We start from the raw sequence: 56,739 nt of genomic DNA, 5'->3' as shown, positions 1-56,739 counted from the left end.
TATACCGCCTGGGGCAACAGTGCGTCCGACAACGCGATTTTCGGCGGGACTGCCGGCACGGTGACCTTGGGTTCACCGATCACTGCAGGTGGCCTGACATTCAATCTCGGCGGCTACACGCTGAGCGGTGGTGTCTTAACCCTGGGAGGTGTGACGCCGACGATTTCGACGATTGGCAGCAACACCGGGGTCATCATAAATTCGGTGATCGCAGGCTCGTCCGGCCTGACCAAGGCGGGCGCGGGTGTGCTCTCGCTCTATGGGATCAACACATTCACAGGTGATATCAATCTCAACGCCGGCAGGATCAACGCGGGCAGCGATGCCGCCCTGGGTGCCGCAAGCAACGATATTTTCACGGCAGCCGGCGCGGGCGTCACGCTGTCGATCGCAGGGGCCGGCACAAACCGTACGGTCAATATCGGAGACGGCGGTATACTGACCTTGGCCGGGAGCGGCGCAGGCTCCGCGCTCGTTACAGGCAATGGCGATGTCAGGCTGGCGGCCGGCGGCACGTTGAGCAACGACGCCAGCACCTATACGGGCAGCACGACATTCTACGGAACCAACGGCGTCGCCTCTAGCTACTTCACCTCAATCGGCAATCTCAACGAAGCGAGCTCACTCGGCGCTCCCACAACGGTCGCCGACGGCACAATCGTATTCAACCAGTCGAGCCAGTATTCCGACAACGTCATCTATCTCGGTGACGGCGACAGCTCCAACCGCAACTGGGATCTCAACGGGGGCGCAGCGCTTATCCGCAATCGCGGCACGGGAACGCTCTCGATCACCGGAAACGTGGATAGTTCGGGTGGAAGCGGTTTTAATGCTGAAGGTGCCGATATCGAACTGCTGGGTGTACTCAGTGGGCTCAATTACAGCTTTGGCGGGAGTGCCGGTCGGTCGATTACGCTAGGCGATGCCAACACCTTTACCGGCACAACCGGGATCGGCACCATCACGGTCAACGCCTCGACGGTCGCGGACATTGGATCCGCCAGTTCGTTCGGTGCCGGCAGTGGCGCCATCTCGATCGCGAACAACGGTACTTTGAGCTATACCGGCATTGGTGGGAGCAGCAATCGCCAGTGGACAATTGGATCGGGAAGCATCCTCAACGATGGCGGTGGCGCCCTGACACTTTCCGGTGCGGTCGATTTGGGCACCGCCGCCAACGATGGACTTACTCTTGGTGGCAGTTTTGCAGGGATTAACACGCTTTCCGGTGTCGTCAGCGGTACGGGCGACCTCATAAGCGACGGCGCGGGCACCTGGGTGCTCAGCGGCACCAATACGCGCGAAGGTGCCATAGTCGTCGAAGACGGCACGCTGCGTGCCGTCAACGCCTCGGCGTTCGGCACGATCACCGTCATCACCGTCAACGGCGGTACGCTCGACCTGGGTGGTTTCGACTTTACGGCGCCGTCGTTGGAAGGCACCGGCGGAGCGATCGCGCTTGGCGCGGGAACGCTCACGGTCGATACCACGGACCATACGACCTATGCCGGCGACATCGCCGGCAGCGGCGGTCTCACGAAGGCGGGAGTTGGGACGCTGACGTTGAGCGGCGCCAACACCTATACGGGCGATACGTCGCTGAACGGCGGCGGCCTCGCGCTGGATTTTTCGGCGTCCGGCGCCCCCGCGTCCAATATTATTGCCGCCGCCTCGACGCTGAACATGGCCGGCGGCAGGCTCGACATCATCGGCGCGGATAGCACCGCCAACGTCCAGAATTTCGGGGGCCTGAACGTCACGGCCGGCAGCAACCAGATCGCCGCGACGTCGGGCGCCGGCGGAACCATGACCGTCAATTTCGGAGCGATCACCCGCACCGGCGGCCTGGTCGACTTCGCCTTGCCGGCGAGCGGCAGCTTCACCACGACCAGCGCTAGCCTCGGCGGCTGGGCGACGGTCAACGGAACCGACTACGCGAAGGTGGATGGCGGCGACATCGTACCTTCACGGCGGCGGACTACGTCAATGAGGACAACGCGGCGAATTGGCTGGATGACCAGGTAATCAGCGACGTCGGCGGCACCGCCGACACCCCCTTTTTCGGCACGGTCACTGGAACCAAGCACCTTGGCGGCCTGAAATACACCGCTGCAGCGGACTCGACGGTGACCATTGGCGCCGGCGAGACGCTGGGCGTCGACGGCACCATCATCGTCGCATCGTCGGTGGGTACCAACGACCAGACCATCAGCGGCGGTTCGCTGACCGGCGGTACGGGCAACAGTACGCTCGGCATCCTGCAAAACGGCGAGGGCAATTTCACCATCGCCTCGACGATCATCGACAATGGCGGCGCTACCGGTTTCACCAAGGGTGGAAGCGGGTTGGTGAGTTTGACCGGCGTTAACAGCTATACCGGCGCCACGACGCTGAGCGGCGGTATGTTGACGTTCAATTCGGTCGCCGACGGCGGCGCCGACAGCGCCATCGGCGCTTCGACGGCTGACGCATCCAATCTCGTTCTCGAGAGCGGCACGCTGCGCTATAACGGGATCACGGCGACGACCGACAGGGGCTTCACGCTGGTAAACGGCGGTTCGACGCGAACAATCGAGGTCGCGAATAGCGCTACCAATCTCACCATTGGCGGCCTGGTCACGAGTCCGGACGATGCCGGCTTTGCCAAGACAGGCGAGGGCACGCTGACACTGGCGAATGGCTCCAACGATTATATCGGTGCCACCACGGTTAGTAACGGCACACTGGCGGTCAGTACGCTTGCGAATGGCGGCGAGGTTAGCAGCATAGGATCATCTGGCAGAGACGCCGCCAATCTCGTGCTGGCCGGCGGAACGCTGGATTATCTGGGCGCGACCGCGAGCAGCGACCGCAGCTTCACGCTTGGTGCGGGCGACGGCGGCATCGGCGTATCGGACCCAGGCACGACGCTGACGATGTCCGGAACGGCGACAGGTGCTGGGGGCCTCCATAAGGAAGGCGCCGGTACGCTGATTCTGACCGGCATCAATGATTATACCGGCGGCACGACGGTGAACGACGGTACGCTGCGTGCGGGTTCCGCGCATGCGTTCGGCAGCCAGACCGCCGCCATGACCGTGAATACGGCCGCGACGTTCGATCTTGGCGGCTTCGACATCAGGGTCGGCGCGCTCCGCGATGGCACGCTCGGCGGCGGCAGCGTCAGTTTGGGGGCGGCCACCCTGACTCTCGGAGGCGCCAACGGTACCTTTAGCGGCGTGATCAGCGGCTCCGGTGGCCTCACTCAGGTGGGCGGCGGTACGCAAGTGATGAGCGGCTGCAACAACACCTATACCGGCGTCACAACACTCGGCGGCGGCACGTTGAGCGTCGATTGTCTCGACGATGGCGGCGAAGCAAGCGGAATCGGCGCATCGAGCGCCGATTCCGCCAATCTGGCCTTCACCGGCGGAAGATTGACCTATACCGGCGCCAGCACCAGCATCGATCGCGGGTTCACCTTGCAGAGCGGTGATGGCTACATCAACGTGAATGATGCCGCTACCGTGCTTGAATTCGAGGGCGCGGTCGTGGGCGGAGGACGATTGCGCAAAGAAGGTGACGGCGTTCTGCTCTTGTCCGGCACCAATACTAATACGGGCGACACGATCATCAGCGGGGGCGTTTTGCGTGCCGGCTCGATCGACGCCCTGGGATCTGGAGCGCTCTTGCTCGCGAACACGGCCGGTGCGACACTTGATCTTGACGGTTTTGACAACACCGTGCGCTCCCTGAACGGCGGCGGCGAACTCGGCGGCAATGTGACGCTTGGCGCCGCCACGCTGACGTTCGGCAGCGGCAACGGAAACTTCGCCGGAGCCATCAGCGGCCTGGGTGCCCTCGCCAAGATCGGCGGCGGCACGCAGACGCTCTCCGGTTGCGCCAGCGACTATACCGGCGGCACGGCCATCAATGGCGGCGTGCTTGCCGTCTCATGTCTTGAGGACGGCGGCGCGGACAGCTCGATCGGCGCTTCGACCGCCGATGCCAGCAATCTCATCATCAATGGGGGCACGCTGCGCTATATCGGAGCGGGCGGCAGCACAAACCGCCAGTTCACGCTGGGAGCGTCCGGCGGCAACGCGCTCGACGCTTCGGGCTCCGGCGCGATCAATTTCACCAGCAATGCGCCGCTTACGTTCAGCGGCACCGATACCGTCCAGACCCTGACGCTGACCGGCACGAACACCGACGACAATACCCTTGCAGCCGAGATCACCAACAACGGCTCCGGCGTGACATCGCTCACAAAGACCGGCACCGGCACCTGGATTCTGACCAATCCCGACAGCAGCTATACGGGCAGGACCGTCATCAGCGGCGGTGTGCTCGGCGTCGACAAGCTGGCCGATGGCGGACTTGCGAGCAGTCTTGGCGCCTCTTCCGCCAATGCGGCCAATCTGGTGATCGGCAACAATTCGACGCTGCGCTACACCGGCACAGGCGACACCACCAACCGGCTGTTCACGCTTTCGGCCGGTACGACCTTTATCGAATCCTCGGGCTCGGGCGCGATCGTCTTTACCGACACCGGCCCCGTGACGCTTGCCGGCGTCAACCAGAACCGCACCATCGCGCTCGGCGGCACCAATGCTGACGACAACACGCTCGCCGGTTCGATTGGCGACGCCGGAACCGGAACAACCATCCTCGCCAAGAACGACGGCGGCACATGGGTGCTGACCGGCAACAACACCTATACCGGCTACACCGTCATCAATGACGGCACGCTCAAGATCGGTGGTGGCGGCACCACCGGATCGATCGTCAGCGACGCGATCAACTTGGGCACGCTCGTCTTCGACCGCTCTGACAGCTACACTTACGATGGCGTGATCTCGAATGTCGGCAATGTCGAGCAGGCCGGCTCCGGCACGACGATCTTGACCGGCGACAGCGACTATACCGGCGGCACGACGATCAGCGACGGCACCTTGCAGCTCGGTAATGGCGGCGCCAGCGGCAGCATTGTCGGTGATGTCGTCGATGACGGCCTGCTGGCGTTCAATCGGTCCGACACCTATACGTTCGGGGGCGTCGTTTCGGGGTCCGGCGCGCTGTCGCAGATCGGCACCGGCACGACGATACTGACGGCGGACAACAGCTATAGCGGCGGCACCACGATCAGCGATGGCACCTTGCAGCTCGGCAATGGCGGCACCAGCGGCAGCATCGTCGGGGACGTCGCCAATGACGGCGCACTCGTCTTCGATCGTTCTGATGCCGTGACCTTCACAGGTCTCGTTTCCGGCGCGGGCACGGTGGAAAAGGCCGGCGCCGGCACGACGATCCTGACAGCCAATAACACTTATACCGGCGGCACAACAATCAGCGGCGGTGTGCTGCAACTCGGCATTAGCGGTCCCAATGGCGGCGCCAGCGGCGGCATTGTCGGCAATGTCGTCAATAACGGCTCGCTGTGGTTCAGCCGTTCCAATGACATTGGATTCGATGGTCTGATCTCGGGTACCGGATCGGTAGTCAAGAACGGCACGGGCACTGTCACCCTGACAGCCGACAACAGCTATGGCGGTTCGACGACGGTGAACGCCGGCACACTGCTGATCAACGGCGATCAAACGGCGGCGGCCGGGGTTTTCACCTCCGTTGCTCCGGGCGCCACGCTAGGCGGTAGCGGCATTATCGGTGGCGATGTAGTGATTGATAGCGGCGGTACGCTGGCGCCCGGCGATAGCGCCGGCGGCATCGGCACCCTCACGATCAACGGTAGCCTGTTTCTGGCGGGCGGGTCCGTGCTCGATTATCAGTTCGGCGCGGCCGACGTCCCAGGTGGCTCGCTGAACGATCTGGTGAATGTCGGCGGCGATCTAAGGCTCGACGGCATCGTCAATGTGTCGGTGCCCACTACCGGTACCTTCGGCGCCGGCATCTATCGCATGTTCAACTACGGTGGCGCGCTCGATGACCGGGGGCTGACGCTCGGCACGATGCCGGGGGGCAGTGAGGTGGTTGTCCAGACTTCGACCGCTGGTCAGGTCAACCTCGTGAACTCCGCCGGGCTGTTGCTCAACTTCTGGGATGGCGATGTCGGACCCAAAAATGACGGTGCCGTCAATGGCGGCAACGGCACCTGGCAGAACAGCACCGGCAACAAGAACTGGACCGAATCGACCGGCAACATCAACGCCGGCTATGACGACGGCGGTTTTGCGATCTTCGCGGGTGTCGGCGGTACGGTGACCGTGGACAACGGCCTTGGCGCTGTCTCCGCCTCGGGCATGCAGTTCGCGAGTGATGGCTATCTCATCACCGGAGGCGATATCGGCCTGATCGGGCCGCAGTCGACGATCCGCGTCGGCGACGGCACCGCGCTCGGCGCTGGCTTTACCGCCACCATCGCCAGCAACCTCACCGGCGCGAGCCAGTTGGTGAAGACCGATGACGGCACGCTCGTGCTCTCCGGCACCAACAGCTACACCGGCGGCACCGCGATCAATGGCGGCTCGCTCAGCATTTCGAGCGACGCCAATCTCGGCGATGCGGCAGGCGGCGTCAGCATCAATAATGGTACGTTGCAGACGACCGCCGATCTGGCCAGTAGCCGCACCATCACCCTCGATGGCGCCGGTACGATGCTCACCGATGCAGGCACCACCTTCACCCTGGACGGCGCCGTTGGCGGTGCCGGCGGTCTCACCAAGGACGGCACAGGCACACTCCTCCTGACCAACGCCAACACTTACGCGGGCGGTACGACGATTGCCGCGGGGACGCTGCAACTCGGCAATGGCGGCACAAGTGGCAGCATTGTTGGTGACATCGTCGACAATGGCCTTCTCGCCATTGATCGTTCGGATACTGTTGCGCTTGCAGGCGTTATCTCCGCTACGGGCGCGCTCCAGCAGGTCGGCACCGGAACGACGGTCCTGACCGGCGCTAATAGCTATACTGGCGGCACGACGATCGCAGCCGGTACACTGCAACTTGGCGACGGCGGAACCAGTGGCAGCATCGTTGGCGACGTGGTCGACAATGGCACGCTTGCGTTCAACCGCGCCGACGATGTGACCTTCGCCGGCGTGATATCGGGCAGCGGCGATGTCACGCAGGACGGCGCCGGCACAACCAATCTTACCGGCATCAACACCTATACCGGCAACACCACAGCCAATGCGGGTGAATTGCGGTTGGCCGATGGCGGACAAATTACCTCGACCCTTCGGATTCTTGCCGGAAACAATCTGGGCGAGAGCGGGACGATCTCGGTCGACGGGTCAGGTTCGAAACTGAACATCACCGGCACGGTCGCGGCCCCCTCCATCATCGGCGATAATGGAACGGGCACGTTGAACATCACCGATGGCGGTGTCGTGACCGGTGGGTTGATTCGGCTTGGCAATGGGGCGACCGGCCAAGGCACGCTCAATGTGAGCGGGGAGGGGTCCAGCTACACCACCACCATCCCTGGCACCTCGGGCTCTTCGATTTGGCGGATCGGCGAACGCGGCGAAGGCATCGTCAACGTTACCGCGGGCGGCGACATCCAGAATAGTGGAGATGTCTGGTTCGGAGCCTTTGCCGGCGGGGAAGGAACGGCAACGGTCTCAGGCACTGGCTCCACCTGGGATATCGGCGGGGCGCTTGCACTCGTGAACGGCTCGATGTCGGTTCTGGACGGCGGAGTCGTACACACCGACAGTGCCGATATTGGATATACGCCGCTCGTTAGCGGCGACACCAATGTCCTCGTGTCAGGCACGGGATCGCGGTTGGAAACGACTGCAGGCTTCAGGCTGAATGCGGCTTCGGGCCATACCGGTGTGCTGACCATCGCGAACGATGGTGCTGTTTCGGTCGGCAGCGGAACGCTTGCGATCACCGGTGGAAATGCCGCGCTGAACATTGGCGGCGCGGAAGGGGCTGTGGCCACCGCGGCGGGCAGCCTGGAGGCCACCAGTGTAACGATGGCCACAGCCACGAACCGGGTGAATTTCCACCATACTGATACGGGCTATTTGTTCGATGCGGCGATTTCGGGCGCCGGCGCGGTCAACCAGACCGGGTCCGGTACGACGATCCTGACGGCGAACAACAGCTATACGGGCGGAACCACGATCACCGACGGCGTGCTGCCACTCGGCAATGGCGGGGCATCCGGCTCGATCGTCGGCGATGTCGCCAATGACGGCGCGCTCATCTTCAACCGTTTGGATGATGTCACTTTTGGCGGCGTGGTTTCCGGTGCGGGAACGGTCGAGCAGGCCGGGGCGGGCAAGACCATCCTGACAGCAACCAATACCTACGCCGGCGGCACGACGATTTCGGCTGGCACGCTGCAGATCGGTGATGGCGGGACGATCGGCAGCATCGTCGGTGATGTCGCCAACGATGGTGCGCTCATCTTCGACCGCTCGGATAATGTCACCTTTGGCGGCGTGGTCTCGGGCTCGGGAACAGTCGAGCAAGCCGGCGCCGGCACGACTGTCCTGACGGGTGATAGCGATTATTCGGGTGGCACGACGATTTCCAGCGGTATCCTGCAACTCGGAGACGGCGGATCGAGCGGCTCGATCACGGGCGACGTGACGAACAATACCTCGCTTGTGTTCAACCGCTCCGATTTGCTGACCCTCGACGGCGTGATCTCCGGCAGCGGCGCGATCAGCCAGATCGGTACCGGCACCACGGTCCTGGCGGGCGCCAACAGCTACGTGGGTACAACCACGGTCAACTCGGGCGGCCTCTACATCAACGGCGATCAGTCGGCGGCAACGGGCACCACAAATGTCTTTGCCGGCGCAACGCTTGGCGGTATCGGCACAATCGGCGGCGACGTCACCGTGGCCGGCGGCATCGTCAATCCGGGCGATCTCGGCGCTGCGCCCGGAACGCTGACGATCAACGGCATGCTGTCGCTGGATGGCGCCTCGACGCTCAACTACAATTTCGGCCAGGCAGGCGTTGTCGGCGGTGCCTTCAACGATCTGACCAAGGTCGGTGGCGATCTTGCGCTCGACGGCACCCTGAACGTCCAGTCGACGCCTGGCACAAGCTTTGACCCGGGCGTTTATCGTGTGATCAGTTACGATGGAACGTTGACGGACAATGGCCTGACCATCGGCACGATTCCTTCGCCCGGCTTCTATCTCCAGACATCGGTCGACCACCAGGTCAATCTGGTCAACACCGCCGGCATGACGTTGCGCTATTGGGACGGCGCGACGATGGCCAGCAAGAACAGCGGCACGATCGAGGGCGGAAACGGGGTCTGGCAGGCCGATGCCGGCGGCGTCGGCAACGACAACTGGACCGACGAAAACGGCGTTGCCAACGCACCCTTTACCGATGCGGCCTTCGCCGTATTCATAGGCGCTGCGGGAACGGTGTCGGTCGATAATGGCCTCGGTGACATAAATGTTTCCGGCATGCAGTTCGCGGCCGATGGTTACCAGGTCCAGGACGGCGTCTTGAACCTGGTCGGTGGCTCGTCGATCATCCGCGTCGGTGACGGCACCGGTCCGGGTGCGGCGTTTACAGCCACTATCAATTCCGATCTCACTGGCACATCGCAACTGGTCAAGACCGATCTCGGCACCCTGATCCTCACGGCCGACAACACCTACACCGGCGGCACCGCCGTGAATGGCGGTACGCTGCTCGTGAATGGTGACCAGTCCGCGGCCTCTGGTCTGACGAGCGTCGGTGCGGCGACGCTGGGCGGCACCGGCATTGTCGGGGGCGATGTGGATGTTGTCGGCGGCACGATCGCGCCGGGAAGCAACGGTGTCGGCACGCTCACCGTCAAAGGTGGCATGACACTTGATGCCGATTCGACATTGGCGATGGAGTTCGGTGAGGCCGACGCGGTCGGCGGAACATTGAACGACCTGATCGAGGTCGGAGGTGACTTGACCCTCGATGGTACGATCAACGTCACCGAACCCGCTGGCGGCAGTTTTGATGTCGGTATCTATCGCGTCTTCAACTATGGCGGTAACCTGATCGACAATGGCCTCGACATAGGGACGATGCCGGCCGGAAGCGCCGCAATTGTTCAGACGTCGATCGACCATCAGGTCAATCTGATCAACACCGGTGGCCTGTTCCTGAACTTCTGGGACGGCGACGCAGGTCCGAAATTCGATGGCGCCGTCAATGGTGGCGACGGTGTCTGGCAAAGCGGCAGCGGTAACAATAACTGGACCGATAGTGCAGGCGCACTCAATGCGCCCTACCAGAATGGCGGCTTCGCCATATTCGCGGGAGCGCCGGGGACGGTCACGATCGACAACGGCCTTGGCCAGGTCACGGCGTCCGGCATGCAGTTCGCGAGTGGCGGCTACACGATCACAGGCGGCGGATTGGAATTGGTCGGCGCCCAGGCGACGATACGCGTCGGCGATGGCACCGGCGCGGGCAGTGCTTTCACCGCGACCATTGCCTCGGAGATTTCCGGTGCGAGCGAACTTGCCAAAACCGATCTCGGCACGCTCGTGTTGACGGGAACAAATACCTATACCGGTGGCACCGCCATCAATGGCGGATCACTGCAGGTTGCGGCGGACACCGCACTCGGCGATGCTTCCGGCGGGCTTTCGTTTGATGGCGGCACGCTGCACACCACGGCGGACATGACGAGTGATCGCTCGATCAATTTCACCGGCGATGGAACGGTCCTGTCCGATGAGGCGACGACGCTCACCTTGAACGGCCTGTTTTCGGGGACCGGTGCGCTGACCAAGGATGGCGCGGGCACGCTACTCATCACGGCTGACAACAGTGGCTATCTGGGCAGCAGCCAGGTGATTGACGGCACATTTGCGGTCGATGGTCTCCTCGGCGGAGATGTCGACGTAGCAATCGGCGGCCGGCTTGAAGGGAATGGCCAGGTCGGTGGCATCACCAATGCAGGCGTAGTGGGCCCGGGAAGCAGCATCGGCACGCTGACCGTTGCAGGCAACTATGCTGGCAATGGCGGCTTGCTCGAGATCGAGACAACGCTGGGCGATGACAGTTCCCCGACCGACCTTCTGGCAGTGAACGGCGACACGTCTGGAGCCACCACCGTCAATGTCATCAACCGCGGCGGACTTGGCGCCCAGACGGTGGAAGGTATCAAGATCATCGATGTCGCCGGCGCTTCCAACGGCGCATTCACGCTCAACGGCGACTATCTGTTCCAAGGCGAGCAGGCGGTGGTCGCCGGCGCCTACGGCTACCGGCTTTTAAAGAACGGTGTTACCGATCCGGCCGATGGCGACTGGTATCTCCGTTCCGCGCTGCTCGATCCCGCGGATCCTGGTCCGCTCTATCAGCCGGGCGTGCCGATCTATGAAAGCTATGCCGGCTCGCTCCAGCAGTTCAACAAGCTCGGTACGTTGCAGCAACGTGTCGGAAATCGGGTGTGGTCGCCACAGGCTGGCGTCACGCAGCAGGTTGAGGGCAACAAAAAAACAGACGCAAGCGGTATCTGGGCGCGCATCGAAGCAGCCCATGCTGACCTTGGTCCCGACGGCTCAACGAGCAGAGCCAGCTACGATGCGAATACCTGGAAGTTCCAGGCTGGCATCGATGGTCTCCTGCTGGAAAACGAGGCCGGACGGCTGGTCGGCGGCGTGACCGCTCAATACGGCACCGTCTCGTCCAGCATCTGGTCGCCCTACGGTATCGGTGTCATCGATACCACCGGCTATGGCGTGGGTGCGACACTCACCTGGTATGGTGAAAACGGCTTCTATATGGACGGCCAGGCGCAAGTCACCTGGTATGACAGCGATCTTCTTTCGGCCACGGCAGGGCGTAGCCTTGTAAAAGGCAACGGCGGAATGGGCTATGGCTTCAGCATCGAGGCCGGTCAGCGTCTGACGCTCTCCGAAAACTGGTCGCTGACACCGCAAGCCCAGCTTGCATATTCCTCGGTGGACTTTGATGACTTCACTGATGCCTTTGGTGCTGGCGTTTCCCTGGGCTCCAGCGAAAGCCTGATTGGGCGCTTGGGTCTAGCCGTCAATCATGACACCGAATGGCAGGAGCAGGATGGAAGTACCAGCCGTGCGCACGTCTACGGCATTGCCAACCTCTACTACGACTTCGGCGACGGATCTGTAGTCGATGTCGCCGGAACCGGTTTCTCCAGCGGCAATAGCCAGCTCCATGGGGGGTTAGGCATCGGTGGATCGATCAATTGGGCTGATGATAAATACTCGGTCTTTGGCGAGGCGAATGTCAGCACGAACCTGGAGAACATCGGCAACAACAACGCGATAGGAGGCACGGTTGGCTTCCGTGTGCATTGGTAGTCTCCAAGGAAAGAAAGGGTCGTAGCCGACCTTCCTCACACAATCGCAACCTGATTATCGATATGTGTGGGCTACGCACGAAATAGCGTGGCCCACGTCGATCTCCCAATCCTCAAAACGAAACGCGAAAACCACGACATGAAGAAACTCAAGCATACGCGTTATCTGCTAGCGGCATTGATCACCGCGCTGGCGATACCGACCGCAATGGCCCAGGGAGAAACCAATATGCAGGCACCGACATCTCTGTCCGAGACCTATGACGCCTGGACCGTGCAATGCGCCAATCAACAGCAAGGCGAGAAAACGCAACGCACATGCCAGATGAGCCAGGAGCTTTTGCAACAGAAGACGCGTCAGCGCGTGCTGACGTTTGCCATCGGCATGGCCGACAAGAAGGCGAAAGTGACATTGGTGCTGCCGTTTGGCCTACTTCTGTCGGAAGGCGTTCGTGTTCAGATCGGCGAAGAGGAGATCTTGCGCGGAGCCTATCGGACATGCCTGCCGGCCGGGTGTGTGGCGGAGATTGAACTCCCGGCAGAGACGATCAAGAAACTCGAAAGCGCAGAGACGGCCAGCGTATTGATGACCGCCAATTCCGGCCAGCCGGTGAAAACCGATGTTTCGCTCAAAGGCTTTTCATCGGCGTTCCAGAGGCTGACGGAGCTTTCAGCCGTTCCCGCCAAGTAAGGAATTTTGGCGGCTGGGCGTTTGCCATGGGCCACTAAGAGACCTGTTTTGAAGAGCCGGCTGATGGCCGAGATTCCAAACCTTGTGGTCAAGGTGCGGCCGGCTCCCTGTGATGGTTCCCCGTGAATCTTGCAGCCCGGAACGACACCCGGAGGCTCCTGATTTGGAGGGCATTTTGACTGGAGGGAGGTGCCGGGTGTTTTCAGTGCGCAGTTGGCAGTTATTGCAACCGACACAGATTTGCGATCGTGATCCCGCACACGACGGATCGCTTGCTTCAGATAATGTCCGGGGGCGGGTATCGGTGGTCGGATGTCAAGGTTTGAACATCCCGTAATGCATTATTTCCCGTGGTCGGCCCATCATGGATGAGCTAACTGCCAAGCGCCGCCATGCGGCTGCATTGAAGAGCGCCGCCGCTCGCAACGTCCTTGGCTTCATCCCCGACAAAGACCGGCGTTGCGCCGCCACGCTAAGAGGCGGAGCAATTCATTCGGTTCGGTCCGCAGGCTCGCGTTCGTTCGTTGCGGAAAGCCACTACGCACCGGTCTTTTTCAGTCCAACTCCAAACGTACAAGCATCGATAGGCAACAACACGATGCAGGAGTTCGACGTACCGGCAGGCGCGCTTGGCGTCGTGCCCGCCGGAAATGAAGCGGCGACGATCTGGCCTTCGAGGAGGGAAAGCGTTGCGGTTGTCATAACGCCGTCCGCCCTGGTTGACCTCGCCGAGCGCGAATATGATGGGAAAAGCTTCGAACTTCGGCCGACGCTGGCTACCACTGCCGATTTGTGGGCCTTGCACGTTGCCAAGCTTCTGCGAACTGAACTGACCCGGCGGGCGAAGGCGAGCGAGCTTTATGTCGATTCGATTATTACGCTTTTCGGTATTCACTTGCTGAGAAACTATTCCGACGCAAGCGGTCAACCTCAGCCCGCGCGCGGCGAGCTATCATCGCGGAACAGCCATCGCATCAGGGAGTTTCTGTTCGAGAATTTCACTAGCAAACTGTCGGTGGCGGATCTGGCCTCAGTTTGCGAGTTGTCACCGCGTCACTTCATTAAAGCGTTTACCAGGACCTTTAGTCAGCCGCCTCACCAATACCTGACGAACTTGCGTCTGGATTTCGCCGAACGCCTATTGCTTGAAGGAAAGCTGACGATCACGGAAGTGGCCGTGTTCAGCGGCTTTTCCAGCCAAAGTCATTTGACGGCCACCCTCAGACAACACCGAGGGATGACTCCCGCTCAACGGCGGAACGCTAGGTGACGCTTCAGCGGTTGGAACTTCCTGCCGACTTGCGGTGTTGATTTCCACCCAGAAGTGAGCCGGTTACCGTGACAACACCCGAACATATTCTGGAGACATCAGCCGAACTTCATGACCCTGTTTCTGAAACAGACGCCCGAGATGATGAGCTCCACCGCAGGCTTCCATTGCAACAACACAAGCTGGCAGGCTCGAGGCCAAATTTATAAGGCCTTCGCGCCTCATGCGCCGACGCATCACAATTTGCCCAGTGGTATCGAAGCCGGCCAAGCTACAACTGTTCTTTCCAAGGTCGATACCCAAAATTGCGATCTGCATTGCTCTGCTCCTTCTTGCTTGATTGATCCTGGGCAATGATGCGCCAGGAAGGAGGGGCGAGCCATTCCATAAGCATGATCGCGGATGGGGACGGGCAAGAATGAGATATCCCGCATTCGAAAAGCTCGAGATCATCAGGCTCGTCGAGCAGTCGCACCTGCCCACCCGCAAAACGCTGGACCGGCTGGGGATCCCGCGTCGGACCTTCTATCGCTGGTATGACCGTTATATCGGGGGCGGCCCTGAGGCGCTGGAAGATCGACCATGGCCACCTCGGCCGGTGCGCGCCTGCAGCGAAAAGCTGCGCGCACCGCTGTCGCGGCCGCCTCCGCTCATTCCTTCCGTAGGTGCTGTGGCCCCAGCTACATCGCCGGCGCACTGGCCGACTATATCGAGGCCCAAAGCATGAGCCATGTCCGGGGCGCTCCAATAGAAGAGGTGGTAGCCCGAATAGGGAAGGCACCCGTCCTCGAGAACGCACAGAAGGCGGCCCTCGGCGAGATGAGGCTGGGCCAAGGTTATCCATGTGCGGAATTGCGCCGGTGACCCGCCCCTGAGGCGGGTTTTGCGTTTCAGGTCGGCACTGCCACACAACCGCCTCAAAAGGACACGATTTCATCTAGCGGGGGCCTTGCAGGAGAACTCCGATGAAATTGAAAGCCCATCTCGCCGCATTGGCCTGCCTTGGTCTGGTAGCTGGCGGTGCATCACTAGGCCAAATCGATGGCTTTAGCTTGGCTAGCGCTGCCCAAGCCAAAGGTGGCGGTAATGGTGGAGGTAATGGCGGCGGGCACGGCAATGGAGGGAATGGCGGCTCCAGTCACGGTCAATCGTCCTCCGACCATGGCAAATCAGCTGACGCGCATGGCAAATCCGTCTCGCACGAAACGACTGCTGCAGTATCAGCGGATGACTCTGACGCCAGTTCGCTGGGAGCATTGAATGCGGCTCATGCATCGGCGACGGCGCGGGAGCATGCCAGCCCCAAATCTGCAGTTGGCAAGATCGCCACTTATGAAAAGAGCCGCGAAGCAGCCCTGGATTTTCAGGACCCTGCCGCACAAGATCAAGCTCTAGACGACGCGGAAGCCCAACTGGCAGCAGATTTCAATCTTGCTGAACTGACGAACGACCAGATCAGCCAAATCAACGCTCTATTGGACGCTCGGCAATAAGAACCAAGCGGCTTAAAAATAAAGGGGCCGCTTCGGCGGCCCTTTCGCGTTTCAGGAGGTAGCCAGTCTCGCGCTATAGGCTGGCAGCGTGCCGAGCGCGGGTAGCTCCCAGTCTCGGAAGCCGTCGGGTTGGTGGCCGCATCAGCGGTAAAGCGTTCGGGCTCGCTCAAGTCGCCAAGTTGGCGACATGCTCTATCTCCCCCGTGTTTCGTCTCCGGGCGCACCGCCTCATAGGCTTCCTTGCGGCGTCTGAATGGCTGCTTTGTTAAAATGCTACCGTTATGGTCAAGCGGTCCTTAAGTCGCGCGTGATGTAATATTGAGTCGGATCACCTGGGGGCCGTGATGCTGCGCAAGTTCTGGAGGTCTGAACAAGGCAATTATACCGTCATCACCGCCATTGCCATGGTGCCTATCATGACTGCTGTTGCTGGCGTCGTTGACCTTGCAAGCACCACCAATCAAGCAGAAAATCTACAGCAGGCATTGGATGCGACAGCCCTGGCCATCGGTACCGAATATTTTGATGGAATGACCAAAATTGAACTGCAAGATTTCGGCTATAAGATATTTGAGGCCAACCTCAGTCTTCTTGATACTCAGCCCACATATTTGACCTATGATGATGCTGATGACGAAACTATGGCTAATTTTGATGCGAGTGCATCCGGATCCGGTGCCAACCATCTAATTACCGTTTCGTCCAACATCAAGCACCCGGGTTTCGTCGGAGGCATGACTTGGCGTGCTCATCGCGCGTCGGTTGCGAAGGTCTCTGCGGGCCAGGAGGCTTGCGTCCTCGCGCTCAATCCACACGCCTCAAAGGCCATGCAATTTCAGGGGTCTACGACCGTGGACATGGCAGGCTGCGTAATTACCTCGAATTCCGATGCGACGGATTCGTTCTACCGGGGCGGCAGCGCTCAGTTGTCCGCGCTATGCGCCATCTCTGCCGGCGGTGCTGTAGGCCTCAACTCCAATACTATCTTGCAGTGCGGTCAGCCTCGCACCAACCAATATCCTTCGTTCGATCCTCTCGAAGATGTAGCACCGCCGGCATACGGAAACTGCGCCAACGTTCCTAACGGCAAGAGCGTTACGCTGTCGCAGGGCACGTTCTGCAATCAGAACCTGAATGGCGACGTTACGCTCAATGCCGGCGTGTACATCTTCAAAGGCGGCCAACTGAATTTCAACGGCAATGGCAGGTTGACCGGAAAGGGGGTGACGATATTCCTCATGCAGGGCGCGACGCTGACAGTAAACGGCAACGCGATCACCGATCTTTCTCCACCTCCCAGTGGTCCTTATGCCGGGATTACAATTTATCAGGCTCGTGACAACACTGCCGCTCTCCAAGTCAACGGAACGTCGGGCTCGAGCCTGACTGGCTATGTTTATGCGCCCGCCGCAGCGATAACCTACACCGGTAACGCCAGCGTCACGAACCAGAACTGCATCCGTATCATCGGCGACACGATCACGATGACCGGCAATTCCTATGTCAAATCGAACTGTTCGGCTGATCTCGGCAACCGCCTCATGTATGTGGGGCGTTCGATAACGCTCGTGCAATAGCGCCAAGCATCCATCAGGCTCGCGGGTCGAATTAACCACCATGACCAGTCGCGGTTGCGAGTCGACGAGCACATGCTACATCGGCTCCGTATTCCCTGGTAGCTCAGTTGGTAGAGCAGTCGGCTGTTAACCGGCGGGTCGCATGTTCGAGCCGTGCCCAGGGAGCCACCTTCCAAATACGCAAAGCCTGGCCCGGCTTAGCCAAAGTGTTGAACCGCCATCACACTTCGGCGGAACTGCAATCCGCTGGCCGGTCGCTTAAACTTCTCCGAAATGGGAGAAGATCGATGAAAAAAATTCTCGTTACCAGCATGGCGATATTGTTGAGCGGTCTTGCCACAGCGGCGATAGCGCAAAACAGTGGCAAACCCGATCAGCCCGCGAATAATTGGGGCCAGGAAGTGAGGGGGTGCAACTCTGGCGGTTGCTATCCGGGCGGCGAGAAACGTGGGGAATATGTACGTGATCAAGCCCGCGACGACGAAGGCCCTGGATATGGCCGCGAAATCCACGATCTGGCAAATCCCGGTAAGAGTGATCCCAAGCCAAGGAACATGAATCACGAGTGACGCCCCGCTGCGTTTTACACCTTATGAAGGCCCTGTCCTCGAAACCAGTATCTTCGCCACGCTCTCCCGGAACATGACTGGGACGCCGGTAAAAGCCCATAGGTGGCACCATTTCCGGTAGCCCTAAAAGGGGGCACGGGATTTTGACCGCAAGGGTGGCCGGGTCTTATTTTTGAACGACTAGATCGAAGCCAGGAATGACCCATAGAGTACCGACCAAGGGCAAGTTGTGGAACTTGCCAGTCCCACACGTCGCGTATCTTCCACGGAATAACTCAATGAAATCAATGGCTGTGGCACTTGTGGCAGTCTGGGGATGCATTGGAGCGCCCCGGACATGGCTCATGCGTTGGGCCTCGATATAGTCGGCCAGTTCGCCGGCGATGTAGCTGGAGCCATTATCGCTGAGCAGCCGGGGTTTGTGATGCACGTGGGCCTGGTCGCATCCTGAGGCAGTGAGCGCCATGTCCAGCGTGTCTGTGACGTCCTCGGCCCGCATCGTACTGCACAGCTTCCAGGCGATGATGTAGCGGGAGTAATCGTCGAGCACGGTGGACAGGTACATCCAGCCCCAGCCGATGATCTTGAAGTAGGTGAAGTCCGTCTGATTGGTAGATCGCGACTTTGGTCCGCGCACCGGCGGCCGGCGTGCCTGCGACGTCATGATCAGATAGCTGGTGGAATATTGAGGGTGCTACCGAACATGTTCTGCGGATCGAAAGTGGTCTTGATTTGGCGGAGTCGCCGAAATGTCTCGTCGGCATAGGCGCCCGGCACGCGCGCCGGTCCCTCGTCGGCAGTGATGAAGTTGACGTAGCTCGAGCCGGAGGTGAAAGGCCGCACCGCAGCCACCGAGTTCCGGGCCCAGGCGATGTGTTGATTGTCCTCGGCAGGATCGGTCCAGGCGCCCTGGAAAACCAAGCCATACTGCGCTTCTCTAATGCCGACTGCCGTGTCGCCCATTGGTACGCGCGCCGGGGCGCCGCCCATTTGCATGCAGAGGATCGCCGAGAACGGCGAGCTAATGGCTTCCGCGGCGCGACATAGCTCCGTTGCCAATCCGCCGCCGATTTCTTTGGTCTCGTCCGACTTCCAGTAGTATCTGCGTCCGAACGGTTGCCCACCATCCAGAAAGCTCTGGAAGCTGACGAAGCTCTTGGGCTCGATGGTGTCCGCCACGGGCTTGCCGAAGTCCTTGAGCCGCTGCATTGCCGCCGCGCCCTCTTCGGGCCTGCCGGTCCAATGCGCGGCGATGCCAGCGATCATTTGCCCATGATAGGCCTCTGGAATCCACGGCGCGGGTGGCGCCTTGCGCAGCACCAGGAGGCAGGTCAGTTCGTCCGGTGCGCCAGCAGAGAGCTGCGCATAGAAGTCCACGACCTCCCTTGCCACTGCGAAGGGGTGGACGACCATGCCGGCCAGCACTTCGGGACCGTGCCGATGGCCCCGGAACGTGAACTCGGTCACCACAGCGAAATTCACGCCACCGCCCCGTAGCGCCCAATAGAGGTCGGCATTCTCGGTGGCGCTGGCGGTGCGCGCCTTCCCGTCGGCAGTGACCACCCTGGCCGACACGATATTGTCGGCGGTGAAGCCGAACCGTCTCGACGTCCAGCCGAAACCGCCGCCCAGAGCGAGCCCGGCAACGCCGGTGGCCGAGATGATGCCGGAGGGCACGACGATGCCATGCGGCTGCGTCGCGGCGTCCACATCCTTCCATGTGGCGCCGGCCTCGACCCGCACCAGCATGGTCTGCGTATCCACGGTGACAGCGCGCCGCTGGCTCATGTCGATGGTGATGCCGCCGTCGCTGAGTGCGGCGCCCGCTACATTGTGCCCGCCACCGCGCACGCAGAGCGGCAGGCTATTGTCCCTGGCAAAGGCGGTCGTGGCCGAAACATCCGCCTCGCTGGCGGGCCGCACCACCACCGCTGGCCGCTTTTCGATCATGCCGTTCCAGATGGCACAACATGATTCATAAGCGGGGTCCCCCGGTAGGTGACAGATGCCGGAGAGGTGTTCCGTCAAGTCGGTGACCGCAGATGGCGATATTCGACTGCTGATGGTCTGAGCTAAGGACATTTCGAACTCCTGGATCGAGTGACCCCTGTTGTCCGCCATCTTGGCCTCATGGACCAGTTCAGGAGCTGAAGCAAAGAAGCTACTGAATCTGTACTAGTCGGCTGCGCTCACTGGCGGTACACTCCAGTCGAAAGACCGGCAAGGAGCGGCCGATGACCGACGGGAGTTATAAGCAATTCTGCCCGGTCGCTATGGCGTCGGAGGTGCTCTGCAGCCGCTGGACCATGATTGTGGTGCGCGAACTGGTCTGCGGTTCGACGCGGTTCAACGATCTCAAACGTGGTGTTCCGCGCATGTCACCGGCGCTTCTCTCCAAACGCCTGAAAGACCTCGAGCTCGCCGGGGTCGTGCAACGGATGGCTAGCGGTGGCAAGGCCAGCGGCTACGAATATCGCCTCACGCCTGCCGGACGGGACCTTGAGCCGATCGTCAAGGCCATGGGGTTCTGGGGGCAGCGCTGGGTCGAAACCGCTCCCACGCTGCAGAATGTCGATCCCGAGTTGCTAATGTGGGATATGCGACGGAGCATCAATGTCGCCACGCTGCCGCGCCAGCGCACCGTTGTTCAATTCACTTATACTGACCGACCCGAGAAAAAGCGCAGCTATTGGCTGGTCGTGGAGGCGAACGGGATGGTCGACGTCTGCTCCATCGATCCCGGTTTCGAGGTCGACCTCTATGTGACCACCGATCTTCGTACCATGACGGCCATCTGGCTCGGTTTGACGACCATTCACGCAGAAACTGAAAACCACCGGCTTACGGTCGTGGGTGACACCGCAATCGAACGAACGATGCCCAGCTGGCTCGGACTGAGCTCTTTCGCAGCGGAGCGGAAACTGGCGCTCACCTGAGGCCGCTTTTCTGAGATGCGGGTCCCAACGGCATGAACGCCCGCGATCGATTTTCGAGCGCCAGATCGGCAGGGCCGAGTACGCGCGGCCTCAAAGCCCGATGGCGTTTTACCGAGATCACCGCCGACAGCTTCCATTGGATAGGTGAGGAAAGATCGTCCGACAGCGATCCGTAGCAAATCACCTACGAGCATTTTGCCCGCAGAACCAGTCCTTGATGCTTTGGGCCAATCAAACAGAAAACGGCCCTTCTGCTTGCGTCATTGCAAGCGACCGCGACTTGCCTCTCGATTCCATCAAGTGCTTCGCCATCGACAAGAATACGTCAGCGAGCTCGTTGCGTTCGTCGCGAAGTGCGAATGCCACCTCGGTTGCCCGGTGAGTTACTTGTTTGATGGGGACCTGACCAAAATTCCCGACGCGGCTGGTGCCGTTGTCCCATATAAAGCCAATGCCGATTCTGAGATTTGCCGCCTCCAGAACCGCATCGCGGGTGTCGGCTATCAAGAGGGGCTCTGGGGATAGGCCGAGCTGATCGAATGCCCGATCGATTACCCTTTGCGTCGAAGATCCTCGCGCGCGGAAGATCAGGGGCTGTGTTGCCAGTTCCTCCAGGCTTATTTTGTCCTTCCGGGCCATCGGGTGGTTGTCGCCGACAATGGCCACCACCGTCTGGTGAAGCACGGCGACATGCTTCAAACGCGGGTCCGGAGGACCTTGTTGCAGGGATCGGGCTTTGACGTTTAGAGAAGCGGTCCCCACCGGACGGGACTGCCCGAATGCCGCACAAGTTCAATGACCTGCGTCGCCATGTGTTCCCCAAACAGCGCTACCGGGTTACGAACTGGGCGGAATACAATGAGGCCCTTCGCCGTCGTGGGGATCTGACTATCTGTTTCGATGATGGCGTTGCCGATTTGTGGTCGGCGCCGCGCCGCATGACGCGGGGCGGTCAGGCGCGCTATTCGGACCTGGCGATCGAGATTTGCCTGAGCCTGCGGTTCGTGTTCGGCCTGCCACTGCGGCAGACGCAAGGGATCGTGCGCAGTCTTGCGCGGTTGACTGGCGCCCCTATTCTGGCGCCTTGTTTCTCGACTTTGTCGCGCCGAGGCGTAGGCTTGAAGACAGGCGTCAAGAGCCGCCCGCCGACCGATGAGCCTGTGCATTTGGTGGTGGATAGCACAGGGCTGAAAGTCTTTGGCGCGGGCGAATGGCTCGAAGAAAAACACAAAACCAAACGGAAACGCCGCTCCTGGCGCAAGCTTCACCTTGGGCTCGACCTTCTCAGCGGCGAGATTCTCTGTGCCGATCTGACGGAGGAAAGCATCGGCGATACCACGGTGCTTCCGGAACTTCTGGCCCAGATCGACGCGTCCGCCGTCCGGCTCATTGCCGACGGCGCCTATGATGCAGCGCCCGTCAGCGATCTTGTCGAAGCGCGGTTTGGCGACCAGGTAGAAGTCATCATCCCGCCACCGAAGAACGCCGTCCCGAGCGCCGACGCGGCACAGAACCCGACGTCGCGGGACCGCCATATCGACGCGATCGCAACCCAAGGCAGGATGGGCTGGCAGATATCCAGCGGTTACAATCAGCGCTCCCGGATCGAGGCCCAGATGTCCCGCTGGAAGACCGTCATCGGGCCAAAACTGAAGGCCAGAACCCTCGCCAACCAACGAACCGAGGCCGTAATCGGCGTCAGCATCTTGAACCGAATGACCAAGCTCGGCCGTGCCGAGTTTGAACGCGGGGCATGAACAAGGTCACCGGTAGGGCGCTCTTCGATCAAATTCCGATCCCTGCAACAAGGTCTAGCTGATGGGCAAGTTGTTCATGCATGTGCGTCTATCGCCATGGCTCCTCACAAGCCGTTACCGTGACATCGCCGGTAGAGCAGATGATCAAGAGGCTGGCCAGCAATCGACACGCAGAGAATGCCCATGTCGGTAAAATCCGACAACCCGAGCCGGCCGGGTTCGTGAAGCTGGCGGAAGATAACCTCCTGCTCTTCGCCGTGGATGGCACGCCATGACCGGATGCGCCGCTCCAGCGTCCGGCGAATGCCCGCGCTCAGTTCCGGGTGTCGCCGCAGCATCTCCTCATAGATGGCGACGACACGGATGCCTGGCGCCGCCTTCAAAAGGGGAACGATCTCAGCATCGAAGAGATGCTCGAGAGGGTCAGGCCTGCGCCGGCCGCGAGCCTTTTGCTTTTGCGATGGCAGGTGCGCGTCCTTCTTGATGCGATAGGCCGTCGCCCTGCTGATCGACGCCTTGGCGGCGGCGACCTCGATGGAATTGTTTTGTCGGTACTTCATAAAAAGCCTCGTCTGATGATCGGTTACATGGCGACCCGGCACAAAGATGGTTCTCCATTCCAGAAACCACCAAGCTACCGGGCCGACCGCGATCATGAGACGCTGAAAAATTGCGCAGCGGCGGGGGTGTAACTCCGGTCGGGCTACGCCCTCCCTTCGTCACACCCCCGCCGCCGAGTCTCATCCTGATTGACGCTGGGTCTCACCTTGTTTGTCGCCGCGCACTTGACCGCAAGACACCCGATCAGGCTTACTTCAACCAACCGCTTCTCGCAGCGGCGTGAAACCGGCAGACACTCCACTTAGAAATCGCGCGAAACTGTCCAAACAAACCGAGCCACCTCTATCAACTGCTTTTCCTGGACGGTCATGGCACCTTCGGCAAAGGCGGCCTTATCGAAAGCCCAAAACGCCTGCATTGCGTCGCTCGCACCTGCATCGAGATGCTTAAGCTTGCGTAGATTTTTCATATCAAACATCGAAAACTCCTATTTATTTGTATGCGTCACGCATATATATGGGAGTGACACGGATGAGGCAATGACGAATGGTTCAATCTTCGGAACGGCTGATCAACTTATTTGGAGCACTGGCGCTTGGGGTTGCCGATCGGATCCGCCAGGCGGCCCTGGAAGGTTTCCCGCTGGGCGGCGAAACCGCTGCTGCCCTAGTCGTAATCGGCCATGCGCCCGGTCTGTCCATCGATCACCTCGGCCATATCCTCGGGCTTTCGCATCCTGGAACGGTGAGGTTGGTTGACCGATTGGCCGCCGCCGGTTTCGCGATGCGTAGTCCGGCGTCCCATGACCGCCGTGCCGTGGCGCTGGAACTTACCGATGCGGGCCTTGATCAGCGAGTTGCCCTGTTGGAACGTCGCCGCACGACGCTGGCATCGATGCTTGATGGACTTTCGTTCAAGGACCAGGCCGCGTTGGAACGTATCGCCCGGAACATGGCCGGCAAACTCCCCCAGGATGCCGCGTCGGCACTCACCGTCTGTCGATTTTGCAACGAACTGCTCTGCGACGATTGCCCGATGGAATCGTTCGGAATTCTATAAGAGAATTCACGACTGCCGCGATGTGAGGCGACCGAGGCCGAAGCCCTTCGATTCGACCGCAGGGCACGGAGTGCCGAACAAGCGACACCCCGGTACCCTCGCGGATAGCCGTGAGCGAAGCGTTGCATAACCAGGAGGGTGAAGATGAGACTTGAACAGCCGCTACTGCAGAGATCAGCACCGCAAAGTCAGCAAAAGGGCGAGCCGGACAAACCGCTCGTCGTGATCGTGGACGACGACGAGGCCGTTCGAGAGGGATTGTGCGAACTCATCCTCTTGGCCGGCCATCGACCTTCGCTTCGACAAAAGATCTGCTGGAGGCAGACCTGCTGGATCGACCTGGATGCCTGATTTTGGATGTTCGCATGTCGGGGTCAAGCGGCCTCGACCTGCAGCACCATCTGGCGCGGAGCGGCAACCCCAAGCCGATCATTTTCCTGACCGGGCATGGCGACATCCCCATGACGGTGCAGGCGATGAAGGCCGGTGCGATCGTCTTCCAGACCAAGCCGGTGCGTGACCAGACATTGCTCGATGCGGTGACCGCGGCCATTGCCGCGGATGCCAAGCGTAGAACGGAAGCAGAGGTGGTGAAGCGCAATGTCAAACGCCTCGAGACGCTGACGCCGCGCGAACGCGAAGTGCTGCACGAAGTGGCGCGCGGACGCCTCAACAGGCAGATCGCCTACGATCTCGGCATCAGTGAGATGACGGTGAAACTGTATCGCGGCAATGTCATGCGCAAGATGCAGGCCGCATCCATCGGCGAGCTTATCCACACCCGGGAAAAGCTGCCGGCACCGATGCGCGAAACCGCCTGACAGACACAACCCGGCAAACTGTCAGGTACGCGCGTTGGCCAAACGGGCAAGTTGCGATCCTCGCCACGACCAATACTGACGGGGCAGGGAAAGCTGGGCAGCCGAACGATTTTGCAGGATGCATTCTGTATTTTCCTGATGTGGCTGCCGAACGGGTACCCCGCCAGATGATCGCGGTCGATGGGGACTCGGCCTCACATGATTGCCTAGCGGTCACTAGCTGGGACATTTACGATAGCGGCTTCCTCAGCCTGTCCAGCCTTGCAGGAATTTTCGCCGAGGGCGAGCGCTTGCCGGACCGGGCCTGGGATCAGTTTCAAGGGCGTCCGTGCCGCGCGCGACTTGGCATAGCGCGAAAGGCCGATCTTGATCGCAATGAGCACCGGCGCGGCGGCGGCAAATAGCAACGCCACCGCATTGAACGCAGTGTCGAAGGCGATCACAGTGGACTGACCGACGACGGCCTTGCCCAAAAGGCTGACGGCTGCCTGACTGGCTTCGCCGGCATCCATTCCTCTTGCCACGAGCATCGCTGTCGCCGCCGCCAGTCTCTCGCCGACCGCAGGAACCCCGGCCGTGACGTGGGCGCCGAGCACCGCCGCATTGGCGACGACACTATCGTGGATCAACGTCTGGAGACCGGCCACTCCCACCAGCCCGCCAAGCTGGCGGCCTGCGTTGAAGAGGCCGATACCGGAGGCAAGATTGCTGCTTTCGAGCTTGTCGAAGGCGATCAGCGTGATCGAAAGAAAGAGAAAACCGAGGCTGAGGCCGCGCAAGAGGATGGCCGCCATCATGTCATCCGCGCCGCTTTCGCCGGCCGAGCCGGAGAGCATCCACATCGCAACCATGATCATCAGGATCCCGAAAGGCACGGTGGCAACCGGAGGAACGCCGCGCGCCTGCATGAGGAAGGCGGAGACGAGGAGTGAGACGATGAAAAGCCCGCCGCTCGGCAACAGGAGCAGGCCCGCGTCCGTAGGCGTGAACGCGAGGACGGATATCGCGAATGACGGGATCAGATATGCGCTGCCGAACAAGGCGGCGCCGGCGACGAAGCTGACAACGAAGGCAAAGGAGAAGTCGGTTGACAGGAACACGGTAAAATCGAGCAGGCCGCTGCGCCTGGCGATTATCTGCCGGCCGATGAATGTCAGGAGGGCAGCCGTGCCGATCAGTGTCAGCCAAACGATGCGCGGCTCCTCGAACCAGTCCCACCGGCTACCCTGGCTCAAGGCGTAAGTGAAGCAGAAGAGCGTTACGGAAATGAGCGGAAAGCCGATCCAGTCGAACGGCCGCCGTATGGTCCTGGCCGGCGTGGGGCTATCCGCGAGCAGCATCAGCCCGGCAGCCGCCAACGCCACGGGAACAACGCTGAAGAATATCCATGTCCAGGATTTGCTGTCGAGCAACCAGCCTTGAAGCGCCGGCGCGATCGTCGCCGGGGCCACGACCGACCCCATCGCGAATAGTGCCTGAAGGAACGGCTGGCGATGGCGTGGATAGGCAAGAAAGATGAGCGTCTGGCCGCCGACAAGCAGAACGCCGCCGGAAAAGCCCTGTATGACGCGAAGCGCAACCAGCAGATCCAGGCGCGCCGTGGCGGCGGCAAGGGCGCATGCCGCGCCCATGACTAGGGTCGAGCCTACGACGAGGCCGCGCGGGTTGACACGGCCGATCAGCCAGGGCGCGGCCATGAATGCCATCAGCTTCAGCGATGTGTAGCCCACATCCAGCCAGGCGAATTCGTCCGGCGTCGCATAGGTGTCCCCGATGATGTCGCCGCGCCCGAGCGATAGGACCGTGCTGGCGATCGCCTCCGTCAACGTGGCAAGCACAATGCCCGCGATAAGAATGGCTCCTGACTTGGTTCGGCCGCGGCCCGGCGCGATGGCGGCAGCCGTTGTCATGAGCCAGGTCCGCCATCGACCTCGACGCGTGCGGACAGGCCGGGCAGGAGGTGGCCGGGCAACGGATTGCCGATGAGCCGGATCTTCACTGGAATCCGTTGAACGACACGTACGAAATTTCCTGTCGCGTTGTCCGCTGGGAGCAGGCTGAAAGCCGAGCCGCTGCCGGGCGCGAAGCTGTCCACCTCGCCGTCAAACGTCTCCGTCGGATAGGCATCGACTGTGATGTGCACACGCTGGCCGGGCCGGATATGCTCGATCTGGGTTTCCTTGAAATTCGCGACCACCCATACGTCGTTGACCGGGACGAGATCGAGCAGCGAGGCGCCCGGCGCGACAAGCCGGCCGACGCGAACCTGACGGTTGCCAACGACGCCGTCGACGGGTGCGCGAACGACCGTGTCGTCGAGATCGATCTGGGCGAGATCGCGCGCCGCACGCGCCTGTGCAACACCGGCCACCGCGGCTTCGCGCTGAGCCGCGAGCACGGTCACTTGTTTCTTCTGCGCCTCCACCGTTGCTGCTGCCGCGGCGACGCCGGCCTTGGCTTTCGCCAGCGCGGCATCGCTTTCATCGACCTGGGCCAGGCTCACCGTATGGCTTTGAATAAGCTCATGGCGGCGGGCGGATGCCTTGGCCGCGAGATCCAGATCGGCCTCGGCCGAGCGCTTTTGTGCCTCGGCCTGCCGGATGAGAGCGTCTTGAAGTTGCGTTTCCGCACCGACATTGGCGAGGCGGGCCTTGGCCGCTTCGACATTGCCGGCAGCTTGCGCCAGCCGCGCGCGGTAATCCCGGTCATCAATCCGGAACAGGATGTCACCTGCATGGACGGCCTGATTGTCCTTGACTTCCACCGCCGTGACATAGCCCCCAACCTTTGGAGCGAGCGAGGTCACGTCCCCGCGGACATAAGCGTTGTCGGTCGCTATCGTGTCGCCTGAACTGGCCCAGGCCCACCCTCCGGCCGCCACCACCAAAGCGGAGAGGCACAAGGCGAAGCCGATCATCTTCTTGCTGCGTTGGGCCATGGAAGCTTCCGGTAATAAGCGTTACCATCTTGATTGACATTTATGGTAATGACTGTTACCAGTCAAGAGGTAGATTCTCACAAGGAGCAGAGTTGTGCCCGAAGCCAGGTCAGGGCGGCAGAGCAGTCGCCGGGAGGCGCTTCTTCGCGCTGCGGCGGAAGTCTTTTTCGAGCAGGGCTACGCAGCGACGAGCATCGACGCGATCATCGAGCGTGCGGGTGGGTCGAAGCGCAATATCTACAGTACGTTCAAGAACAAGGAGGGCCTGTTCTCCGCCATCGTCACAAGGAACGCTGATAGAATATTGTCGCCGGTGATCGAGGGGATCGAAGGGCGCGACCTGCGCGAGACCCTGACCCTGTTCGGCCGGCATCTCATGGAAGCGTATATGTCGCCTTCCCTGATCGGCGTCTATCGAATCGCCCTCTCCGAGGCCAACCGCTTTCCCGACCTCGTCAAGACGTTCTACGAACAGGGTCCGGGCCGGGCAACATCCCGGCTTGCCGAGATCCTTGAAGAGGCGGGCAAGCGAGGCGAAATCAAGACAGGTGACTGCCCGCGCATGGCCGACCAATTCGTCGGCATGATACGCGACAACCTTCATTTGCAGGTCGTCCTGGGGCTGCGCCCGCCACCCTCGGCCGAAGAGGCACGGGAAGCGGTCGAGTCTGCAGTGGAAATCTTCCTGAACGGCGTTCGATCCGGTCGGGACAAATAGAATGTCTGCCACGACCTTCGACATCGGGTACCTTCCCCTGACGCATGGTCGGGGTGACCAGATCCGTGATGGCGGTTCGTCGGGGCCGATCCACATGAGGTGCCACCACGAGGCATCCGGCCGCGCAATACCCACGATCCCGACGGGCATATTAGGACGTGAACCCCCCTGTCGCCTTGCTGTTCGTTTCGTCTGCGAAACCGGTCTTGCGGTTTAGCCTCAGCAGCACGACTAAGCTTCCTTCTCGATCGCCGCATTTAAGCCGACGAACTCGTGGCGCACAGGGCAATCCATGTGCGCCACGACAATTACGCCGCGCACAAAAAGGACAAGGTCCGCGCATGGCTCGACCGTCACCCGCGCTGGACCTTCCACTTCACTCCAACATCCTCTTCCTGGCTCAATGCCGTCGAGGGCTTCTTCGCCAAACTCACCCGACGCAGGCTCCAGCATGGTGTCTTCCATTCCGTCGTCGATCTTCAGGCCGCCATCAACCGCTTCATCCGTGAATACAATGCCGACAGCCCCGCACCATTCGTCTGGAAAGCCCATCCCGATGACATCATCGCCGCACGAAACAGAGCGTTCCAAACGTTGGAATCAATCCAGGGAGACAGAGGCGGAAAAGTTTGAGGATATCTCATGTCGGACTTCAAAGGTCGCCGGTTTCAGTGTCGCATTCTATTGGACCGCCAGGCCGCCGACCGGCGGACGTAACTTCGGAATGTTGATTTCGAGGGCCGGACGAAGATGTTCGTCTCGCTATTCCATATACGGCGTCAGCACATCTTCGATCCATTTCATGAATGCGCGGACTCGGCGCGACAGATTGCTCCGATGTGCTACGACGAGGGACACAGCGATCGCCCGGCGACGAAAATCGGGTATGATCTCCACAAGCGCTCCACTCTCCAAGTATCGGCCAATCCCCAAGACTGGCGCCTGAATCAGGCCAAGACCGGCGAGGGCAGCGGCTTCGTAGGTCTGCGCACTGTTGACGTGTAGCGCACCTGGCAACTGAAGCGTCGCGTAGCTGTCGCCGTTGGGATATTCCCATCCATGGGGTCTTGCGCCCAGCATTGTCGAAAAATGAATTGTCCGATGTTCCTGACTCTGGAGATCTTCTAGCGATCGAGGGACGCCATAGCGCGCAAGATAGGCGGGACTGGCAGCGTTGGCCATGCGCAACAGGCCCAATGGGCGGGCAATCAGCGTCTCGTCCCCAATGGGTCCAAGCCGCAATACACAGTCGAACCCCTCTTGAACCAGATCGACTTGCCGATCCGTACTCGACACCTCCAGCTCCAACTCTGGATGAGTCGCCATGAAATCCGGCAAGGCCGGCACGATCGTTGTCCGTGCCACCTCGGTCGGAAGATCGACGCGTAGACGCCCGCGAAGTGCCACGCGATCGCCTGCGAACATCGAGTGGAGATCGTCAACTTCCGCGAGCAGATTGCGGGCACGCGCATGAAATACCCGTCCGTCCTCCGTCAACTGCACGCTGCGCGTCGTCCGGTGCAGAAGCCTGACACCGACATCTTCTTCCAGCTTCCGGACCGCCGTTGAGGCCCTTCCTTTCTGAATGCCCAGGCTATCGGCTGCGTGGGTGAAGCTCCCCATTTCCGCTACCGTTATGAAAATGAGGATGGGTTCGAGATTCTGCATTTTCGTGCCTCGGAATTGTTCTCCACAGAGAGAACAATGAGTTCATTCCCTCGGTGTTTATCATAGCTAAGGGACACAGTAAGCTTCAAATATGGGATCCCCCATCGGAGAACGACAAGTGTTCCAAACTATGAACCTGCATCACGCGCCTGAAGCTATGACCTTGCATCGCGCCCTGTGGGCCGGCCGGATAATGAGCGCGTTTGTCGTTATCGCTCTGGTGGCAGATGGGACTATTCAGCTTTTCGCGCCCGTACAGATCGCGAGCATGTTGCAGGAAACCGGGTTCGCGATGGACCTGACCCGTATCGTGGGCCCGATCATACTCGCCTGCGCCATCCTTTACGCCATTCCGGCCACCGCCGTCCTCGGCGCCATCCTGGTGACTGGCTTTCTGGGAGGCGCAATTAGCGCCCATGTCCGCATCGGTGAGTTGGGATCGCCGCCGGAACTTATTTCCCTGCTTCTGGGCGCGATGACATGGGGCGGCCTCTATCTGCGCGATCCCCGTATCCGGGCCATTTTGCCGCTCATCCGCTAAACCAACAGGGGCATTGCTTGTCCCTAAAATAGGAGAAAACGCATGTTTTTAGTTATGGGAATTACCGGACAAGTCGGTGGTGCAACGGCACAACATCTGTTGGCACAAGGCAAGGAAGTGCGCGCGCTTGTCCGCAATCGCGAGAAGGCGTCAAGCTGGGCGAACCAGGGCGTTGAATTGGTAGACGGCGATTGGAATGACTCGGCAGCCATCGAGCAGGCGCTCAAAGGCGTCGAAGGCGCGTTTGTCATGGTGCCCTCTGTCTGGGCTCCCTCGCCCGATTACAAGGAAGCCAAGGGCGTGATTGCCAACTATGTCGAGGCGCTCACCAAGGCAACGCCGCCGCGAGTGGTTGCGCTTTCGTCGATGGGTGCCAACAGAACCAGCGGGCTCGGGATGATCACGGCGCTGTCGCTTCTGGAGCAAGGTTTTCGCGACATGACATCGCCAATCGCTTTTGTGCGCGCAGGCGGCTTCTTGGAAAACTTCCTTTACGGCTTTCATGTCGCCCAGGGCGGAATGCTGCCAGTCTACAATAATCCGACAGACCGGAAAACGACCATGGTCGCGACCAACGACATCGGCGCAGAGGTCGCAATCCTTTTGACTGGGCCAGCCTGGCCAGGGCATCGCGTCATCGAGCTTGGGTCGATGGTCAGCGCGGATGAAGTCGCGGAACAATTGGGCGAAGTCCTGAATCGCGACGTGAAAGCCTTTGCAGTCCCGCGTGCAGGGTGGGCGGAAGCGTTCGAGCAGTTCGGCATCCCGAAGGGCCACACCGGACCTGCCGAAGAAATGTTCGAGGCCGTGAACGCGGGATGGATGGACCTCGGAGCCGAGAATACGGAGCATGTAGCGGGTACGACGTCCGCACGCGATGTATTCGAGGCTGCACAGAACGCCGTGGCGGCGTGACCTGGGACGGAACCTACCACGCGTTTCACTTCTTCAAGTACTCCGAACGGTAACTGGCCGAAGCGCAGTACCGCTTCAATCGGCGCTTCGAACTCAAAGCGATGCTGCCTCGACTGCTGGTCGCGGCGGCGCGCCGCAAGCCATCCCCAGGCAGACATATCGGCGATCGTGTAGGTCTCGCCGACGATGGAATTTCGCCCTTCAAGATGATCGTTCAGCACCTGGTAGTGGCGCTCGGTTTCGCGTCGATAACGATTGACCGCATAATAGAGGCCCTCAGGCGCCGCATACTGGAAATGCACGGCCTGACCGGAGAACGGGCCGAGGCCGGAGGCGATGAAAAGAAGCCACGAAAGCAGTTCCGGCCGATCCTCGGGTTGCCCAGGAACTGGCCGGTCTTGTCGGCAAGGTAGATCAGAATTGCGGTGGAATCGAAGACGCGGGCTTCCTTCCCACCCGGCCCCTCGGTGTCGACGATTGCCGGAACCTTGCCATTCGGGTTGATCGCGCAGAAGGAAGACGCGTGCTGCTCGCCCTTGCTGGTGTCGACCGGGATCGCCCGTAGGGTACCCGCGAGGCTCGGCGAGCCATGGATGGCCGCGCCGGCCGCGACAAGACAGATCAGGCCGGCAAGGATCGTTGCATACGCGGAGAATTCACTGCCATCTGCCAGTGTGAGAATGCCGCTCTCTCTATAAGCGAGCGCGCCTTCGCCGAAGGGAGCGAAGACTGCGTCGCCATGCAGCTGAGCGCCGCCGGGCTGGATATCACGACGGAGCATCCATGCCCCGCGGAGGTTCTGCAGGATTTGCGCATCCGCCTTCGCGAGAGGACCACAGTCACGAGGGCACAAGCGCGCCTCTTTGGCGGACCGAAGCAAGCAGCAGCACGACGGACGCCGCCAGCAGAACTGCGTCCTTCAGTAGAAACTGCCCTGGTGCAGCCGAAATCGCAGGAAAGCCGCCGGCAGTCGGCTCCGCGACACCGGGGGTGGTGATGAAAAAGGTCAGCGTGATCAGATACGTCGCCGCTGACATCAGTGCGCCGAGCGCAGAGAAGAGTGGACGAAATGCACCAAGGATCAGAACGAGAGCGGTCGATAGCTCGATAACGCCGATGAAATAGCTCTGCCCCTGCGTCCCGAACATGCCCAGCCAACTCATGATCGGGCTGTGTTCGATAAACGGGGCGATACCATAGGCCTCGTACGCTGTGAACTTCATCGCGCCGAACCACAGAAATACGATCACGAGAGCCCATCTAAGCAGGGCGAGATCCTTCCGGTCGTGCTCGGGGACAAGAAATTCGTAACGGTCGAAAATGCTCATCTAAAACTCCTCAACAATGGGTCTCGTGGCAACGTCATGAACGATGTCTGTCGACCGGGCAGCGTTGTATTATATGCGCTGCGCATACAATAATAAGCGAGTGATGTCGAGTGGCTGTTGGCTCGCGCTTCGCTACCTCACGATGCCATCGGCATCGGCGATGCCTTTACCGAGCAAACGCGCGACCTCGCGGAATTTCGACTTGATGCGGCCGGCGCTCAAGTCGTCCGATGCGTCCAAAGCCGTTGATAGCGACCTTAACTGTCATTCGCGTCTCCTTTTGCTTCGCAGCTAGCCGCGCATCTGCGGTTTGCTCAGCGACCGCCCGGCGCACTTGAACCTTAAGCTCCGCCCGTCGGGCAATGAGATTGAAGGCATGGAACAACACCACTATGTATGCGCCGCGCATATACATATCCGTAGGCCTCACGAACGTCAACACGAAAAGCGAGAGCAGACGAGCTGGATGACGGCGCTGACGCGCGGTGATTCTCGGGCGCGACCTACGGCGATTCCCCCCGAGAGGCTTGCCCTATAGCCGCCAGGTATCAACGGTTCCGCGGCCTGGACGAGCCGGACCCGTTTTTTTCGGCGCGCTCGATCAGTCGAAATCCTCCGAAACCCTTTTAAAACAGAGCTTTTTCCATAACCCGCGCGGATGAAGAGGACCATGGTATGACTTGCTGTCTATGCTCCGCGCACATATAGATGTGGCAATGGATGGACCTCGAGATCGAAATATTTTCGGGGCGTTCGCACTCATGATCAGCGACGACATCGTTCGCGCTAGTTCATCGCGGGCGCCGGAAGCTGGACCCGCCGCCTCAGCGCTGGCGTTGCTCGCGCACAAGCCCGGGCTCTCGATCCGTATGCTTGCGGTCGGGGTGGGCCTTTCACATGCAGGGACCGTTCGCCTGGTGGATCGATTGGCGACCGAGGGAATGATCGAGCGTAGGGAGCACTCGACAGACGGACGCGCGCGATCCCTCTATCTTACTCCAGCCGGCAAGGTCGCGAGCGACGAGGTCCTGGCCTCGCGCGATCAAGTGATTGCCGAAGGGCTATCGATCCTTAATCCAGACGAACTGAAAATCTTATCGGACATCGCTGAACGCGTTCTCCGAAATCGCTTGGAAAAGCTCGAGCAGTCATACCGCATCTGCCGCCTGTGCTGCTACGAGGGTTGCACGAACTGCCCCATTGATGCCGAATTGTATGAGCGAGGTGTAGACCGCGAGAAGAGGGACGACGCGTAGAAGGGTCGCAATCGCGGCCTGTAGCGACACGTCGCGCTTTCGATTCCATTCGCCAGGTATTAAGACAGCATCTCCGACTTGCTCATTGACCTGATCTATCCAAGCGCCAGGTCGGGCGCGCGAAGTGGCAGCTATACGGCACACGATCACTGGTCGAAACCGTCATCTCCCGCATCAAGAGGATCAACGACGGCAAACTCACATCCCGCACATTCAGCGCCCAGCAGAACGAGATCGCCATTCACATCAAAATCGCCAACCGCAACATGCTGGTCGCAAGGCCAGTGTCCGAGCGCGTCCGCTGATCAGCCTACAAAGTCAAAGATCTAGGCGGTAGCCTCGTTGCATCAATGCCGTGGAGAACGGTCCCTTCGCACTTGCAGCAAAGATGAATGTAGGTTGGTGACCTTACGTTGTTGGACCCGGTTTCTCCGAGTGGCTTGGCCCGGGCCTATCCCCGGGACAACCTGTAAGCATCAAGGCCTATCCATAAGCGTTAATAGGTCCTGAGCCTACCTATCTAATTCGATCTCGGCGCATCTGTTGCCGAATTCAGGCAGGTCACTGATTAACTGAGCCTGTCGCCACCAGGCGCTCTGTTTACATATTGTCGCAGGCCTTGGTAGCTTCAGCTTTTTTCATGGCATCGGCTTCCGTGGCGGCTTTGTCCATACAGTCTTTCTTCTTGTCGGCCTTCATGGCATCGGCCGGTTTCATCGCGTCATCAGGTTTCATAGAATCGGCGGGCTTCATGGCATCGTCAGTTTTCATGGAATCTGCAGGCTTCATTGCGTCCTCGGCGCGGGCAGCGCCGCCGGCAAAAAGGGCCGTCGAAGCAAGCGCGAAGGCAAGGGCTGGAAGCGTCAGACGGGTAAGATTGGTCATGGTTGTCTCCTCTGGTTGAATGGCCCGCTGAGAGGCGGGCCGGTACATGCGGTGCCGCTTGAGCGGCCTTGCGCAATTTCTAATTGGTGGTGGCAGCCAGGATCGGTCCACCCTTTGGCGTTTGAACGAGGACAGCGGTGCGAAGGCTGCCCCTGGCAGTCGGCAGTGGCAGTACGACAGCTTTGCCCGTCCATGTGCCGAGCTTTGTCAGTGACTGCACGACATTGGCGTGCGGCAGGGTGCGTCCGGTATTTTCGCCTCGGGCGATCGGCACCTCAACGATCCCCGGCTGGAAGCGCACTAGCCATACATCGGCCTTTCCGCCAGGAGCCTCTCCCTTGCCAATCCTGATCTTGTTTGCGGCGAGAGATAACAGGGGCTTGTTGCCTGTGTGACTGCGGGAAATGAGTGCTTCGATGTCGGCAAGCCGGTTGCCTACCGTATCGACGGTTCCGTCCACGACGATCTGGGGCGTAAATGGTCCCGAGCGTCCCAAAGACGGCTCGTAAGAAATTTGACGGGTTGTAAACTCAGGTTTTGCGAAGCTGTCCTTCCAGCCGAGGTAGTCCCAGTAGGTCACACCAAAGCTCAGTGCCAATACGCCCGGACGGCCGGCGAGTTTTACCAGATTGGCGTTGGCGGGAGGGCAGGAGGAACAGCCCTGGCTGGTGAAAAGTTCGACGACAGTCAGAGGCTTCATTTTCGCGGACGCAGCGTCGCCGGCGGATATGGCGATCAGCGCGGCGGCATAGAGCACTTGTGCTCTCTTCGGGATCGGTAGTGACATCGACGGTCTCCTTGTTTCTGCCAGACCTTGCTTGGTATCGCCATGAACATCGCTCATGAAAATCATTCGCCGTGCACGGCGCAGATGTTACCGATCTGAGGGGTCACGGTTTCGTGACCCGCCTTTTATTTGGACAACTTTTAACGCGGCGCGTAACAAAGTCTGCCGTCGACCGAATACCGGGGAGTATCGATTGAGAGGTGCCGACGAAGCCGAACTTGCCCGTTTGCTGAGGGCGGCCATGAAAGGCGATGAAGCCGCCTATGCCTTATTCCTTGCCGAAGTTGCGGCGCGGGTTCGAGGTTTCGCCAGGCGAAGGACCTTCCAAGGCGGTGTAGATCCCGAGGATGTGGTGCAGGAGACGTTACTTGCGATCCATCTGAAGCGTCATACGTGGCGCCAGGACGCGGCCGTCTTGCCGTGGGTTCTTTCCATCGCACGCTTCAAGATGATCGATGCATTTCGCCGGCGCGGCCGCAGGGTGGAGGTCGATATAGCGGAATTTTCCGAGATACTGGCCGAACCGGAAAAGGAGACCGTCGGTCCGCGCGACATCGAGCGGGCCGTGGGAGGTTTAGCTCCGTCGCAGCGCGCCGTCGTTACTTCGCTGTCGATCAAGGGCCTCTCCATCGGCGAGACGGCCAGCGCGCTCGACATGACGGAAGCCGCGGTGCGGGTGGCATTTCATCGCGGCTTACGTGCGATCGCAAAGCGGTTTGGAAAGAGCTAATATGGAAACGCAGGAACTGATCAAGATGCTCGGAAAGGACGCGCGGGTAGCGGAACCATCGCTGGCCTTGATACTCCTGGGGGCTGTCGTCCTGTCGGGCATTATCGCAGCTTCCATATTCTTCGGCCTTATCGGCCCACGTCCGGACATTCACACTGCGGCAACGACCTTCCGGTTCCTACTCAAGTTTGTTGTCAACGGCACACTCGTCATTACCGCATTTGCCAGCGTGGTCGCACTGGCACGACCAGGCTGCCGGATGCGGTCCGGCCTTGCCCCCTTGCTGTTACTCGCCCCCGCCATTATTGCCACCGCCGTATTGGTCGAATTCACCATGGTCCCATCCGTTGAATGGTGGTCACGCTGGATCGGGACAAACAGCATCCCATGCATGACCCTGATACCCCTCATGGCCATCGGCCCGCTTGCGGTGATCCTGGCTGCGCTGCGATATGGTGCCCCGACGCGCCCGCGCCTTGCCGGCGCCGTAGCCGGCCTGCTTGCCGGTGGTATTGCGGCAACACTCTACGCGGCACACTGTCCAGACGATTCGCCCTTCTTCGTAGCAACATGGTACACGCTGGCTATCGCAATGCTCGCATTGCTTGGCGCATGGGTAGGAGGTCGGGTACTGCGCTGGTGAGTTCCGATCTTGCGTTCGTACAAAGCGCGAGGCTGGTCCCTCCCGATGGACGGTGGCGTGCCGGTGAATTCGATTCCGCTAGGCAGGGTACGAAGACACGGTTGGTGATGATTTTTCTCCCATGCCTGACAGGATGGCCGACCGGATTCACACTGGCGTTTTCTTCGCTCAAAGCGCCGAATGATCTTTAACCGCCTGCTCGAGCGCGGGCTTCAAGCCGACAAAGCGCTCATCGATCGCAGCGGGGTTTTCGCGATTGAGGGCAATCATCTGGGCGCGGGCCTCGCCGCCGCGGATCACCTCCAGAACATTACCCTCGATACCCTCGACGATCGCGTCGGCGACCGCCGAAGCCGGCTCGCGCGAGAAGCCGAGGTCCGGCCCGGCGCGGTTCGACTTCATCATCGGCGTGTCGGTGCCGCCCGGATAAGCGGTCAACACATGAATACCTTCGCCCTTCAGTTCGCGGCGCATCGCCTCCCCGAAGCGGGCAAGCCCCGCCTTGACGGCAGCGTAGGTCGCATAGAAAGGCGCGCCGACCAAGGCAATGCCGGATGAGATATCCACGATCATCGCGTCGCCACTCGCCCGAAGCGCCGGCAGGGCAGAGCGCGTCAGCAGGATCGGCGCCACGAGATCGACATCGATCATGGCCTGAAGGTCGGCCTCGGAGGTGTTCTCCAGACGCCCGGCCCGGACCCCGCCGGCATTGTTGACGAGAACGTCCAATCCGCCCAGCGCCTCGACGGCCTTGTCGAGCGTGGCCGCGCGTCCGTCCGACGTCGCCACGTCGGCGACGATGCCATGGATCGCAGAACCGCCCTCCCTGAGCTTCCGGACGGCAGCCGTGACGCCATCGGCGCGCCTGCCGCTGATTGCAACTTTCGCACCTTTGGCGAGGAGCGCCTGTGCGAGAGCATAGCCGATACCGCTTGATCCGCCCGTGATCAGGATACGCTTGCCTTCGATGTTCATGATTTTGCCTCGGCAATCTTGTCCTGCGTCCTTGTCTCGAAATCGCTTGCGTCATGACGCTCGTGCAACTGGCTGGACGGTTCGCCTGAGGTGCGGTTTACCTTGCGGCCACGATCGACGGCAGACCGTGCAAAGATCTGGTCGGCCCAACGTATGACGTTCTTGTAGTCCTGCACGGAGAGAAACTCGCCTGCGCCATACTGCCAGCCCTTCACCAGCCCGCCATACCAAGGCCAGATCGCCATGTCGGCGATGGTGTATTCGCCGCCCGCGACGAACTCATTGTCGGCAAGCTGGCGGTCGAGAACGTCGAGCTGGCGCTTAACCTCCATAGCATAGCGATTGATGGGATATTCGAGCTTCACGGGTGCATAGGCGTAGAAATGGCCGAAGCCGCCGCCGAGGAAAGGCGCCGAGCCCATCTGCCAGAACAGCCAGGACAGCGCTCCGGCCCGCATTGGTTGTTCCTTGGGCAAGAATGCGCCACCGAATTTTTCGGCCAGATACATCAGGATTGCGCCGGATTCGAATACCCGGATCGGGGTGTCACCGCTGCGGTCCATCAGCGCCGGGATCTTCGAGTTTGGATTGACCTCGACGAAGCCCGAACCAAACTGGTCTCCCTCGCCGATCTTGATCAGCCAGGCATCGTATTCGGCTCCCTTATGGCCGATGGCCAGAAGCTCCGCCAGCATGATCGTCACCTTCTGGCCGTTCGGTGTACCCAGCGAATAAAGCTGCAGCGGATGCTTGCCGACGGTCAGCTCCTTTTCGTGGGTCGGACCTGCTATCGGCCGGTTGATGCTGGCGAACTGGCCGCCACTGGGCTTTTCCCAGGTCCAGACTTCGGCCGGCGTGTATTTGGCATTGTCGGTCATCGTGCAGTCTCCGGAGAATTGGCTTACGCAGCAGGAGAATAATTGGACGGGAAGAGGGCGCGACGGGTCTCCTCGTCGTTGACCTTTTTGAAGGCGTGGTCCTTGCCGACTTCGCGTGCGCGGGCGGCGGCAGGACGCGCATCAACGGTCTCGAACAGGCGTTTCAGGTTTGGGAATGAGCCAAAAGGAGTTTCCGTTCCCTTGAGGACGCGCGAGGCGCGGTCGAGCCACCCCCAGGCAGACATATCAGCGATCGTGTAGGTCTCGCCGACGATGAAATTTCTCCCTTCAAGATGATCGTTCAGCACCTGATAGTGGCGCTCTGCTTCGCGGCGATAGCGATTGACCGCATAATCGAGGCCCTCAGGCGCCGCATACTGGAAATGCACGGCCTGACCGGAGAACGGGCCGAGGCCAGAGGCGATGAAAAGAAGCCACGAGAGCAGTTCCGGCCGGTCCTCGGGTTTGCCCAGGAACTGGCCGGTCTTGTCGGCAAGGTAGATCAGAATTGCGGTGGAATCGAAGACGCGAGCTTCCTTCCCACCCGGCCCCTCGGTGTCGACGATTGCCGGAACCTTGCCGTTCGGGTTGATCGTGAGGAAGGAAGGCGCGTGCTGTTCTCCCTTGCTGGTATCGACCGGGATCACCTCGTAGGGCAGGCCCGCATCCTCAAGAAAGAGGGCGATCTTGGCCGGGTTCGGCGTCGGGTGAAAATAGAAGCGGATCATGGGGGTTCCTTCAGGGTTGCGGGCGGGGGGAGGCGGTGCGGCTGGATGCCAGCAGCACACCGATGACGATAACGGCGATTGCGGCGCATTCGGCCGGGGACGGTATTTCGCCGAGAATGGGGATGGCGAGGATCGATGCGGCGGCGGGCACGAGCGCGATGATGGCGGTGGTGGCGGAAGCACCGAGAATGGAAATGGCGCGATTGAAAGTGACGATCGCGACGCCGCTCATCAATACGCCCTGATATGCCACCTGAAGCGCGATCTCGTTCATGGAGGCGTGATCGAGACGACTTAGGCCGAACAGCAGGTAGACCGGCAGGAACAGGGCGGCCGACCAGATGCAGATCAGGCTTGCGGCCTGTATCGGTGTCAGCCCGCTGCGGCGAAACAGCAGTGTATAGAGCGCCCACATGGCGCCGGCTGCCGCCAATGCGCCGATACCCGCGAGGCTCGGCGAGCCATGGATGGCCGCGCCGGCCGCGACAAGACAGATCAGCAAGGATCGTTGCATAGCCGAGCCAACGCACCCGTCCTTGCCGCTCCTTCAGGAAAGCCCAGGCGAACACGCCGACAAAGATAGGCATCATCGTTGGCGCGATGGAGGCCGCTTCAGCGGCGGAGGTCAGTTTAAGCCCGAGTGCCACGAGCAGCACGAATGGCATTCCCCATAGCAGCGAGAACAACAGACCCTCGCCCCAGTCCGACAGGGACAGTCGTGAGCCCCGGCGTAAGAGGGCAGGCGCCAGCAGGAGGGCTCCGATGCCGAAGCGTAGCGCGGTGATGTCCCAAATCCGCAACTCGCGGGTGACGCTGAAGCGTGTCACCACGAACCAGCCGGAAAAGATCGCGACCGACAGGGCAGCCCAACCCAAGCCGATGATTCGTGAGCGATCCAACCATTGCCGCGAGGCGGGTATCGCGGATGTCGGTGCCGCTGCTATGGCTGGATCGCTGGCCATGGCCTAATAGGCCTTTGGGTGCTGCGGGTCGCGTGAAGTTACAGGCCGGTCAGACGGAGCCGTCCTCCTATTCGCAAAAAAGCGAAAATGCTGCGGGTGCGATCCCATCGTGGCATCCTTTGGACATGAGGCCAACACGTTACGTCCGCCGCTTGAGTTTTAGTTCGACTGTTCTAAAATGCATCCGCAAGCCAGTTATGGCAAGATGCCGGGCGCGGATATTTTTGGGATGGCGGTGAGATGGCGAGACCACGGGAATTCGATGAAGAAGCCGTGCTCAATGCTGTGGTGGAGTGCTTTTGGCGCCGAGGTTATGAGGCGACATCCGTCCGCGGCCTTATCGACAGGACCGGAATCACCGGCGCCAGCCTCTACAATGCCTTTGGCGACAAGCGTGCGCTCTTCGAGAAAGCCTTGAACCATTATGTCGAAGACAGTGTCGCCGAGCGTATTCGGCGCTGCGAAAAGCTGACGCCGCGCGAAGGCATCGGCGCTTTTTTCGCGGAAGTCCTCAAACGCTCGCTGGCCGATCCCGAACACAAGGGATGCATGCTCGTCAACGCCGCGCTCGATGCCTCGCCGCATGACAAAGATTTTCGGGAAACCGTGGCTGCGATGCTCAGGCGTATCGAGGTATTCTTCCTCGCTAGCGTCCAAGCCGGTCAGGCCGACGGTACGGTCACCTCATCGATACCGGCCGAAGACCTCGCCAGACATCTTCTCGGCGTCCTGATAGGGGTGCGCGTGTTGGCGCGGGTCAGGCCTGAGCGCGAACTGCTGGAAGGCGTCGTGGCGCCGGCCCTGGCCCTTCTCGATGACACGGCAGGACCTAACGTGCCGAGAACCAGTGTTAAGCGCAGTGGCTAACGCTGTTCGCTGAACCCAATACCGAGTTTCAATGCGGCCGCCGCCGCGCCCGCCGGCCATTGAACACATATCCGCAACGGTTCTTCCCCGAAGCTGGCGGCGTTCTCCACCACTCGTGGGTGTGGAGATGATAGAGTCTGAGCGCGCGCGTTTCGGCGTGTGCTCCCAGCACAAAACAGATCCCGGAGGCCATGCTCGGCGTTCCGAAAATTGAACCATTGTCCTCTGCTTTATTGGCTGCCACCGCATAGTGGAGACCATTCAAATCGGACTTCAGATCGTCGTGCCGACTAGCACCACTTTGAGCACGCTTCACACATGCTCGTGAGCTTCTCCTCTTATAGAATTCCGAATACTTCCATCGGGCAATCGTCGCAGAGCAGTTCGTTGCAGAACCGACAGATGGTGAGCGCCGATGTGGCATCCTGGGGGAGTTTGCCGACCATGTATCCGGGCGATACGTTCCAATGCGGCTTGCTCGTCTAGCGAAGTCCATCGAGCATCGAGGCCAGCGTCGTGCGGCGCCGTTTCAACAGGGCAACTCGCTGATCCCGGCCCGCAGCGGTAAGGTTCAGTGCCAAGGCACGGCGATCATGGGACGCCGGATTTGGCTCCTCTACTGGTTACCGTACGACCGATATGCATCGGCGAGCGACTCCGCGCTGGATAGGAAAAGATAGAGACTCTTGACGATAGGGTTCTTCGTCAGGTCGATCGGAATACGCCGCGTCATGCGCAGCGGAAGCATGGCCTGATCATATATTGGTCAGTCGGCCTTTGAGGAACGGTGCGGCGCTGCCACAGGAGCAGGCAATCACCGATACGATGCTCACGCCGACCACCGTGTGAATATCGACGCCGAACAGCAGGATCAGGATAGGCACGATGAAGATGCCGCTCGCCATGCCGAGCACGCCACCAAGCGCACTTGCCCCGAATGCGGCAACGAAAAGCCAAAGGATGGTCGCTGGTTCCATGACATGTCCTGCTCGGCTGGCGACCGCGGCCGGGTCGCCAGGGGTTATGGCTTGCACGGGACAAGTCCGAGCAGCGTGGTAGCGTGAAAATCAGTCCTTGAACAAGTGGGTTGCATGGGTGATGGCGCCGCCAGCGCGGATCGCGGCCGCGACTACGGCAGTCTCGGCCATCTGGGCGTCTGTCGCTCCGGCATCTCGGGCGGCCTTGGTGTGCAGTTCGAGGCAATAGGGGCACTGTGTCGTCAAAGCGACGGCGACGGCAATCAACTGTTTTTCTTGGACCGTCAGAGCACCTTCGGCAAAGGCGGCTTTATCAAACGCCCAGAACGCCTGCATTGCGTCGCTCGCACCTGCGTCCAGCTTCTTGAGCTTGCTCAGATTTTTCATATCAAACATGGAAAACTCCTATTCACTTGTATGCGTCACGCATATCTTTTTAGAAGAGTGGCACGGATGAGGCAATGACGAATGGCTCAATCTTCAGAAAGGTTGATCAACTTATTTGGAGCACTGGCCCTTGGGGTTACCGATCGGATCCGCCAAGCGGCCCTGGAGGATTATCCGCTCGGCGATAAGACCGCCGCGGCCCTTGTCGTAATCGGCCCTTCCCCCGGCCTGTCCATCGATCAGCTCGGCCATATCCTGCGGCTTTCGCATCCTGGCACCGTGGGTCTTGCCTGTGCCGGAAGGACCAAGGGCGATGACGTTCTCGCGGCGCTCGATCCATTCGCAGCGCGCCAGTTCCAGGACCTGCATCTTGTTGAGCTTGGGAAAGGCGGCGAAGTCGAAGCTGTCGAGGCTTTTGACGACAGGGAACTTGGCCGCCTTGATGCGGCGTTCGACCTTGCGTCGATCCCGTTCGATCATCTGCGCGATGCCGCGGGCGTCGTTGCGGTCGGTCTTGTTCACCTGAGCCTTGAGAAACGCCTTGGCATGGCGGGTCTCGATACAGATTAGCACGCCACCTGCTTGGCCGCTCAACTCATCAGAAGGCTGCCTGGCGCGAACGATCGTGATGGGGGGCGCCCCCCGACGGCTGCTGATGCTGAAGCAATCTGTGAGGCAGAACTGCGCCCCACGATGCGTTTCGTCGCTGTGAAAAGCGGCATTGGTGCAACGAGGCTACCGCATAGATCTTTGACTTTGTAGCCTAATCAGCGGACGCGCTCGGACACTGGCCTTGCGACCAGCATGTTGCGGTTGGCGATTTTGATGTGAATGGCGATCTCGTTCTGCTGGGCGCCGAATGTGCGGGATGTGAGTTTGCCGTCGTTGATCCTCTTGATGCGGGAGATGACGGGGAACAGTAACGCGGTACAGGTTGAAGCTGACAATGTCGGCTCCGGCCAACTCCCTGGCAAACAGGCTGTTGCGACGTCCGTCCTCGGATCGCCGGACGATCAAGCCGAAACGCCGGCCTTCGTAAACGCCTTCGCTGTATCCCTCCGCAAGCTTCTCGAAAGCTGCGTCGAACTCGGCATACTCCACTTCATTCCACCAGTATTGATCCAACAGACGCGCAGCGCGTCGGCCCGTGGCAGAAACGAAGTCGGCATAGGCAAGGCCTTCGCCGAAGCTCGGAAAACGGAAAGAAGCTTGTGCCGCTAGCCACCGTAGCGCTCGGTTTTGACAATGGAGGGGTCTAAACCGGCCAGCAGCGCGCCATCGGTCGCGATGTTGACGAAACCGTTGGACCCGCAAACGAATACTTGCGTGGGCCATCGGGTAAGCCGCGCTAGAATTTCTCGGACCATCACGCCGTCGATCCGTCGCGCAAAGTCCGATGCGCGGATCGGTCTCTCGCGCGTAATTGCCAGCGCCAAGACGAACGCCGGATCGCTAATTTCGAGGGAATGAAGCTCTTCTGAAAAGAGAACGTCTTCAGCGGTTCGAGCGGACAGGAGTAGCGCTGTCGGCACCAACTGGGCCAGTGCGCGACGCTGCCGGATCATTGCCATCAACGGCACGAGGCCGGAGCCTGCCCCGATCAACAGCACTGCGTCTATCGCAGGTTCAGGCCATAGGAAATGGCCGCCGAGCGGACCACGAAGCTCGATTTCGTCGCCGATCGCCGCGACATCGTGAAAGAACGGCGAAACTTCGCCATCCGGCAAGCGCTCGATAGCGAGCTCGACGGTCGGGGACGAGATTGCCGATGACGCGATCGAGTAACTGCGCATCGCACTGTAGCCATCAGGCGCAGTCAGTCGGACATCGACGTGCTGACCTGCAATGTGCGCGAACGGTTTGCTCAACCGAAGGAAGAAGCTCTTGATACTCGGGGTTTGCTGGACGATTTCGTCGATCACGCATGACTGCCACGCGATTTGCGCGCCGTTTTCAGTCATTGGTGTATCGCTGCTCGCGCCACGGATCGCCGTAGATGTGATAGCCATGCAGCTCCCAGAAGCCCGCCTCGTCACGTGTGGTGAACTGCAGCGCATTCACCCACTTGGCGGACTTCCAGAAGTAAAGGTGCGGAACCAGAAGGCGCGCCGGGCCTCCATGATCGCGCGGAAGCGGCTTGCCCGCATAGTTGAGGGCGACCATCGCTTTTCCCGAGAGCAGATCCGCAAGCGGGACGTTTGTCGAATAATTATCGTAGCAGTGCGCCAAGACGAAATCGGTGGGCCGATCGAGCCCTGCATCTGCAAGGATGTCTTCAACGAGTACGCCCTCCCAAACGGTATCCAGCTTGGACCAAGAGGTAACGCAGTGAATGTCTCTGGTCACCTTGGTCTTCGGTAGGGTGTTGAACTCGGCCCAATTCCACGCTTTGACGGGCTTCGGACCGATCTTGATGGTGAATTTCCAGTTGGAGGGCTCGACGCGCGGCGTGGGACCGGCCGTCAGAACGGGGAAGTCCTCCACGAGATGCTGACCCGGCGGAATCCGATCGGACTGGTCACCGCCTGAGCCGCGGCCTATGAATCCTCTGGTGACCATGGTGAACTCCCTTGCTTGTCACGACAGACCGCGACCGGCTTCATTTCAGGATCTTGCGCAAGACCTTTGCACGTATCGCCGCCGAACGGACCGATTGACTGAAACTTAAATTTCCTGATGCGCCATTAGGATCGCTACGATCTCGCTCAGTATGAGCCGTGATGATCGAACATAGACTATAGCGTCAGGCCAATATGATTTCCCAATATCCTGTCGCTATAGTTTTCATAGCTTCACATCAGCATTGCAGCACATAGGCGCGGGCCGCCCGTCACTCCCATTCTTTGGCTGCCATGCCTCCGAGCTACGTAAGCGCGACCCATGACTGACGGCGGTAAGGTATGGAAATTATGTCGCTCCGCTATTGGAAATAGCTACCCGCATACCTTCATAGTGTGATGCGAAAAATCTTTGAACCCCGAGTATAGTTCGGAAGAATGTCGATCTGATCGATAAAGACGTCAGGATACTGGGCGCAAACAAGGTCGGAGTTCACGTGCCGTCGCGACGTGCGATCACCGAGCTTCTGCATCGGAATTGGAGGATCAGATGAGCGTGGCCGAACGACAAGCGCCTGAGCTGCGGGTGCAGAAATGGATTGGCGAGGATGGAGAAAGCATTGCGCCGCTCAAGCTGTCGGATTTCGGGACCGGCCCAAAGATCTTGTTCGCCTTCCAGCACTGGTGTCGGGGCTGCCATTTGCATGGGTTTCCGACGCTGCAAAGGCTGCATGGCGCTTTGCGTCCCAAGGGCGTGGGGTTCGCTGTGGTCCAGACCGTTTTCGAAGGAGCGCATGAGAACACCTTCGAGAAGCTGCGCGTGAACCAGCTCAAGTATGAGCTTCCTGTCGCTTTCGGTCATGACGAGCCACCGGTCGGCGCGAGGCTTCCCACATTCATGGAAGATTACGGCACCCGAGGAACGCCTTGGTTCACGGTTATCGATGCTGGCGGCCGAATCGTTTTCTCGGACTTCCATCTCGACGCGGGCCGGCTAGTGAAGGAACTGGAGTTATCATAACCAGTGCGGCGTTGGCTCATCCTGATGCCACCCATTTCGTGATGCTCGCCATAGGCTTTGCCGGCGGCATCTATACGCTGCCGATCCTCACAGCCTCTCAAGCGTCGGACACAGCAGCGCTTCAGATTGTCAAGACTGAAGCGCTCTACGCAGGGAGCCTTGTTCGCAATCTCAAAGGCAGCGACCTGCTTCATTGGGGGAAGGCGAAATCCGGGTCTCGCGCAATCTGATCGCACACCTGGGACGTCTCGCCCGGCGCGATCAGCGCTATGATGTCCTTCTACTTTGCGCGTCTACTTTGATTTGATGCCGTTGCCAAAATAGTAGGTCCGATCGGTTGCGTCCCTAAGGTCGGTGGGGCTGATCGTCAGTTCCCCCTCTGCCGGGCGGCGAACGTCGCGCTGCGTCGCGACCCAGGCATCGGCAGACTGGAGTGTCGAAAGCACGCTTTCGGCGCCCTTGACGAGATAGTGGCCGGGAATAATCGCCTTGGGACGATATCGCGCCTTGATCGCCTCAATATCCTCATAGGTGAGGATGTGCTGCGAGTCGTCGATCGGCAGGATCATGACGTCGGCGTTCATCAAGTAGCGGTCCAACGCGGCCGGCGGCACAGGCCGGTTGTCACCCCAATCGACAATACGTAAGCCGCCAGTCTCGATAAGCTGAAGCGTGTTGTCGAAGGCAAGCGGGTTGTCCGGCGGGCAGAAACTCGCACCGAGCTCGCCCGCGAGTTCGTCCCATTTTACGTCGCCTTCCGAATGGCACTGATGCTTGTCGGCAAGCCCGGTTATTTTCACATCGCCCAATGCAAACACCCCAATCGGACGTTCGAGCACCATGAGAGCGTGCGGTCGTTGGACCGCATCGTGATCAAAATGCGCGTGCGTGGATATGACCAGGTCGACGGGAACCTCGGGGAACTCGTACGGGAACCAATGGCCCCAAGCGCCGCTCGGGTCGTTTCGCCAAGGGTCTAGCAAGACCGTGATGCCGCTCGGCGACGTGATCTTGAAGGCCATGTGCGCATAAAACTCGATCTTGACCGAACCCGCCTCGGCCGGGTCGCCGCCGCGCGTCTGCGCCGCGATCAGCGCATTGTTGTTCTCGGGAAACTGGTAGCCGCGCGAACCTTCAACGACTTGCGCCAGCGCCGGACTGCTCGCCAAGAGCAGGAGGCCGGTCATAAGATGTCTGATCATGGTTCTATGTTCCTTTATGGTATTGCATGGCGGCTCCTGTCGGCGGCGACGCGCGGACAGGAGCCGGCACGGGGGAAGTGACAGCTATAGCCGCCCGGCCGCTTCTCAAGATATCCTGGTGGTCCGGCTCGGCCTCCCAGAAATCGCCGACCGGCTCGACCTCGGTGACCACCTTGCCATCCCACAGCCCGGAGGCATCCACATCGGCGATCGTATCCTCGGCGAAGCGCTTCTGCTCCTCGTCGACGTAATAGATGCCCGACCGGTAGGAGAGCCCACGATCATTGCCCTGGCGGTTCTTCGTCGTCGGATCGTGGATCTGGAAAAGTATTCCAGGATGTTCCGGTAGCTCGTCACCGCCGGGTCGAAGACGATCTCGATCCCCTCGGCATGCGTGCCGTGATTGCGATAAGTGGCGTTCGGAACATCGCCGCCAGTGTAACCGACACGAGTCGAGACGATGCCGGGCTGCTTGCGAATTAGGTCCTGCATGCCCCAGAAACATCCGCCTGCGAGAACAGCGCGCTGATGCATGTTAAGCCTCCTCTACCTGATCGAGATATTCGCCGTATCCCTCGGTCTCCATTTCGTCGCGTGGGATGAAGCGAAGGGACGCTGAGTTGATGCAGTAGCGCAGACCGCCGCGGTCGGAAGGACCATCCGGGAACACGTGGCCGAGATGGCTGTCGGCGTGTATCGACCTGACCTCCGTCCGGATCATGCCGTGTGCGCTGTCCCGCACCTCGTTCACGTTTGCCGGAACGATCGGCTTGGTAAAGCTGGGCCAGCCAGTACCCGAATCGAACTTGTCCGTCGAAGCGAACAGCGGCTCTCCCGACACTATGTCGACGTAGATGCCAGGCTCCTTGTTGTCGTTGTACTCTCCCGCGAAGGGCCTTTCGGTGCCCGACTCCTGGGTAATCCGGCGTTGCTCGGGGGTCAGGCGGTCAACTGCCGTCTGTGACTTTTCAAACTTCATGATAGTCTCCAATACTTATTTAGAGAGCCAGACACGCTGCCGTTTATTTTGTCAGTCATTGCGTTGACTATCGCAGTGCGCCTTAGATTTATCCAATACGCTGTGCGTATAGTTTCCATAGCGCCGAAGCTCTTCATGTCGTGATTCAGTTCCACTCGTACCGGGCTGCCAGCTGCGCGATCTTCCGTATCTCGACCGTTGCCGTGGAGCCGGATACGGTCGCGATCACGACTTCGCGCTCCAAGACAAATCCGTCGATCGGCCGAGTGACGAGGCCGTGCACCGTGGCCGATCGTTCCGGAAGAATGCATATGGCGTGGCCGTCAGCGACGACCCGTTGCACCCAGTCCTCGCGATCTGATCGAAAGCGGGGTTGCATGAGCAAGTCCCGTCGCTCGAAGTGATCGAGGATCTGATCGCGAAACTCGCATTTCAGGCGATCGACGAAAGGAAACTCGAGCAGGTCTTGGCCGCGCACGATCTCACTGGCAGCCAAGGGATGGTTTGCAGAACAGCCGAGCACGAAGCGCTCCCGAAATAGAGGACGCACATCCAGCTTGCGTTCCGGTCTTGTTTCACGCGGCAGGATGCACGCGTGGTATTTTCCTGAAAGCACCTCCGATGTGTCCTCGTTCGACTGGAGCGAGTGCAGCTTGATTTCGATGGATGGCATCTCCGCTAACGCGCTCTCCAAAAACGCCGTAAATTCCTTTGGTCCGACGGTGGGCGCGACGGCGACATCCAGCACGCGGTGCCCCCCCATCGCCCAGTTCTCAGAGTGATTGCGCACGCTCTTCATCGCGACCACCATGCGCTGAAATTCTGCCTCGACGTCCTGGCCAAGGCCAGTCAGGCGGCTGTTCTTCCCGTCGCGATAGATCAGTGGCCCGCCAAACTCATCTTCCAAGCGGCGGATCGCGCGGGTTAGACTTGGCTGTGACACACCGCTCAAGCGAGCTGCTGCTGTGAAATTCAGCGTCTCGGCCAAGTTGATGAAATAGCTGACTTGATTGAGTTCCATAGTCCTTTGGCCCATGCGCCTGACTGATGCCTCTTCCGTGAGACCGCCTTCGGAAAGCAGTTCGCAGAAGTATGCTCGGCGCATATAATCATGGGCTAGGGGCTTGTCTATATGCGCCAAGCATATAGATGATCTCCTGAGGTGACGACTACTGGTTGGCGGTGCGCTCCGCTCAGCTCCGTCGAAGGTTCTGAGAGCGCAACCGCCAAGCCGCGTGCTGGAGGTTCGATGGACATGGCAGAAACAACATTCACGTTTGCTAGTGGGGCTGGCTCTCAGCTTTCCGGGCACCTCGAGCCGCCAGAGGGGACGCCGCGGGGTTGGGCGATTTTCGCCCACTGCTTCACCTGCGGGAAGGACAGTCGCGCCGCCGTTCACATCTCGCGCGCGCTGTCGCGTGCGGGCATCGGGGTCTTGAGGTTCGATTTCGCCGGAACCGGGATCAGCGGTGGGCCGGGGGAACCTGTGAGCTTCGCGTCGGACGTCGAAGACCTTCGGGCAGCCGCACAGGCTATGACTGCGGCGGGTATGAGCCCTTCCCTCCTCGTGGGGCACAGTCTGGGTGGTATGGCTGCAATCGTAGCCGCGGCAGACCTGCCAGACATTGCCGCAGTGGCGACGATCGGCGCGCCTGCCGACCTCCAGCATATCTTGCGCCTCTTCCGACCGGATGATCTCGACACTATCGCAAGCGAGGGCGAGGCCTCGGTGGAGATCGCCGGCAGACCCTTCCTCATTCGCCGCAGCCTCCTACAGGCAATTGAAGGGATCGACGTCGAGAAGGCCATTGCCTCTCTGCGACGTCCGGTCCTGGTCATGCATTCTCCACTAGATCAGGTGGTCGGCATCGACCACGCGTCGCGCATATTCATGGCGTCCAGGCATCCTAAAAGCTTCATCTCGCTCGACACGGCGGATCACCTTCTCACCGACGTTGCAGACGCGAACTACGCTTCTGCTATGGTGGCTGCATGGGCAAGCCGCTTTCTCCCACCGCTCACCACGGATCTTCCGCAGGTCGAGATTGCCAATGGTGTCGTTGCCACCGAAACTCTTGAGGGGACGTTCCAGCTCAAGGTTCGCAGCGGCGAGCACACTCTGTTCGCCGATGAGCCAGCATCGGTCGGTGGTCTCGGAACCGGTCTCTCCCCTTACGAACTGTTATCTGCCGGTCTAGCAGCCTGCACGGTGATGACAATGCGTCTCTACGCGAACCGCAAGGGCTTTCCGCTCGAACGGGCGAGCACGACCGTGCGGCACGAGAAAGTGCCGGACATGATGCCGCCGGATAGGTTCACCCGCACCATCGTGCTTGATGGACCTTTGGACGATGATCAGCGCGCTCGGATTCTTGAGATCGCAGACCGCTGTCCCGTGGATCTGACCCTTGTACGAGGCTCGGATGTCCAGACCGAACTCTCTAGCGCCAGTAAGGCCGCCGATCCCAAGAGGCTGGCTTGACCTTGGCGCACACTGAGAAAGGCGAACGGACTGTGAGCCAATCAGCTACCGGCAATACGGCGGCCGCAACAGAGCGAGCGATTCTCGCAGGCGGCTGCTTCTGGGGCATGGAGGATTTGCTGCGCCGAGCCAGGGGAGTCGTATCGACGCGTGTCGGTTACATAGGCGGTGAAATGTCTGATCCGACCTATGCGAGCCATTTTGGCCATGCGGAAGCGGTGGAAGTTACCTTCGACCCTTCCGTTCTCAGCTATCGCTCCCTCTTGGAGCTCTTCTTCCAAATCCACGATCCCACGACCTACGAGCAACAGGGCAGCGATGTCGGTCCGAGCTATCGATCGGCGATTTTCTATACCACCGAGGTGCAGATGGAGGTCGCCTTGGCGACCATCGCCGAGATCGAAGCATCAGGTTGCTGGCCTGGCCCGGTCGTGTCGGAAATCAATCCGGAAGAACCCTTTTGGGAGGCGGAGCCAGAGCACCAAAAATACCTAGTGCGCTATCCTGGGGGCTATAGCTGCCACTTCGCGCGCCCGACCTGGCGTTTGGAACGATCAGTTCGGTGAGCAAGTCGGAGATGCCCTCTTGGTTCACGAGGAATAGGGTCGCAAGCGCGAAGCGCCGCTACGGGCCGGACTATTGCCATGATGCCTGAGTTCATGATCGCTGGCCTTTGGGGTCTGTTGTCGGGCAGCGGACTTCTGGTTGGAGCGCTGCTGGCAGAGGCAATGGTTCTCCCAAGCTTTCGAGAAGGCGCCGCCGTTCATCGGCCTGATCACGGTTGTGGGCTTTCTGGCGGCTTATCTTATCGCTCAGCATTGAGCTGCCGCAATTGCGAACCTCCTACGCGTCGTCGTTCTTCTCGCGGTCTACACCTCGCTCATGCAATTCGGCATCGATGGGGCAGTTCGCGCAGCCCTCGTAGCAGCACAGGCGGCAGATGCGGTATGAATGCTCGAGGTTTTCCAAGCGATTGCGCAGAACGCGTTCAGCGATGTCGCATAAGATTTTCAGTTCGTCTGGATTAAGGATCGATAGCCCTTCGGCAATCACTTGGTCGCGCGAGGCCAGGACCTCGCCGCTCGCGACCTTCCCGGCTGGAGTAAGATAGAGGGAACGCGTGCGCCCGTCGGTAGAATGCTCCCTACGCTCGATCAATCCCTCAATCGCCAATCGATCCACTAGGCGAACGGTCCCTGCATGTGAAAGGCCCACCCCGACCGCAAGCATGCGGATCGAGAGCCCGGGCTTGTGCGAGAGCAACGCCAGCGCTGAGGCGGCGGGTCCAGCTTCCGGCGCCCGCGATGAACTAGCGCGAACTATGTCGTCGCTGATCATGAGCGCGAGCGCCCCGAAAATATTTCGATCTCGATGTCCATCCATTGCCACATCTATATGTGCGCGGAGCATAGACAGCAAGCCGTTCCCTTCTCCTCCATGGATCATTACTTATGCGGGCACCGTTAAGTTTACAGTGCCGCTCGGGCAGCACCGCAGGACTATCGCGAGTGCGTGGTAGAATATCGAGCTCAGATAATCTGCACGCACCCTGCCGGGCCGTTTGGCCGACAGGGGGCGCAGCTATCAGTTGTTCAAGAATTCAACGATCGCATCGGCGATTTCACTGGCATGCGTTTCGAGTGCGAAATGCCCCGTATCGACAAAGCGGACCTTTGCGTCCGGCAGGTCCCGCTTGAACGCTTCGGCGCCGGGCGGCAGGAAGAAGGGGTCGTTCTTGCCCCAGATCGCGAGCAGCTTTGGTTGGTGCTCGCGAAAATACGCTTGGAAGGCCGGGTAAAGCGCGACGTTGCTTGCGTAGTCGAGCATCAGATCGAGCTGCACCTCGTCTGCGTCCGGCCGCTCCATATACCAGATATCGAGCGCGATTCCATCCGGCGAAATGGTCGCCGGATCGGCCACGCCATGCTCATATTGCCAACGGATGGATTTGGGTGTCAGCATTTCGCTCAGCGCCTGCCTGTTGGCGTCGCTCGGATCGCGCCAGTAGCGTTCGATCGGATTCCAGCCGTCGCTCAGCCCCTCCTTATAGGCGTTGCCGTTTTGCGAGATGATCGCCGTCACGCGCTCGGGATGGGCCATCGCAAGACGTAGGCCGACTGGCGCACCGTAATCAAAGACGTAGACCGAGAACCGATCGAGGCCGAGCACCTGCGTGAAACGCCCGATGATCTTGGCGAGGTTTTCGAAGGTGTAGGTGAAGCTGCTCCGCGCCGGCAATGCCGAGAGCCCAAACCCCGGCAGGTCGGGCGCGACCAGATGGAAGCGGTCCGCCAGCAGCGGGATCAGATCGCGGAACATGTGGCTGGACGTGGGAAAGCCGTGCAGCAGCAGCAAGGTCGGCTTCGAACGATCTCCTGCCTCGCGGTAGAAGACTTCATAGCCGTCGACGTCGATTGTTCTATAGGCGGGATGGGTCATATGCGTGCTCCATGGTTGCCGAACGCCTGGCGTCCGGGTTGATAATCGTGAGGAATATGAAAGCGCGACCGGACTAGAAACCGAGGTCGCTCAGACCGCGGTGATCGTCAGGACGTCGGCCGAGCGGCCAGTGGAAACGACGATCGGCATCACGGATCGGCGTATGGTTGATGCAGGCCAGACGGCGACGCATCAGACCCTCGTCGCTGAACTCCCAGTTTTCGTTGCCGTAGGAGCGAAACCAGTTGCCGCTGTCGTCGTGCCATTCATATGCAAACCGCACCGCGATGCGATTGTCCTGGAAGGCCCAGAGCTCCTTGATGAGCCTGTAGTCCAATTCGCGCTGCCATTTGCGTTCGAGAAAGGCGGCGATGGCCTCCCGGCCCTGGAGGAATTCGGCGCGGTTCCGCCAGAGGCTGTCGATGGTATAGGAGCCTGCGACCCTAGCGGGATCGCGGCTGTTCCAGCCGTCTTCGGCAAGCCGGACTTTTTCGAGCGCGGTTTCAATCGTGAAGGGCGGCAGCGGCGGGCGCTGAATGTCCATTATCGTTCTCCTTGGGAGGTGAGCCGCGCTTGCAGGGCGGCGTTCTCGGCTTCGAGTTGCGCGAGGCGCTGCTGGAGCGGTCGCACCGCTTCCGCCACCTCGGCTTCCGTAAAGCGCGGAGTGATGTGCTGCGGACAGTTCCAGTCGAAGGCTTCGAGTCGCAGCCGAAAGATGCGTTCTGCCTTCGCCCGATAATCGGGAATGGCAACGAGCTTGCTCAGAATGGGATCGGCGTCGAGCGCAATGACCTCGACATGCGCGTAGATCTTCAAGCGGGCACGATGGGTGTAATCCATCAGGAACAGGCAGGCACGATCATTCGAGGCGACATTGCCGACGCTGATATATTGACGATTGCCACGATAATCAGCGAAGGCCAGCGTGCGATCATCGACCAGCCTGAGAAAGCCAGGCGGGCCACCGCGATGTTGCATGTATGGCCAGCCGGTCTCGGATACCGTAGCCATGTAGAAGCTGTCGCGGGCCGCGATGAAGGCGGCCTCGCCGTCAGTCAACCGATCGAACTCGCGATCCCCTTTGAAATCCTGCCAAACGTGATCGGCACCCATCTCTGCCTGGGCAGCGCGGACGCTCGGTGTCACAGCAATATCTAGGAAGCTATAGGACATGACAGGTTTCCAGTTCGAGAAGTGGGCGGGCCGAGCGGAGGTCACGCGGCCCGCCAAGGCCGTCAAGCGGCTGCGGCGTTGACCTCGACGACGGGGAAGTCGATTTCGGTCTTGGCAACCTCGTTCAGGAAGTTGGTGAAGCTGTTCTCGGCGACTAGCGCAACGATCTCGACGAGCTGCGCGTCGGTAAAGCCGGCGTCGCGAACGGCAGCGATGTCGGCATCGCTCACATGGCCACGCTGCTGCGCGACCTTGAAGGCGAATTGCACGGCTGCATTGGCCTTGGGATCGCTAGATGCCCCCTTGCGGTTCATCGCGATTTCTTCCGGGCTGATCTTCGCTAGGTTGAGACCAAGATAAGTGTGAGCCGAGAGGCAGTAGCCGCAACCGTTTACTTGCGCGACAGCCAGGGCGATTCGCTCGCGGGTCTTGACGTCGAGGGTTTTGGACAGGGCGCCCTGGAAGCTGGTGAAGGCGGTGAGCGCCACAGGGCTGACGCCGATGAGGCGGACCAGATTTGGAACGACGCCCAGCTGCTTGTGGACGGCATCGAGCGTTGGCTTCGAGGCTTCCGGTGAATTGTCGCGGGTCGGGATCGCAATGCGGGACATAGACTTTCTCCTTTGGTTCGCGAACTCATCCGGTTCGACAGGAGGAGGTATGCTCCATTTCATTCGGCTGCATAATCAGCTAACATCGGTTATAACCTCACCATAATCCGGGAAGATAGATGGACCGACTGGAAGCAATGTCGCTGCTGATAGAAGTTGTGGATCGGGGGAGCTTTTCCGCAGCAGGTCGGTCGCTCCGTGTGCCCGTCACGACCGTCAGCCGAAAGATTTCCGATCTGGAGGCGGCGGTCGGCGCAAAGCTACTGATCCGCACCACGCGCAAGATCGATCTGACCGACGCCGGTATCACCTACCTCAGGGCAGCACGCCGGATTATCGATCAGGTCGAAGAGGCCGAACGCGAAGCCGCGGGAGAATTTACGGTTCCAAAAGGCGACCTTGTCATCACCGCGCCGGTTCAGTTCGGTCAACTGCACGTCCTGCCGGTCGTGAGCGACTTCCTTGCGCTGTTTCCCCAGATCAATATCCGCTTGTTGCTGCTGGATCGCCACGTCCACCTTGTCGAGGATCACGTCGATATGGCGGTCCGCATAGGAAGACTTCCCGACAGTGCGATGATCGCGACCGGGATCGGATCGATGCGCACCGTCGTCTGCGCGAGCCCGCATTTTCTCGCCGGACACGGCATGCCGCAGACCCCGAGTGACCTGGCGAAGCTGCCCGGCGTGACATTCGATGGGCCGATGCCCTCATCGGCGTGGCAGCTCAGGAACCCGAAAACGGGAGCGTCGATTGACATTCCCATCGTCTCGCGGCTGTCCGTGACAACGATGGGGGCGGCAGTGGCCGCCGCGGTCCGCCATGTCGGCGTGACGCGCCTGCTGCATTATCAGGTGGCGGAGGCGGTCAAGGCTGGGACGTTGCGGATCGTCCTCGAGGAATACGAGCCGGAGCCAACGCCGGTGAGCCTGGTGCATGCCGCACGAGGCCAGATGGCACTCAAGATGCGCCGCTTCCTGGATTTCGCCACGCCCCGATTACGCTTAATATTTCCGGAGTTTTAGGACGGATTGCCGGGCAAGGGCCGCCCTTCGGAGGATCACGATCTGGCGCTGTCATCGCTAACCGGAGTGGTCT

General features: G+C 60.3%; 47 protein-coding genes, 1 tRNA gene, 12 pseudogenes and 1 other annotated feature (1 of these 61 only partly in view). Of the genes and pseudogenes, 28 read left to right on the top strand and 32 right to left on the bottom strand.

What is annotated here, in order from left to right; all coding sequences use genetic code 11:
- From ACX3P1_RS19275 to ACX3P1_RS19260, 4 genes are all read left to right on the top strand, one after another.
- Positions 1-2,025, top strand: the 3' portion of a protein-coding gene (locus tag ACX3P1_RS19275; protein ID WP_459081217.1) for a beta strand repeat-containing protein. The gene continues 237 nt to the left of window position 1, outside the view; the window shows 2,025 of its 2,262 coding nt (coding positions 238-2,262); its start codon lies off the left edge, out of view; its stop codon occupies positions 2,023-2,025.
- A gap of 101 nt (positions 2,026-2,126) precedes the next feature.
- Positions 2,127-12,260: an autotransporter-associated beta strand repeat-containing protein gene (locus ACX3P1_RS19270; RefSeq protein ID WP_459081216.1), complete on the top strand. Its 10,134-nt coding sequence runs from the start codon at positions 2,127-2,129 to the stop codon at positions 12,258-12,260.
- Between the two features lie 87 nt (positions 12,261-12,347).
- On the top strand, positions 12,348-12,950 hold the full coding sequence (locus ACX3P1_RS19265) for an invasion associated locus B family protein (protein ID WP_459081215.1): 603 nt from the start codon (positions 12,348-12,350) through the stop codon (positions 12,948-12,950).
- Positions 12,951-13,314: 364 nt separating this feature from the next.
- Positions 13,315-14,220, top strand: coding sequence for a helix-turn-helix domain-containing protein (locus ACX3P1_RS19260; RefSeq protein ID WP_459081214.1), 906 nt, complete (start codon positions 13,315-13,317; stop codon positions 14,218-14,220).
- Positions 14,221-14,298: 78 nt separating this feature from the next.
- Here ACX3P1_RS19260 and ACX3P1_RS19255 read toward each other — a convergent pair.
- Positions 14,299-14,538, bottom strand: a pseudogene (locus ACX3P1_RS19255) (IS110 family transposase); the annotation flags it as partial.
- Between the two features lie 70 nt (positions 14,539-14,608).
- Between ACX3P1_RS19255 and ACX3P1_RS19250 the strand changes: the two are divergent.
- The 5 genes and pseudogenes from ACX3P1_RS19250 to ACX3P1_RS19230 form a co-directional block, all read left to right on the top strand.
- A pseudogene (locus ACX3P1_RS19250) lies at positions 14,609-14,947 on the top strand (helix-turn-helix domain-containing protein); the annotation flags it as partial.
- Positions 14,948-15,185: 238 nt separating this feature from the next.
- On the top strand, positions 15,186-15,713 hold the full coding sequence (locus ACX3P1_RS19245; RefSeq protein WP_459081213.1) for a Holotricin-3 precursor: 528 nt from the start codon (positions 15,186-15,188) through the stop codon (positions 15,711-15,713).
- A gap of 344 nt (positions 15,714-16,057) precedes the next feature.
- Positions 16,058-17,290, top strand: a complete 1,233-nt coding sequence (locus tag ACX3P1_RS19240; RefSeq protein ID WP_459081212.1) for a TadE/TadG family type IV pilus assembly protein — start codon at positions 16,058-16,060, stop codon at positions 17,288-17,290.
- 92 nt (positions 17,291-17,382) lie between these two features.
- A tRNA-Asn gene (locus ACX3P1_RS19235) sits at positions 17,383-17,458 on the top strand.
- Positions 17,459-17,577: 119 nt separating this feature from the next.
- Complete coding sequence (locus tag ACX3P1_RS19230) at positions 17,578-17,859, top strand: hypothetical protein (protein WP_459081211.1); 282 nt, start codon at positions 17,578-17,580, stop codon at positions 17,857-17,859.
- A gap of 307 nt (positions 17,860-18,166) precedes the next feature.
- Here the strand turns inward: ACX3P1_RS19230 and ACX3P1_RS19225 are convergent.
- Positions 18,167-18,466, bottom strand: a pseudogene (locus tag ACX3P1_RS19225) (transposase); the annotation flags it as partial.
- Between the two features lie 59 nt (positions 18,467-18,525).
- Complete coding sequence (locus ACX3P1_RS19220) at positions 18,526-19,809, bottom strand: FAD-binding oxidoreductase (RefSeq protein WP_459081210.1); 1,284 nt, start codon at positions 19,807-19,809, stop codon at positions 18,526-18,528.
- Between the two features lie 284 nt (positions 19,810-20,093).
- Here ACX3P1_RS19220 and ACX3P1_RS19215 point away from each other — a divergent pair, with 284 nt between their 5' ends.
- Positions 20,094-20,795, top strand: coding sequence for a winged helix-turn-helix transcriptional regulator (locus ACX3P1_RS19215; RefSeq protein ID WP_459081209.1), 702 nt, complete (start codon positions 20,094-20,096; stop codon positions 20,793-20,795).
- A gap of 231 nt (positions 20,796-21,026) precedes the next feature.
- Here ACX3P1_RS19215 and ACX3P1_RS19210 read toward each other — a convergent pair whose 3' ends face one another.
- The gene (locus tag ACX3P1_RS19210; protein ID WP_459081208.1) at positions 21,027-21,557 is read right to left on the bottom strand and encodes a LysR family transcriptional regulator substrate-binding protein; all 531 of its coding nucleotides are present in this window, start codon (positions 21,555-21,557) and stop codon (positions 21,027-21,029) included.
- A gap of 17 nt (positions 21,558-21,574) precedes the next feature.
- On the opposite strand from ACX3P1_RS19210, the gene ACX3P1_RS19205 reads away from it, so the two are divergent.
- Entirely contained in the window at positions 21,575-22,552 is a 978-nt protein-coding gene (locus ACX3P1_RS19205; RefSeq protein WP_459081207.1) for an IS5 family transposase, read from the top strand.
- Positions 22,553-22,683: 131 nt separating this feature from the next.
- Here the strand turns inward: ACX3P1_RS19205 and ACX3P1_RS19200 are convergent.
- Together ACX3P1_RS19200 and ACX3P1_RS19195 are read right to left on the bottom strand one after the other, a co-directional pair.
- Positions 22,684-23,154 (bottom strand): annotated as a pseudogene (locus ACX3P1_RS19200) (IS21 family transposase); the annotation flags it as partial.
- Between the two features lie 260 nt (positions 23,155-23,414).
- On the bottom strand, positions 23,415-23,591 hold the full coding sequence (locus tag ACX3P1_RS19195; RefSeq protein ID WP_459081206.1) for a hypothetical protein: 177 nt from the start codon (positions 23,589-23,591) through the stop codon (positions 23,415-23,417).
- Between the two features lie 68 nt (positions 23,592-23,659).
- On the opposite strand from ACX3P1_RS19195, the gene ACX3P1_RS19190 reads away from it, so the two are divergent.
- Both ACX3P1_RS19190 and ACX3P1_RS19185 read left to right on the top strand, forming a co-directional pair.
- Positions 23,660-24,172, top strand: a complete 513-nt coding sequence (locus ACX3P1_RS19190; RefSeq protein ID WP_459081205.1) for a MarR family winged helix-turn-helix transcriptional regulator — start codon at positions 23,660-23,662, stop codon at positions 24,170-24,172.
- 144 nt (positions 24,173-24,316) lie between these two features.
- Positions 24,317-24,993, top strand: a pseudogene (locus tag ACX3P1_RS19185) (response regulator transcription factor).
- Between the two features lie 206 nt (positions 24,994-25,199).
- Here ACX3P1_RS19185 and ACX3P1_RS19180 read toward each other — a convergent pair.
- Positions 25,200-26,903 (bottom strand): MFS transporter, encoded by a 1,704-nt coding sequence (locus ACX3P1_RS19180; protein ID WP_459081204.1) that lies wholly within the window; start codon positions 26,901-26,903, stop codon positions 25,200-25,202.
- Positions 26,900-27,931, bottom strand: coding sequence for an HlyD family secretion protein (locus tag ACX3P1_RS19175; protein WP_459081203.1), 1,032 nt, complete (start codon positions 27,929-27,931; stop codon positions 26,900-26,902). Before ACX3P1_RS19175 ends, ACX3P1_RS19180 begins: the two co-directional genes overlap by 4 nt.
- A gap of 94 nt (positions 27,932-28,025) precedes the next feature.
- Between ACX3P1_RS19175 and ACX3P1_RS19170 the strand changes: the two genes are divergently transcribed.
- The gene (locus ACX3P1_RS19170) at positions 28,026-28,649 is read left to right on the top strand and encodes a TetR/AcrR family transcriptional regulator C-terminal domain-containing protein (protein ID WP_459081202.1); all 624 of its coding nucleotides are present in this window, start codon (positions 28,026-28,028) and stop codon (positions 28,647-28,649) included.
- Between the two features lie 276 nt (positions 28,650-28,925).
- A pseudogene (locus ACX3P1_RS19165) lies at positions 28,926-29,282 on the top strand (transposase); the annotation flags it as partial.
- Positions 29,283-29,411: 129 nt separating this feature from the next.
- Here ACX3P1_RS19165 and ACX3P1_RS19160 read toward each other — a convergent pair.
- Positions 29,412-30,317 carry a LysR family transcriptional regulator gene (locus ACX3P1_RS19160; protein ID WP_459081201.1) on the bottom strand — a complete coding sequence of 302 codons (906 nt, stop codon included), beginning with the start codon at positions 30,315-30,317 and terminating at the stop codon, positions 29,412-29,414.
- A gap of 118 nt (positions 30,318-30,435) precedes the next feature.
- Between ACX3P1_RS19160 and ACX3P1_RS19155 the strand changes: the two genes are divergently transcribed.
- The 3 genes and pseudogenes from ACX3P1_RS19155 to ACX3P1_RS19145 all read left to right on the top strand — a co-directional run.
- Positions 30,436-30,858 (top strand): DoxX family protein, encoded by a 423-nt coding sequence (locus ACX3P1_RS19155; RefSeq protein ID WP_459081200.1) that lies wholly within the window; start codon positions 30,436-30,438, stop codon positions 30,856-30,858.
- Between the two features lie 42 nt (positions 30,859-30,900).
- On the top strand, positions 30,901-31,773 hold the full coding sequence (locus ACX3P1_RS19150; RefSeq protein WP_459081199.1) for an NmrA family NAD(P)-binding protein: 873 nt from the start codon (positions 30,901-30,903) through the stop codon (positions 31,771-31,773).
- Positions 31,774-31,826: 53 nt separating this feature from the next.
- Positions 31,827-31,928: pseudogene (locus ACX3P1_RS19145) on the top strand (IS1595 family transposase); the annotation flags it as partial.
- Here the strand turns inward: ACX3P1_RS19145 and ACX3P1_RS19140 are convergent.
- Positions 31,914-32,368 (bottom strand): annotated as a pseudogene (locus ACX3P1_RS19140) (glutathione S-transferase family protein); the annotation flags it as partial. The pseudogenes ACX3P1_RS19145 and ACX3P1_RS19140 overlap by 15 nt on opposite strands.
- A gap of 244 nt (positions 32,369-32,612) precedes the next feature.
- Positions 32,613-33,101, bottom strand: coding sequence for a YkgB family protein (locus tag ACX3P1_RS19135; protein WP_459081198.1), 489 nt, complete (start codon positions 33,099-33,101; stop codon positions 32,613-32,615).
- A 761-nt stretch (positions 33,102-33,862) separates the two neighbouring features.
- Here ACX3P1_RS19135 and ACX3P1_RS19130 point away from each other — a divergent pair.
- Positions 33,863-34,357, top strand: coding sequence for a MarR family winged helix-turn-helix transcriptional regulator (locus ACX3P1_RS19130; protein WP_459081197.1), 495 nt, complete (start codon positions 33,863-33,865; stop codon positions 34,355-34,357).
- A 415-nt stretch (positions 34,358-34,772) separates the two neighbouring features.
- Positions 34,773-34,825: a sequence feature (sul1 is cis-regulatory element that is thought to sense ions involved in sulfur or methionine metabolism; They are found in Alphaproteobacteria), on the top strand.
- 132 nt (positions 34,826-34,957) lie between these two features.
- On the opposite strand, the gene ACX3P1_RS19125 is transcribed toward ACX3P1_RS19130, so the two are convergent.
- Both ACX3P1_RS19125 and ACX3P1_RS19120 read right to left on the bottom strand, forming a co-directional pair.
- Entirely contained in the window at positions 34,958-35,242 is a 285-nt protein-coding gene (locus ACX3P1_RS19125; RefSeq protein ID WP_459081196.1) for a pentapeptide MXKDX repeat protein, read from the bottom strand.
- A gap of 79 nt (positions 35,243-35,321) precedes the next feature.
- Positions 35,322-36,029: a DUF1223 domain-containing protein gene (locus tag ACX3P1_RS19120; protein ID WP_459081230.1), complete on the bottom strand. Its 708-nt coding sequence runs from the start codon at positions 36,027-36,029 to the stop codon at positions 35,322-35,324.
- Positions 36,030-36,222: 193 nt separating this feature from the next.
- Between ACX3P1_RS19120 and ACX3P1_RS19115 the strand changes: the two genes are divergently transcribed.
- Entirely contained in the window at positions 36,223-36,759 is a 537-nt protein-coding gene (locus tag ACX3P1_RS19115; RefSeq protein ID WP_459081229.1) for a sigma-70 family RNA polymerase sigma factor, read from the top strand.
- Between the two features lies 1 nt (position 36,760).
- On the top strand, positions 36,761-37,402 hold the full coding sequence (locus ACX3P1_RS19110; RefSeq protein ID WP_459081195.1) for an NrsF family protein: 642 nt from the start codon (positions 36,761-36,763) through the stop codon (positions 37,400-37,402).
- Positions 37,403-37,570: 168 nt separating this feature from the next.
- Here ACX3P1_RS19110 and ACX3P1_RS19105 read toward each other — a convergent pair whose 3' ends face one another.
- The 5 genes and pseudogenes from ACX3P1_RS19105 to ACX3P1_RS19085 all read right to left on the bottom strand — a co-directional run.
- The gene (locus tag ACX3P1_RS19105) at positions 37,571-38,377 is read right to left on the bottom strand and encodes an SDR family NAD(P)-dependent oxidoreductase (protein WP_459081194.1); all 807 of its coding nucleotides are present in this window, start codon (positions 38,375-38,377) and stop codon (positions 37,571-37,573) included.
- A complete protein-coding gene (gene yghU / locus ACX3P1_RS19100) occupies positions 38,374-39,255 on the bottom strand; it encodes a glutathione-dependent disulfide-bond oxidoreductase (RefSeq protein ID WP_459081193.1) in 882 nt (293 codons plus the stop codon). The genes ACX3P1_RS19105 and yghU overlap by 4 nt, the downstream gene beginning before the upstream one ends.
- A 23-nt stretch (positions 39,256-39,278) precedes the next feature.
- A complete protein-coding gene (locus tag ACX3P1_RS19095; RefSeq protein ID WP_459081192.1) occupies positions 39,279-39,983 on the bottom strand; it encodes a glutathione S-transferase family protein in 705 nt (234 codons plus the stop codon).
- A 10-nt stretch (positions 39,984-39,993) separates the two neighbouring features.
- A complete protein-coding gene (locus tag ACX3P1_RS19090) occupies positions 39,994-40,485 on the bottom strand; it encodes an EamA family transporter (protein WP_459081191.1) in 492 nt (163 codons plus the stop codon).
- Between the two features lie 58 nt (positions 40,486-40,543).
- A pseudogene (locus tag ACX3P1_RS19085) lies at positions 40,544-40,810 on the bottom strand (EamA family transporter); the annotation flags it as partial.
- On the opposite strand from ACX3P1_RS19085, the gene ACX3P1_RS19080 reads away from it, so the two are divergent.
- Together ACX3P1_RS19080 and ACX3P1_RS19075 are read left to right on the top strand one after the other, a co-directional pair.
- Complete coding sequence (locus ACX3P1_RS19080) at positions 40,746-40,952, top strand: hypothetical protein (RefSeq protein ID WP_459081190.1); 207 nt, start codon at positions 40,746-40,748, stop codon at positions 40,950-40,952. The pseudogene ACX3P1_RS19085 and the gene ACX3P1_RS19080 overlap by 65 nt on opposite strands.
- A gap of 233 nt (positions 40,953-41,185) precedes the next feature.
- Entirely contained in the window at positions 41,186-41,812 is a 627-nt protein-coding gene (locus tag ACX3P1_RS19075; RefSeq protein WP_459081189.1) for a TetR/AcrR family transcriptional regulator, read from the top strand.
- Between the two features lie 758 nt (positions 41,813-42,570).
- On the opposite strand, the pseudogene ACX3P1_RS19070 reads toward ACX3P1_RS19075, so the two are convergent.
- The 3 genes and pseudogenes from ACX3P1_RS19070 to ACX3P1_RS19060 all read right to left on the bottom strand — a co-directional run.
- Positions 42,571-42,789, bottom strand: a pseudogene (locus tag ACX3P1_RS19070) (TSUP family transporter); the annotation flags it as partial.
- A gap of 90 nt (positions 42,790-42,879) precedes the next feature.
- On the bottom strand, positions 42,880-43,185 hold the full coding sequence (locus tag ACX3P1_RS19065) for a carboxymuconolactone decarboxylase family protein (protein WP_459081188.1): 306 nt from the start codon (positions 43,183-43,185) through the stop codon (positions 42,880-42,882).
- 273 nt (positions 43,186-43,458) lie between these two features.
- Positions 43,459-43,806 (bottom strand): annotated as a pseudogene (locus ACX3P1_RS19060) (ATP-binding protein); the annotation flags it as partial.
- Between the two features lie 201 nt (positions 43,807-44,007).
- Here ACX3P1_RS19060 and ACX3P1_RS19055 point away from each other — a divergent pair.
- Positions 44,008-44,397, top strand: a complete 390-nt coding sequence (locus ACX3P1_RS19055; protein WP_459081187.1) for a hypothetical protein — start codon at positions 44,008-44,010, stop codon at positions 44,395-44,397.
- Here the strand turns inward: ACX3P1_RS19055 and ACX3P1_RS19050 are convergent.
- Positions 44,394-45,137 carry a ferredoxin reductase gene (locus ACX3P1_RS19050; RefSeq protein WP_459081186.1) on the bottom strand — a complete coding sequence of 248 codons (744 nt, stop codon included), beginning with the start codon at positions 45,135-45,137 and terminating at the stop codon, positions 44,394-44,396. The genes ACX3P1_RS19055 and ACX3P1_RS19050 overlap by 4 nt on opposite strands.
- Positions 45,130-45,735: a sulfite oxidase-like oxidoreductase gene (locus ACX3P1_RS19045; protein ID WP_459081185.1), complete on the bottom strand. Its 606-nt coding sequence runs from the start codon at positions 45,733-45,735 to the stop codon at positions 45,130-45,132. Before ACX3P1_RS19045 ends, ACX3P1_RS19050 begins: the two co-directional genes overlap by 8 nt.
- A gap of 549 nt (positions 45,736-46,284) precedes the next feature.
- On the opposite strand from ACX3P1_RS19045, the gene ACX3P1_RS19040 reads away from it, so the two are divergent.
- The gene (locus tag ACX3P1_RS19040; RefSeq protein ID WP_459081184.1) at positions 46,285-46,755 is read left to right on the top strand and encodes a peroxiredoxin family protein; all 471 of its coding nucleotides are present in this window, start codon (positions 46,285-46,287) and stop codon (positions 46,753-46,755) included.
- Between the two features lie 293 nt (positions 46,756-47,048).
- Here the strand turns inward: ACX3P1_RS19040 and ACX3P1_RS19035 are convergent, their stop codons facing one another.
- The 4 genes and pseudogenes from ACX3P1_RS19035 to ACX3P1_RS19020 all read right to left on the bottom strand — a co-directional run bounded on the left by ACX3P1_RS19035 (position 47,049) and on the right by ACX3P1_RS19020 (position 49,957).
- On the bottom strand, positions 47,049-47,957 hold the full coding sequence (locus ACX3P1_RS19035; protein ID WP_459081183.1) for an MBL fold metallo-hydrolase: 909 nt from the start codon (positions 47,955-47,957) through the stop codon (positions 47,049-47,051).
- A 14-nt stretch (positions 47,958-47,971) separates the two neighbouring features.
- Positions 47,972-48,491: pseudogene (msrA, locus tag ACX3P1_RS19030) on the bottom strand (peptide-methionine (S)-S-oxide reductase MsrA).
- 1 nt (position 48,492) lies between these two features.
- The gene (gene msrB, locus ACX3P1_RS19025) at positions 48,493-48,936 is read right to left on the bottom strand and encodes a peptide-methionine (R)-S-oxide reductase MsrB (RefSeq protein WP_459081182.1); all 444 of its coding nucleotides are present in this window, start codon (positions 48,934-48,936) and stop codon (positions 48,493-48,495) included.
- 145 nt (positions 48,937-49,081) lie between these two features.
- Positions 49,082-49,957 carry a LysR family transcriptional regulator gene (locus tag ACX3P1_RS19020; protein ID WP_459081181.1) on the bottom strand — a complete coding sequence of 292 codons (876 nt, stop codon included), beginning with the start codon at positions 49,955-49,957 and terminating at the stop codon, positions 49,082-49,084.
- 228 nt (positions 49,958-50,185) lie between these two features.
- Between ACX3P1_RS19020 and ACX3P1_RS19015 the strand changes: the two genes are divergently transcribed.
- Together ACX3P1_RS19015 and msrA (ACX3P1_RS19010) are read left to right on the top strand one after the other, a co-directional pair.
- A complete protein-coding gene (locus tag ACX3P1_RS19015; protein ID WP_459081180.1) occupies positions 50,186-51,418 on the top strand; it encodes a bifunctional alpha/beta hydrolase/OsmC family protein in 1,233 nt (410 codons plus the stop codon).
- A gap of 32 nt (positions 51,419-51,450) precedes the next feature.
- Positions 51,451-51,984 (top strand): peptide-methionine (S)-S-oxide reductase MsrA, encoded by a 534-nt coding sequence (gene msrA, locus ACX3P1_RS19010; RefSeq protein WP_459081228.1) that lies wholly within the window; start codon positions 51,451-51,453, stop codon positions 51,982-51,984.
- A gap of 277 nt (positions 51,985-52,261) precedes the next feature.
- Here the strand turns inward: msrA (ACX3P1_RS19010) and ACX3P1_RS19005 are convergent, their stop codons facing one another.
- The 5 genes from ACX3P1_RS19005 to ACX3P1_RS18985 form a co-directional block, all read right to left on the bottom strand.
- Positions 52,262-52,756: a MarR family winged helix-turn-helix transcriptional regulator gene (locus tag ACX3P1_RS19005; RefSeq protein WP_459081179.1), complete on the bottom strand. Its 495-nt coding sequence runs from the start codon at positions 52,754-52,756 to the stop codon at positions 52,262-52,264.
- Positions 52,757-53,002: 246 nt separating this feature from the next.
- Complete coding sequence (locus ACX3P1_RS19000; protein WP_459081178.1) at positions 53,003-53,857, bottom strand: alpha/beta fold hydrolase; 855 nt, start codon at positions 53,855-53,857, stop codon at positions 53,003-53,005.
- 73 nt (positions 53,858-53,930) lie between these two features.
- Complete coding sequence (locus ACX3P1_RS18995) at positions 53,931-54,401, bottom strand: nuclear transport factor 2 family protein (RefSeq protein WP_459081176.1); 471 nt, start codon at positions 54,399-54,401, stop codon at positions 53,931-53,933.
- Positions 54,401-55,030, bottom strand: coding sequence for a pyridoxamine 5'-phosphate oxidase family protein (locus ACX3P1_RS18990; protein WP_459081175.1), 630 nt, complete (start codon positions 55,028-55,030; stop codon positions 54,401-54,403). Before ACX3P1_RS18990 ends, ACX3P1_RS18995 begins: the two co-directional genes overlap by 1 nt.
- A gap of 62 nt (positions 55,031-55,092) precedes the next feature.
- Positions 55,093-55,641 (bottom strand): carboxymuconolactone decarboxylase family protein, encoded by a 549-nt coding sequence (locus ACX3P1_RS18985; RefSeq protein WP_459081174.1) that lies wholly within the window; start codon positions 55,639-55,641, stop codon positions 55,093-55,095.
- A 119-nt stretch (positions 55,642-55,760) separates the two neighbouring features.
- On the opposite strand from ACX3P1_RS18985, the gene ACX3P1_RS18980 reads away from it, so the two are divergent.
- Complete coding sequence (locus tag ACX3P1_RS18980) at positions 55,761-56,666, top strand: LysR family transcriptional regulator (RefSeq protein ID WP_459081173.1); 906 nt, start codon at positions 55,761-55,763, stop codon at positions 56,664-56,666.
- The last annotated feature ends 73 nt before the right edge of the window (positions 56,667-56,739 follow it).

Source organism: Mesorhizobium sp. A623, assembly GCF_054489405.1.
This window is presented reverse-complemented; position numbering and strand designations above follow the sequence as displayed.

Bases quoted from the DNA above. Each gene is read 5' to 3' on its own strand.
- ACX3P1_RS19175 (WP_459081203.1), bottom strand. From the start codon at position 27,931: ATGGCCCAACGCAGCAAGAAGATGATCGGCTTCGCCTTGTGCCTCTCC.
- ACX3P1_RS18995 (WP_459081176.1), bottom strand. From the start codon at position 54,401: ATGGACATTCAGCGCCCGCCGCTGCCGCCCTTCACGATTGAAACCGCG.
- ACX3P1_RS19035 (WP_459081183.1), bottom strand. From the start codon at position 47,957: ATGATCAGACATCTTATGACCGGCCTCCTGCTCTTGGCGAGCAGTCCG.
- ACX3P1_RS19205 (WP_459081207.1), top strand. From the start codon at position 21,575: ATGCCGCACAAGTTCAATGACCTGCGTCGCCATGTGTTCCCCAAACAG.
- ACX3P1_RS19195 (WP_459081206.1), bottom strand. From the start codon at position 23,591: ATGTTTGATATGAAAAATCTACGCAAGCTTAAGCATCTCGATGCAGGT.
- msrB (WP_459081182.1), bottom strand. From the start codon at position 48,936: ATGAAGTTTGAAAAGTCACAGACGGCAGTTGACCGCCTGACCCCCGAG.
- ACX3P1_RS19040 (WP_459081184.1), top strand. From the start codon at position 46,285: ATGAGCGTGGCCGAACGACAAGCGCCTGAGCTGCGGGTGCAGAAATGG.
- ACX3P1_RS19180 (WP_459081204.1), bottom strand. From the start codon at position 26,903: ATGACAACGGCTGCCGCCATCGCGCCGGGCCGCGGCCGAACCAAGTCA.
- ACX3P1_RS19130 (WP_459081197.1), top strand. From the start codon at position 33,863: ATGATCAGCGACGACATCGTTCGCGCTAGTTCATCGCGGGCGCCGGAA.
- ACX3P1_RS19055 (WP_459081187.1), top strand. From the start codon at position 44,008: ATGGCGATCTCGTTCTGCTGGGCGCCGAATGTGCGGGATGTGAGTTTG.
- ACX3P1_RS19005 (WP_459081179.1), bottom strand. From the start codon at position 52,756: ATGATCAGCGACGACATAGTTCGCGCTAGTTCATCGCGGGCGCCGGAA.
- ACX3P1_RS19045 (WP_459081185.1), bottom strand. From the start codon at position 45,735: ATGGTCACCAGAGGATTCATAGGCCGCGGCTCAGGCGGTGACCAGTCC.
- ACX3P1_RS19260 (WP_459081214.1), top strand. From the start codon at position 13,315: ATGGATGAGCTAACTGCCAAGCGCCGCCATGCGGCTGCATTGAAGAGC.
- yghU (WP_459081193.1), bottom strand. From the start codon at position 39,255: ATGACCGACAATGCCAAATACACGCCGGCCGAAGTCTGGACCTGGGAA.
- ACX3P1_RS19245 (WP_459081213.1), top strand. From the start codon at position 15,186: ATGAAATTGAAAGCCCATCTCGCCGCATTGGCCTGCCTTGGTCTGGTA.
- ACX3P1_RS18990 (WP_459081175.1), bottom strand. From the start codon at position 55,030: ATGTCCTATAGCTTCCTAGATATTGCTGTGACACCGAGCGTCCGCGCT.
- ACX3P1_RS18985 (WP_459081174.1), bottom strand. From the start codon at position 55,641: ATGTCCCGCATTGCGATCCCGACCCGCGACAATTCACCGGAAGCCTCG.
- ACX3P1_RS19150 (WP_459081199.1), top strand. From the start codon at position 30,901: ATGTTTTTAGTTATGGGAATTACCGGACAAGTCGGTGGTGCAACGGCA.
- ACX3P1_RS19080 (WP_459081190.1), top strand. From the start codon at position 40,746: ATGCCGAAGCGTAGCGCGGTGATGTCCCAAATCCGCAACTCGCGGGTG.
- ACX3P1_RS19240 (WP_459081212.1), top strand. From the start codon at position 16,058: ATGCTGCGCAAGTTCTGGAGGTCTGAACAAGGCAATTATACCGTCATC.
- ACX3P1_RS19050 (WP_459081186.1), bottom strand. From the start codon at position 45,137: ATGACTGAAAACGGCGCGCAAATCGCGTGGCAGTCATGCGTGATCGAC.
- ACX3P1_RS19135 (WP_459081198.1), bottom strand. From the start codon at position 33,101: ATGAGCATTTTCGACCGTTACGAATTTCTTGTCCCCGAGCACGACCGG.
- ACX3P1_RS19015 (WP_459081180.1), top strand. From the start codon at position 50,186: ATGGACATGGCAGAAACAACATTCACGTTTGCTAGTGGGGCTGGCTCT.
- ACX3P1_RS19095 (WP_459081192.1), bottom strand. From the start codon at position 39,983: ATGATCCGCTTCTATTTTCACCCGACGCCGAACCCGGCCAAGATCGCC.
- ACX3P1_RS19075 (WP_459081189.1), top strand. From the start codon at position 41,186: ATGGCGAGACCACGGGAATTCGATGAAGAAGCCGTGCTCAATGCTGTG.
- ACX3P1_RS19125 (WP_459081196.1), bottom strand. From the start codon at position 35,242: ATGACCAATCTTACCCGTCTGACGCTTCCAGCCCTTGCCTTCGCGCTT.
- ACX3P1_RS19000 (WP_459081178.1), bottom strand. From the start codon at position 53,857: ATGACCCATCCCGCCTATAGAACAATCGACGTCGACGGCTATGAAGTC.
- ACX3P1_RS19105 (WP_459081194.1), bottom strand. From the start codon at position 38,377: ATGAACATCGAAGGCAAGCGTATCCTGATCACGGGCGGATCAAGCGGT.
- ACX3P1_RS19215 (WP_459081209.1), top strand. From the start codon at position 20,094: ATGACCGACGGGAGTTATAAGCAATTCTGCCCGGTCGCTATGGCGTCG.
- ACX3P1_RS19230 (WP_459081211.1), top strand. From the start codon at position 17,578: ATGAAAAAAATTCTCGTTACCAGCATGGCGATATTGTTGAGCGGTCTT.
- ACX3P1_RS19190 (WP_459081205.1), top strand. From the start codon at position 23,660: ATGGTTCAATCTTCGGAACGGCTGATCAACTTATTTGGAGCACTGGCG.
- ACX3P1_RS19220 (WP_459081210.1), bottom strand. From the start codon at position 19,809: ATGATCGAAAAGCGGCCAGCGGTGGTGGTGCGGCCCGCCAGCGAGGCG.
- ACX3P1_RS19020 (WP_459081181.1), bottom strand. From the start codon at position 49,957: ATGGAACTCAATCAAGTCAGCTATTTCATCAACTTGGCCGAGACGCTG.
- ACX3P1_RS18980 (WP_459081173.1), top strand. From the start codon at position 55,761: ATGGACCGACTGGAAGCAATGTCGCTGCTGATAGAAGTTGTGGATCGG.
- ACX3P1_RS19160 (WP_459081201.1), bottom strand. From the start codon at position 30,317: ATGCAGAATCTCGAACCCATCCTCATTTTCATAACGGTAGCGGAAATG.
- ACX3P1_RS19110 (WP_459081195.1), top strand. From the start codon at position 36,761: ATGGAAACGCAGGAACTGATCAAGATGCTCGGAAAGGACGCGCGGGTA.
- ACX3P1_RS19120 (WP_459081230.1), bottom strand. From the start codon at position 36,029: ATGTCACTACCGATCCCGAAGAGAGCACAAGTGCTCTATGCCGCCGCG.
- ACX3P1_RS19065 (WP_459081188.1), bottom strand. From the start codon at position 43,185: ATGTTTGATATGAAAAATCTGAGCAAGCTCAAGAAGCTGGACGCAGGT.